A 55,206-nucleotide genomic window follows, 5' to 3' on the forward strand; every position below is an offset into this window, starting at 1 on the left:
GTGCTGGAGGGAATGAACAACAAGATCAAGGTGATCAAGCGGATGGCTTATGGCTACCGGGACAACGATTACTTCTTCCTAAAGATAAAAGCAGCGTTTCCCGGTAAAGCGCGATGAACCAAATAAAAGGGGGACAGGTCTTGCGACCTGTCCCCCTTTTATTTGCCTGACGCCTTCTCCCTGGGGTCCAGGACAGGGAGAAAGCAGGGAAGCCCGGTGTTACTCGGGCTTCTTGGCAACCAGTGTCAGGATGTCGTAGCTCGCAACCAGCTCGTCGTTCTGGTTGGTCACCTGGACGTCCCATACAACCACACCCTGGGGGTGGCCGTCGGGGGATGTCCGACCCTGATCGATCTTGCGCTTGCACGTCAGCCGTGCCCGGATGGTGTCACCCGGCGCTACCGGTTCAATGAACCGCAGTGTGTCCAGGCCGTAGTTCGCCAGTACCGGACCTTCGCCCGGGGAAACGAACAGGCCGGCAGCGGCCGACAGTACAAAGTAACCATGGGCGATGCGCTTGCCGAACTGGGATTCGCGCGCAGCAAGTTCATCGAAATGCATGTAGAAATGATCGCCTGAGAGGCAGCCAAAGTTCACGATGTCTGCTTCGGTCACCGTGCGGCGATGGGTCAGCAAGGACTCGTTGATCTGCAAGTCCTCGAAGTGGCGACGGAACGGATGTACCTCGGTTTCGATAACGTTCGCTCCGCGCACATACTCGCGGGTAACCGCTGCCAGCATGGTCGGAGAGCCCTGGATGGCGGTGCGCTGCAGGTAGTGGTGAACCGCACGGATACCGCCCAGTTCCTCACCGCCGCCGGCGCGCCCGGGGCCGCCATGCTTGAGCATGGGCAGGGGCGAACCGTGGCCGGTGGACTCTTTCGCCGCTTCAGCATCCAGCAGGTGCAGACGGCCATGGAAGGCAGCCAGCAGTGGTGCAACCCTTCCGGCAATGGCGGGATCGCGGGTAGTCAGGGTGGTGACCAGGGAGCCGCGGCCCCTGGAACACAGCTCAACGGCGTCCTCGATGGTGTCGTAGGGAATCACCGTGGCAACGGGGCCGAACGCCTCAATGTCGTGGGCGCCACAGCCATTTTCCGGGTTCCGGCACAGCAGCAGGTGGGGCTCAATGAAAGCGCCTTTTTCTGTACCGTCGCCAGTGGCCTTGAAGTTGCCTTCGCCACCAACAACCAGCTCACTGGTCTTGAGCAGTTCCTGGATATTGGCTTTCACATCTTCCAGCTGGTCGACGGAAGCCAGGGCGCCCATGCGAACGCCTTCCACTGCGGGATCGCCTACCGTGACCTTTGAGAGCTGCTCTTTCAGCTTGTCGCAGACTGCGTTTACCTGATCTTTCGGCACCAGGATACGACGGATGGCAGTACATTTCTGACCGGCCTTGGCGGTCATCTCGCGGCGGATTTCCTTCACGAAGATGTCGAATTCTTCGTTCTCCGGGGTGACGTCGGGCGCCAGAATGGCACTGTTAAGTGAATCAGCCTCGGCATTGAAAGGAATTGAGCGGTTGATGATGTTCGGATGGTTCTTGAGTTTGCGGGCGGTTGCGGCGGAACCGGTAAAGGTCACTACGTCCTGCTCTTCCAGATGGTCAAACAGGTCGCCGGTGCTGCCGATGATCAGCTGCAGGCTGCCCTCAGGAAGCGCGCCGGATTCCTGCATCAGGCGAACGGCCAGTTCGGTCACGTAGCAGGTAGAAGTGGCCGGCTTAACGATGGACGGCATGCCCGCCAGGAATGTGGGTGCGAACTTCTCCAGCATACCCCACACCGGGAAGTTGTAGGCGTCAATGTGAACCGCCACGCCACCACGGGGCACCAGGATATGGGTGCCTGCGAAGTGGTTGTTCTTGCCCAGCGGAGTCACCGGGCCTTCGTGCACAACATTGCCCGAGGGCAGCTCACGCCGGCCCATGCTGGCGTAGGAAAACAGAGTGCCGAAGCCGCCATCGATATCAATGCCGTTATCGCCCTTGGTGGAGCCGGTATGCATGGAAAGGGCGTAAAGTTCTTTCTTGTGTTCCTGGAGATACAGGGCCATGGCCTTCAGGGCCAGGGCGCGCTCCTGGAAATCCATTGCCATCAGGTTTTTGCCGCCAACCTTGCGGCCGTACTCAACAGTGTTCTTGAAATCGAGGGTGTCGTCGTGGGTGTGGGCAACGATCTCGCCATTCACCGCACTGGGCAGGGCCTTGGCGGGCTTTTCACCGACCCACTGGCCGGCAATGAAACTTTTCAGGACTGACATGGGAAAACTCCATTCGTTTCTGAAACGCGAAGGCAAGCCCTGCTGCTGCGGGACTTGCCTTGCTCGTATCTTGTTTTGTGGGTGGAAACTACATTTCGTCGTAGTCCAGAACCACCTTGTCGCTGATCGGGTAGCACTGGCAGGAAAGCACGTAACCGGCTTCCACCTCGTAGTCTTCCAGGGCAAAGTTCTGGTCCATCTCCACTTCGCCTTCCACAACCTTGGCGCGGCAGGTCGAGCAGACGCCGGCCTTGCATGAGTAAGGCAGATCGGCGCCTTCCTCATTCCCGGCATCGAGGATGCTCTTGGTGTCGCGTACCAGCGGGAAGGTCAGGGAACGGCCATCCGCAATCACCGTCACCTCACTGATCGACTGGGGATCGACGTGGGCCGGATCCCGGTCTTTCCGGGCCTGGGGCACGCCACCGGCCGGGGTGAACAGCTCAAAGTGGATCTTGCTCTTTTCCATGCCGTGGTTCAGCAGCGAGTCCCGCACGGTCTCGGTCATCATCTGCGGGCCACAGATAAAGGCAGCCGTCAGCTCTTTGGCGTTAATCCAGTGGTCGAACAACTTGTCGCACTTCTCGTGATCGATGCGACCGTTGTACAGGTCGATGTCCTGCTCTTCACGGGTGAAGATGTACACCAGGTTCAGGCGGGACATGTACTCGTTCTTCAGGTCCTGCAGCTCGTCACGGAACATGGTGCTGCTGGTGGCCTTGTTGCCGTAGAACAGGGTGACCTCACTCTTGGGCTCTGTCTCAAGTGTGGTCTTCACGATCGACAGAATCGGCGTGATGCCACTGCCGGCCGCAACAGCCAGGTAATTGCCTTCCCGCTCCGGATCCAGATCGATGGAAAAGTGACCCTGGGGAGGCATGACTTCGAGGGTCTGGCCAGGCTTGAGCTGCTCGTTGGCATACGTGGAGAAGCGACCGCCGGGAACCTGTTTGACGGCAATGCGCAGTTCCTGATCGTTGACGCTACGGCAGATCGAGTAGGACCGGCGGACTTCCTCACCATCCAGCTTGGTGCGCACGATCAGGTGCTGGCCCTGCTGGTAATGAAACTTGTCGGCCAGATCTTCCGGCACGTCAAAAGCAAGTGATACGGCGTTTCTTGTTTCAGGTCTGACCTCTTTGAGGGTCAGTGAGTAGAATTTGTTCATGATCGTATCGGCTCTAGATGCATTTGAAATAGTCGAAGGGCTCGAGGCATTCCTTGCAACGATAAAGGGCTTTACAGGCGGTGGACCCGAACTCGCTGACTCGTTCGGTGTCCTTGCTGCCGCAGTGGGGGCAGGCAATGACCTCGGGCTCGCCCAGCAGGCTCATCTTGCTGGAGCTGCCCTCAGGCGGCGCGATGCCAAATGCCCGAAGCTTCTCTTTGCCTTCGTCTGTGATCCAGTCGGTGGTCCAGGCAGGGGTCAGCACCTGTTTGATTTTTGGATCCCGGAAGCCCGCAGCGCGCAGGGCTTCGGTAATGAGCTCCTCAATCAATTCGGTGGCCGGGCACCCGGAGTAGGTCGGGGTCACATCAATGGACAGCTCTTTGCCGTCCCAGTGAACCGCCCGGACAATGCCGAGCTCCACGACACTGACTGCCGGAACTTCAGGGTCTTTGACCTCTTCAAGCAGTGCCCAGATGTCGTCTTCTGTCAGCAGATCGGGGCGGGCATTTGCCGGCACCCGATCACTGGCAATCAGAATGTCGACAGCTGACCGGCTGTCTGAATCACCATGTTGTGGCATCGGGATAGGCCCTCTGCAGGAACTGCATTTCTGCCAGGATGAAGCCAAGGTGTTCGGTGTGCTCGCCATGCTTGCCACCCATGTACATCCAGGCGTCTTCCGCGCCGGGAGTCAGGGTTGCCTGGGTGAGCACCTCGTTGACCATGCCGCGCCAGTCCTTGGCCAGCTGGTCAGGGTCCGGGCCAATGCCCGCCTCGGCCATCACTCGATCGGTATCGTCCGGCGTGATCAGCTCACCGGTAAAGCGCCACAGGATATCGATAGCTTCCTGCATGCGGCGGTGGCTTTCTTCAGTGCCATCGCCCAGACGCTTCACCCACTCCGAGGAACGACGTAAATGATAGGTCGCCTCTTTCAGAGCCTTGGCGGCAATGCCGGCAATGCGCTCGTCGCTGGATTCGGTCAGGCTCTTGAGCGTGAAGTAGTGATACACGTCGAAGAAAAACTGACGGCCCATGGTGACGGCGTAATCCTCGTTGGGCTGCTCGGTGAGCAGCAGGTTACGGTAGTCATGGGCGTCGCGACGGAATGCCAGCTTGTCGGCATCGCGGCCATCATCAATCAGTTCGGCTGCGTACTCGTACCAGTTGCGGGCCTGGCCGACGAGGTCGAGGGCCACGTTCATCAGTGCCATCTCTTCCTCAAGCGCCGGGGCCTTGCCGCACAGTTCGCATAGGCGCTGACCCAGGATCATGTCGGAATCTGCCAGGCGCAGCAGGTATTCCTTTAATGCTTCTGCTTGTGTCATGGGTAACGCTCCTTACATGTGTCCGACTTCATCGGGCAGCTTGTAGAAGGAAGCGTGCCGGTAAACCTTGTCTTCCGACGGATCGAAAAGTACTTCCTTCTCATCGGAGGCGGACGCCGTGATGGTGTCGGAGGGAACCACCCAGATGCTCACGCCTTCGCTACGGCGTGTGTACAGGTCACGGGCGTTTTCCATGGCCATTTCGGCGTCAGAGGCATGCACGCTGCCCACGTGTTTGTGGTTCAGGCCGTGCTTGGACCGTACAAAGACTTCGTAAAGGCGCCATTCAGACATGTTGTATTCCTCCGATATCAGGCGGCTTGCGCGCGCTGTTTTTGTTTTTCGGCGTAGGCGACGGCCGCTTCACGGACCCAGGCGCCTTCGTCAATTGCATTCTTGCGAGTTTTGATGCGCTCGCGGTTGCAGGGACCGTTGCCCTTGAGGACGTCGTAGAATTCCTGCCAGTTGATTTCACCGAAATCATAGTGGCCGGTTTCTTCGTTCCACTTCAGGTCCGGATCCGGTGCAGTGCAGCCAAGGAACTCGAGCTGCGGCACGGTCTGGTCGATGAACATCTGACGCAGTTCGTCGTTGCTCTTGCGCTTGATCTTCCACGCCATGGACTGCTGGGAGTTCGGGGACTCATCATCGTGCGGGCCGAACATCATCAGGGCCGGCCACCACAGGCGGTTGATGGCGTCCTGCACCATGGCTTTCTGCTCCTCGGTGCCTTCGCGCATCATGTCCAGCAGGATCTGGTAACCCTGGCGCTGGTGGAAACTCTCTTCCTTACAGATGCGGATCATGGCGCGAGAGTAGGGGCCATAAGAGGTACGCTGCAGAACCACCTGGTTCACGATGGCAGCACCATCCACCAGCCAGCCAACGGCACCCATATCGGCCCAGTTCAGGGTCGGGTAGTTGAAGATGCTGGAGTACTTGGCCTTGCCCTGATGCAGCTTTTCGATCTCTTCATCACGGTCAGCGCCCAGAGTTTCCATGGCGCTGTACAGGTACAGGCCGTGGCCCGCTTCGTCCTGAATCTTGGCCATCAGCTGGAGCTTGCGCTTGAGGGTCGGCGCACGGGTTACCCAGTTACCTTCCGGCAGCATGCCGACCACTTCGGAGTGGGCGTGCTGGGAAATCTGGCGAACGAGGGTCTTCCGGTAGCCTTCCGGCATCCAGTTTTTGGGTTCGATCTTGGTTTCGGCGTCGACCTTTTCATGAAACTCGCGCTCTTCGGGCGACATTTCCTCTTTGGTCTTGAGGCGCTTGGCGCCGGTTTCAACGAGCTGGGCGTACATAAACAATTACCTCCGGATCGGGCTTGTTGTTCTGTTGTCCGTGAACAGAGAACCCTCAGTAACGACTGAAGGCCAATGACTCCATATTATATGATACTGAATAAATATCAAGAACTGTCTTTGTGTGTCATGTTATATCTAAAAGCTTCCTTATGGGGTCCTATAGTGCTGATTTGCATAATAAAAAAAGTGATACGTGAGTAAATGCTATTGAGATCAGCGAACGGAAAGCAATTTTAAATCGGTGGTTTTGGGGGCTTGCGGTGGGTAAAGGCTTGAGAGCCAGCGGCATTCGCTGCCGTCTGACTCTCTGCCGGTCTGTCGGATTTACTTGTTGCGGCGATCAAATACGCGCTTGGCCTTGCCTTCTGAGCGAGCCAGGCGATTGGTTTCCACCACCTCGACACGGGTGCTGATGCCGATGTAGGACTTGATGTGGTGCGTCAGTTCCTTTGCGGCCGCGGTACGACTCTCGGGGGTGTCGGTTGCGCCTGGTTTCAGTTCGGCACGGATGTCCACGCAGTCCAGGTTGCCATCCTTGTATACCTCGATCTCATAGTGCGGCGCCAGGGCCTCGCACTTCAGGACCTGTTCCTCGATCTGGCTCGGGAACACGTTCACACCGCGGATGATCAGCATGTCGTCGCTGCGGCCGGTAATTTTGTCAATCCGGCGCATCGGACGCGCTGTGCCCGGGAGCAGGCGGGTGAGATCTCGGGTGCGGTAGCGCAGAATCGGCAGGGCCACCTTGGTCAATGATGTGAAGACCAGCTCACCGTATTCACCGTCAGGCAGTACTTCGCCGGTTTCCGGATTGATGATTTCCGGATAGAAGTGATCTTCCCAGATGGTCGGGCCATCTTTGGTTTCAATGCATTCCATGCCCACGCCCGGACCCATAACTTCCGACAGGCCGTAGATATCGAGAGCCTCGATGCCCAGGCGCTCTTCGATCTCTGATCGCATGGCGTTGGTCCATGGCTCTGCGCCGAAAATGCCGAGCCGCAGGGGCAGTTTATGGGGATCAATGCCCTGACGCTCCATTTCGTCGGCGATGTTCAGCATGTAGGACGGCGTTACCATGATGATGTCCGGTTCGAAATCCTTGATCAGCTGGACCTGCTTCTCGGTCTGGCCGCCGGACATGGGGATAACGGTACATCCCAGGCGCTCGGCACCATAGTGGGCGCCAAGGCCACCGGTGAACAGGCCGTAGCCGTAGGCTACGTGCACCTTGTCGCCCCGGGAGCCACCACCGGCCCGGATGGAGCGTGCCACAATGTCGGCCCAGGTATGGATGTCACTCTGGGTGTAGCCCACGACGGTGGGCTTGCCGGTGGTACCACTGGACGCATGAACCCGGACCACATCGGACATGGGGGTGGCAAACATGCCAAACGGATAGTTGTCCCGCAGATCCGCCTTGGTGGTAAACGGAACCTTGGCCAGATCATCCAGGGAGTTGATGTCCATTGGCTTCAGGCCGATGTCATCAAAGGCTTTGCGATAGAAGGGCACGTTGGTATAGGCATGGACAACACTCCAGCGCAGGCGCTGCAGCTGCTCATGGCGCAGCTCATCGATGCTGGCGGTTTCCATGCGGTCAAGTTTGCCAAGTTTTTGCAGTGGTAAGGTCATGGTTCTGTCCTGCGTTGTTCTTGTCGAGTAATGGTCTTTGTTCTGTTCTGAACGGTAGCCTCAGGCCACCGTATCTGTCCGCTCGATGATCAGGGCAATGCCCTGGCCAACGCCGATGCACATGGTGCACAGGGCGTACCGGGCTTTCTGGCCCGCAGCGTGGCGGCGTTCAAGTTCGTTCAGAGCGGTGGTCACCAACCGGGCTCCGCTCATACCCAGTGGGTGGCCAAGGGCAATGGCGCCACCGTTCGGGTTAACGTGCTCGGCATCATCCGGCAGACCGAGGTCGCGAGTTACCGCCAGGGCCTGGGCTGCGAAAGCTTCGTTCAGCTCAATCACATCCATATCCGCCAGCTCCAGACCTGCCGTGGCGAGAACCTTTCGGGTCGCCGGCGCCGGGCCGAAGCCCATGATCCGCGGCTCAACGCCCGCGGTTGACATGGCAACGATCCGGGCACGGGGCTTGAGGTTGTACTGCTTGAGGGCATCCGCTCCGGCCAGGAGCAGTGCGCAGGCCCCGTCATTCACGCCAGACGCATTGCCGGCAGTGACCGTGCCGTTCTCACGGAACGGGGTCGGCAGCGAGGCCAGCTTTTCAAGGCTGGTTTCCCGGGGGTGCTCATCGGTATCCACAACCAGCGGATCCTGCTTGCGGCGGGGAATGGTTACCGGCGTGATTTCCGTGGCCAGCCGGCCTTCCTTCTGGGCAGCCGCGGTGCGTTGCTGGCTGCGCAGTGCGAACGCGTCCTGGTCTTCCCGGGAGATGCCGAAATCGGCAGCGACGTTCTCGGCGGTCTCGGGCATGGAGTCAATGCCGTACTGCTTTTTCAGTACCGGGTTTACAAAGCGCCAGCCGATGGTGGTGTCAAAAATCTCCGCCTTGCGGCTGAAGGCCGAATCGGCCTTGCCCATAACGAAGGGAGCCCGTGACATGGATTCGACGCCGCCGGCAATCATCAGTTGGGTTTCGCCGGTGCGGATGGCCCTGGCTGCACTGCCGACCGCATCCATACCGGAACCGCACAGGCGGTTGATGGTGCTGCCCGGGACGTCAACCGGCAGGCCGGCCAGCAGCAGGGACATGCGGGCAACGTCGCGGTTGTCTTCACCGGCCTGATTGGCGCAGCCGTAAAGAACGTCGTCAACTTTTGACCAGTCGACATCCGGGTGGCGTTCGGTCAGTGCCTTGATAGGGATGGCGCCCAGATCGTCTGCACGGACGGCGGAAAGGGCACCGCCGTAACGACCGATGGGGGTGCGGATGGCATCGACGATGTAGGCGTCTTTAAGGGTATTGTCGGTGCTCATGCAGTTTCCTCCGAATTGCGTACGGTGCCACGAACCTCGTAGGAACGGCCCCGGAACAGGGCAACCTTGCGGCCATCCTGATTGGTGAGTGTGATGTCGTAAACGCCGGTGCGGCCGCCGCGGGCCTGTTCTTCAGCGGTGGCGGTCAGCCGGTCGCCTTCTTTGGCGCCGTACATGTAATCAATGCTGCAACCGGAGGCAACGGTGGCCCGGTCATAGCTGTTACAGGCAAAGGCAAATGCGGAGTCGGCCAGGGTGAACAGGTAGCCGCCGTGGCAGGAGCCGTGGCCCTGGATCATGTCGCCGGTTACGGTCATGGTGATGACCGCCTTGCCCGGGGCGACAGACTCAATGTTCATGCCCAGCTTCTGGCTGGCGCGGTCCCGCGCGAACATGGCTTTGGCGCATTCTTCGGCGAGGACTTGTGGATCCATCTCGCTCATGAATAAAACCCCTTCTGTGCAAAAGCGTTCTTCCGGAGCAGCAGGGCAGGGCGATAGCGGTCTTCTGCGTAGCTGTTCTGGATATTGGTGAGCACGTTGAACACGTGGCCAGCGCCAAGGCGGTCGCTCCAGCTCAGCGGGCCGTCGGGATAGTTCAGGCCCGCTTTCATGGCCAGATCGATATCCGCGATTGTCGCCACACCATGCAGGGCAGCATCGGCGGCTTCGTTGGCCAGCATGGCAACGGTGCGCATGATGACCAGGCCGGGGCGGTCCGCAATAAGGCTGACTTCGATACCCGCTTTCTGCAGTAAAGCACAGGCACAGGAAACCGCCGCCTCGGACGCCTGGTCGGCTGGCGCCAGGGCAAGTCTGGAGGCTTTGCTGTAGTCGAAGGCCAGATCAAACAGCACCAGATTGGCGGTACCATCGCTGGCGGCGCGCTCCGTAGCCATTCGGCCGTCGGTGAGTGCCAGTACCGCATCGCCAAAACGGATCTGGCCCGGGCCGTCACGCTCGATAATGGTCAGGCCGGCTGCTTTCAGTCGCTCCAGCAGCGGAGCGGCCGCGCCGGGATTGCCTTCGGCAATGACCACGGTCTCATCCGAATGCTGAGCCGGCTGTGTCTGAGGCTGGGGCTTTTCGGCGCCCTCGCCATAGGAGTAGAAACCCTGGCCGCTCTTGCGACCGAGGCGGCCGGCTTCCACCAGCTCTTTCTGGATCAGCGACGGCAAAAAGCGCGGATCCTGGTAATAGGAATTGAAGACCGAGTTGGTGACGGCGTAGTTGACGTCGTGGCCGATCAAATCGGTCAGCTCAAAGGCGCCCATCCGGAACTGGCCGGCTTCGCGGATGATGGCATCCAGCGTGGCGGCGTCGGTGGCCTGTTCCTGCAGCAGGCGCAGGCTTTCCGCGTAAAACGGACGGGCCACGCGGTTGACGATAAAGCCGGGAGTCGAGGTCGCGTAGACCGGTTTCTTGCCCCAGGCAGTCGCCGTGGCGTGAACGGTATCGGCAACGGCCTGGCTGGTCGCCAGCCCCATGACGACTTCGACCAGGGCCATGAGAGGCGCAGGGTTGAAGAAGTGCATGCCTACCAGGCGCTCGGGTTTGTTCATTTCAGCGCCGAGGGCGGTCACAGAGATAGATGAGGTATTGGTGGCGAGGATCGCATCCCCGGCACACAGGTTCTCGAGGTTCGCCAGCAACTGACGTTTGATCTGGAGATCCTCGATGATGGCCTCGATCACCAGCCCGGCATCGGCGACATCATCCAGGTTCGCGACCGGGTGAATTCGGCCAATAACCGCGTCCAGCTCCTGCTGCTGCATCTTGCCCTTGTCGACACGACGCTGAAGCTGTTTGGCAATACCGTCGCGGCCGGCCTCAGCCGCGCCCTCTCTCTGGTCGTGCAGGTAAACCTGATGGCCTGCCTGGGCGGCCACCTGGGCAATGCCAGAGCCCATGGCTCCGGCGCCGACGACGGCAACTTTGGTTTGGGTGTCCAGTGCCGGCATGGCTTATTTCCCCTTGAAGTTCGGCGTACGTTTTTCCATGAAGGCGGCAACGCCTTCGCGGTAGTCCTCGGTTTGCCCGGCCGTGCGCTGGAGATCGCGCTCGAGATTGATCTGTTCCTCAAAGGTGTTGCTGGCGCTGGCGTGCAGCGCCCGCTTGATGAGCGCGAGGCCCTTGGTGGGTTGGGTCGCGAAATGGCGGGCAAGTTTCATGGTTTCTTCCATGAGTTCCTCGTTATCGACACAGCGCCAGATCATGCCCCAGCTTTCGGCCTGCTCGGCGCTGATCTTGTCGCCCAGTAGCGCCATGCCCTTGGCCCGGGCCATGCCGGCCACCCGGGGCAGCGTCCAGGTGCCGCCGGAATCGGGTACCAGGCCCAGCTTGCAGAAGGCCTGAACGAAATTGGCAGAGCGGGCGGCAAGAGTGATGTCGCAGGCCAGGGCAATATTGGCGCCGGCGCCTGCCGCTACGCCGTTTACGGCACACAGTACGGGCATGGGCAGATCACGCAGGCTGCGCATCAGCGGGTTGTAGTAGTTCTCCAGGGAAGCGCCCAGGTCCGGCATTTCCTGATCCGGGGAGACGCTGCGGTCGGAAAGGTCTTGCCCCGCGCAGAAGCCCCGGCCGGAGCCGGTAATGACCAGTACACGGACAGACTCATCCTTGCGCACGGTACTGATGGCATCGCGCATGCGTTCGTGCATTTCGACATTGAAACTGTTCAGGTTGTCCGGACGGTTCAGGGTAAGCAGAGCCACGCCCTGATCGATTTCAAGAAGAATGCTCGGCTGAGTCATGGCGTTGTTGTCCTGTTGTTTGTTGTAGGGGGATAGCGTGAAAGGTGTCCTTGTTCGGCACGGTGCTATCGATCGTGGAAAATGAGTATATCTTAGAATTGATACTCGTCAAGGATTGTGCTGGCTTGGTTTTGTATCACTTTAGTCGGGCATCTTAGTGTGGCATTTCTATATCTCTGAAAAATCGATAAAAATTTATCGAGGTTCAGGAGTTGGCCGGGCAATGGAAGCGAATTACGCATCTGAAACGGCTGTCAGGGTGTGAAAAAACTCCCGGAAAAGGATAATGTGATACAGAAAATGAATCACAATGACTTTTCGGGTCCCACGTTTCAGTGCGGCATGCGGCTGATCGCTGCCGGACCCTGCTAATCAGGAGATCGCTATGCCCAGTTACAGTATAGAAGGCGTTGTTCCAGTCGTTCACCCGTCCGCCTATGTGCATCCCACTGCCGTGCTGATTGGCGATGTCTGGATTGGGCCGGACTGTTATGTGGGTCCGGCGGCTTCGCTAAGGGCGGATTTCGGGCGGATCGTTCTCAAACAGGGTTCCAATGTTCAGGACACATGCGTGATGCATGCCTTTCCGGGTATGGACACGGTTGTCGAGAAGAATGGTCATGTCGGGCACGGGGCGATTCTCCACGGCTGCATCGTCGGCGAGGATGCCATGGTAGGAATGAACGCGGTGGTGATGGACGAGGCCCATATTGCCCCTCGCTCAATCGTTGGCGCCTGTGCCTTCGTAAAAGCGAAGTTTACCTGTGAACCAGGTTCACTGATCGTTGGCTCACCGGCCAAGGTAATGCGGATGCTCAGCGATCAGGAAATCGCCTGGAAAAAGAAGGGGACTGAAGAATACCAGCGTCTGACGCTCAGGTCCCTTGCCAGCCTGCAGGAAGTTCAGCCACTACCGGAAGCCGAGCCTGATCGGGCCCGTGTGGATGCCAGCGGCTACAAGCCCAAGTACGAGCAGTCCGAGTGACCGCCGACGCCGGGTGGTAGGGGCTCTACAATCCGGCGTCCTTGACGTTCTCCATTACCACGAAGGTGCTGGTCTGCAGTACATGGGGCAGAGCCGAAATCTCCTCCCCCAGAACCTGCCTGTATTCCTGCATGTTCCGGGTTCGGACTTTCAGCAGATAATCGAAGTTTCCGGCAATCATATGGCACTGTTCCACCGCCGAGACATTCTGAACGGCTTTATTAAAGGCGGTGAGAGCGCCGCTGCTGGTGTCATTCAAAGTAACCTGGGCAAAGGCAATGTGGCTGAGGCCCAGTTTGGTCTGATTCACCAGGGCTGTGTACCCGGTGATAAATCCGTGCTCTTCAAGACGGCGCATCCGAACCTGGCACGGGGTTTTGGAGAGGCCCACCCGGGACGCAAGCTCGGTTACCGTAATCCGGGAGTTCTTCTGTAGCTCGCGGATAATGGATTGGTCTATCCGATCCAAATCGGCCATGTTGTCTGTTCCAGGTTAAATTAACGGCTAAATGATGTGCCAAATATAATCGAAACTCCTCTAATCCGAAACTATATGGTCTAAGTGACTTTCTGCGCTTGCGTATACTGGTAGCTACATCAGCCCAGTGTGAACGTTGACCAAGTCCGGAGAGTTTCGATGACCGATTCCCGCGCATTACAAAAACAAACCCTGCTGGAACAGCTTGCCGATGTCCTCCAGAACGAGGCGTCTGACAATGACGACTCCCTCGAGCTCCGGGAGATCGTGGCCCGGATGGTGGAGGAATCCCGATCCTGGGACGATGACCTGCATGGTGAGCTGGTACAGAGTTTCGGTGACGCCATTGGTGGGCGCTACGCCCAGGTGTTCAGCGGCGGATTCCCCTCTGCCTACCGGGCGAGATTCCCGGTGTCCGAAGCTCTTGCCGATATCGAGCAGATCCAGTCCATTGCGGTGAGCACCGATGTGCCCATGCGCTTCTACCAGCCCCGGGATCCGGCCGAGACGGGATTCCACTTCAAACTCTACAGTGAAGGTCAGCCGGTTGTTCTCTCAGACGTTATCCCGATTCTGGAGAACCTGGGAATGCGGGTCCTGGGTGAGCATCCCTACCGGGTCCGTCGCCGGGACGGCGAAACCTTCGGAGTCAGCGATTTTACCGTAGAGCTCCATGATCGGTGCCGGGCGGCTGATCTGGGCACCGCCAGGCCGTTGATCCAGTCGGCGTTCCGGGAAATCTGGAACGGCTTTGCCGAAAACGACGATTTTAACCAGCTGATCATGCTGTGCGGCCTCGGCTGGCGCGAAGTGGCGTTGATCAGGGCCTATGCCCGCTATATCAAGCAGCTTCGATTCGGTTTCAGTCAGCCCTTCATTGCAGAGACCCTGGCGCGTCATCCGGATATTACCTCGCGTCTCGTTGCCTTTTTCTTCAGCCGTTTCGAGCCCGGTGTGAAAGGCCGGAAGGGAAAAACCGAAAGGCTGGAAGCAGAACTACGGGATTCCCTGGAAGCCGTGGCAAGCCTGGATGACGATCGCATTCTCCGGCGCTTCTTTATGATCGTCCGGGCAACTCTTCGAACCAACTATTTTCAGGCCCGGGAAGATGGCGGGTTTCCGTCTTATCTGTCGCTCAAGCTGGATCCGTCGTCCATTCCCGATATTCCGCGTCCAAGGCCAAAGTTCGAGATCTTCGTCTACTCGCCCCGGATTGAAGGTGTGCACTTGCGCGCCGGGCCGGTGGCCAGGGGCGGGCTCCGTTGGTCCGACAGGATTGAGGATTACCGCACTGAGATCCTTGGTCTGGTGAAAGCCCAGCAGGTGAAGAACTCGGTGATCGTGCCCGCCGGAGCCAAAGGTGGTTTCGTGGTGAAGCAGCCGCCACGGGATGGCTCACGGGAAGCTCTGCGGGAAGAGGGGGTCGCCTGCTACCAGATCTTTATACGGGGGCTGTTGGACATCACGGACAACCTGGACGACGGTCAGGTGGTTCCTCCGAACAATGTGGTTCGATATGACGGCGATGATACCTATCTGGTGGTTGCCGCTGATAAAGGCACGGCCACGTTTTCCGATATAGCCAACACACTGGCCGCAGAGTATCGCTTCTGGCTGGGCGATGCCTTTGCCTCCGGCGGCAGTGAGGGGTATGACCACAAGAAAATGGGCATTACCGCCCGGGGCGCCTGGGAGTCGGTTAAACGGCATTTCCTCGAAAAAGGCACGGATACCCAGACCGATGAGTTCACCGTGGTCGGCATTGGTGATATGGGTGGCGATGTGTTTGGCAACGGCATGCTGCTCTCTGACCGGATTCGCCTGATCGGCGCGTTCAACCACCAGCACATTTTTGTCGACCCGAATCCGGATGCAGCGGCATCGTTTCGTGAGCGACAGCGGCTGTTCAACCTGCCCGGCTCTTCATGGGCCGATTATGATACCGGGCTGATCAGTGATGGCGGCGGGGTCTTCTCGCGCGCCATGAAATCCATTCCGGTGTCTGCGCAAATGCGCAAGGCGCTGGGCATAAAGGCCCGGAGCCTGTCGCCGGCGGATCTGATCAGCGCCCTGTTGAAAGCGCCCGCAGACATGCTGTGGAATGGCGGCATTGGCACCTATGTGAAATCGCCCCTGGAGTCCCACGAAGAAGTGGGCGACAAGACCAATGACGCCCTGCGCATCGACAGCACCGAGCTGCGCTGCAAAGCTTTGGGTGAAGGCGGCAATCTCGGTGTTACCCAGAAGGCGAGGATTGACTTCGCCCGTCGCGGCGGTTCGGTGAACAGCGATTTTATCGACAATGCCGGTGGCGTCGACTGCTCGGACCACGAGGTGAATATCAAGATCCTGCTCAACGATCTTGTGCATCGACAGTTGATGTCGCTTCCGGAGCGGAACCGGATGCTCAGAGCCATGACCCCTGAGGTGGCTGAGCTTGTGCTGCGCAACAATTACCGGCAGGCCATGGCGCTCAGCCTCGCCCAGAACCCGGCGGTTGCCACAGCTGATCAGTATGATCGCCTGATGCGCAGGCTTGAAGCTGAGGGCAAGCTGGACCGTGGTCTTGAATTTCTGCCTTCTGACGAGGAGTTGCAGGCCCGCCGGGAGCATGGCGGTGGGCTGACCCGGCCGGAGCTGGCGGTTCTGGTGTCCTACGCAAAGATTGAGCTCAAGCAGGCCCTGGTCGCATCGCCGATCGTGCATGACACGCGCTTCAACTCGGCGTTGCACTCTGCTTTTCCTGCCTCTCTGCTGGCCGCCTTCCCGGAAGCTGTCGAGGCTCATCCCCTGCGTGCTGAAATTTCGGCCACGCAGATTGCCAACGATATGGTGAACCGTATGGGTATTACCTGGTTCGACCGTATACGCAGTGCCACGGGGGCAGATGCCGGCCGGATAGCTGCGGCCTACCTGATCTCCCTGCGAATTCATGACGTAGACGCCCACTGGAAGGCTATGGAATCACTGGATGGAAAAGTGAGCGCAGACGTTCAGGCAGATTTGTTTGCCGATGCCATCCGACTGGTCACCCGCAGCACCAGTTGGCTGCTGCAAAACCGCCGGCAGGCATTGGACCCGGCTTCCTGTATTGATCATTATCGGGCGCCCATGGCGGACGTTTTGGCTTCCAGAAGCCGTCTTGAATCGGTGATTCCTGCAAGTCGGTGGTATGAACGCTATGCTGAATACTGTGAGCGGATGGTTCCCGAGGACTTATCGGCCTGGTGCGCCTCCGCGGAAAGCCGCTACTGGCTGATGGATATGATCGAGATCGCCCGTCAGCTGGATGAGGATCTGGAATCCGTGGCCTGGGTCTATTTCACGCTTGGTGAAAGTCTGAACCTGACCTGGCTGGATCGGCAGATGCGAGCGTTTCGGGCGAATGGCCACTGGCAGGTTCTGGCAACCATTCATTTCCGGGACGAATTGGACCACCAGTTGCGGAACCTCACGTTCAGTGTGTTCTCGGAGCCGGTGGAAGGCGAAGGAACGCCGGAAAATCGTCTCGAGTCCTGGCGTGCAGATAAGCGCATGTTGCTCGCCCGTTGGGAGAGGATGCTGAACGACATGCAGGCCGCCAATGATGTGGATTGCGCTGTTTTCTCGGTGGCACATGGCGTCCTCAGAGAGCTGGCAATGAAAGCCGCTTAGAGGACCAAGAGAGGCGAAACGCCCTAAAGATAAGGTTTTGGAAGAAAATTATTAAATTTTAATTATCTAAAAAAGCCGTAATGGGGTGCTTGTCCGAATTTTATAGAGAAATAGTCTTTGTTGATCTCGGTAGAATGCCGGAGAGACAAACAACTAAGAGGGTACAACTATGAGACCGGAGCAATCACAGACGCCCGAGCTTGTCGATAGCCGGCAGGCGATTCGTGATTATTATCTCGCTGACGAGCACAAGGTGATCCACGAGATGATTGCTGGTGCCCAGTTGTCCCAGGCCGAGCGCGATGCTATCTCTGCCCGTGCGGCTGAACTGGTGCGTAGCGTTCGCAAGAACGCCAAGTCCACCATCATGGAGAAGTTCCTGGCGGAGTATGGCCTTACCACAAAGGAAGGCGTCGCCCTGATGTGTCTGGCCGAGGCGCTGTTGCGTGTGCCCGACAACACAACCATTCATGAGCTCATTGAAGACAAGATCACCTCCGGCGCCTGGGGTACCCACGTGGGCAAGGCATCGTCTGGACTGATCAACACGGCTACCGTTGCCCTGCTGATGACCAGCAACCTTTTGAAGGATTCCGAGCGCAATACCGTGGGTGAAACCCTGCGGAAACTGCTCAAGCGCTTTGGCGAGCCGGTCATCCGCACCGTTGCCGGCCAGGCCATGAAGGAAATGGGCCGTCAGTTCGTTTTGGGCCGTGATATCGACGAAGCCCAGGACGAAGCCAAGGAGTATATGGCCAAGGGCTATACCTACTCCTACGACATGCTGGGTGAAGCCGCCCGTACCGATGATGACGCGAAGCGTTACTACGACTCCTATTCCAACGCCATCGATAGCATTGCCAAGGCAAGCAAGGGCGATGTCCGTAAGAATCCCGGCATCTCTGTAAAACTCTCTGCCCTGCTGGCCCGATACGAGTACGGCAACAAAGAGCGGGTGATGAACGAACTGCTGCCCCGGGCTCGCGAGCTGGTCAAAAAAGCAGCAGCCGCCAACATGGGCTTTAACATCGACGCTGAGGAGCAGGATCGTCTGGATCTTTCCCTTGATGTGATCGAGGCGCTGGTTGCAGATCCCGAGCTTGCGAACTGGGATGGCTTCGGCGTGGTGGTCCAGGCCTACGGCAAGCGTTCGTCGTTCGTTATCGACTGGCTCTATGGCCTGGCTGAAAAATACGACCGCAAGTTCATGGTGCGACTGGTGAAGGGCGCCTACTGGGATGCCGAGATCAAGCGTGCCCAGGTAATGGGTCTGAATGGCTTTCCAGTGTTCACTCGCAAGGCCTGCAGTGACGTGTCGTTCCTGTCCTGCGCCACCAAACTGTTGAACATGACGAACCGGATCTACCCGCAGTTCGCCACCCACAACGCCCATTCAGTGTCCTCCATCCTGGAAATGGCGAAGACCAAGGGTGTGGACAACTACGAGTTCCAGCGTCTGCACGGCATGGGTGAGTCCCTGCACAATGAGGTTCTGAAAGTCAGCGGCGTGCCTTGTCGCATCTATGCGCCTGTTGGCCCGCACAAGGATCTGCTGGCGTACCTGGTGCGTCGCCTGCTGGAGAACGGTGCCAACAGTTCGTTCGTGAACCAGATCGTGGACACCAGCATTACCCCCGAGGAAATTGCCAAGGATCCGATTGTCAGCGTTGAACAGATGGGTGAAAACATCTCCAGCAAGGCGATCGTGCATCCGTTCAAACTGTTTGGCGATCAGCGTCGCAACTCCAAGGGCTGGGATATCACCGATCCGGTAACGGTTAACGAGATCGAGAAGGGCCGTGGTGCCTACAAGGACTATCGCTGGAAGGGCGGTCCGGTGATTGCCGGCGAAGTGGCCGGCACCGAAGTGCAGGTGGTGCGAAACCCGGCGGATCCGGACGACCTGGTCGGCCATGTAACCCAGGCCTCGGACGCTGATGTCGACACCGCCATCACTGCGGCGGCGGCTGCGTTCAAAAGCTGGTCCGGGAAATCCGCTGAAGAGCGCGCAGCGTGTGTTCGTAAGGTCGGCGACCTGTATGAGGAGAACTACGAAGAGCTGTTCGCCCTCACCACCCGTGAAGCGGGGAAATCCCTGCTGGATGCGGTGGCGGAAATCCGTGAGGCGGTCGACTTCTCCCAGTATTACGCCAACGAGGCCATCCGCTATAAAGACAGTGGCGATGCCCGCGGTGTCATGGTGTGTATTTCCCCCTGGAACTTCCCGCTGGCCATTTTCACCGGGCAGATCCTGGCCAACCTGGCCGCGGGTAACACGGTTGTGGCGAAGCCAGCGGAGCAAACGTCGCTGTTGGCCATTCGCGCTGTGGAACTGATGCACCAGGCCGGTATCCCGACGGATGCCATCCAGTTGGTGCCGGGCACCGGCGCGACCGTCGGTTCGGCCCTGACCTCCGATTCACGGGTCAGCGGCGTGTGCTTCACCGGCTCTACCGCCACCGCCCAGCGCATCAACGAGGTGATGACCGAGAACATGGCGCCGGACGCGCCGCTGGTGGCAGAAACCGGTGGCCTGAACGCCATGATCGTGGATTCCACGGCACTGCCGGAGCAGGTGGTGCGCGATGTGCTGGCCTCCTCTTTCCAGAGTGCCGGCCAGCGTTGTTCGGCGCTGCGTATGCTTTACGTGCAGAAGGACATTGCCGATGGCCTGCTTGAAATGCTGTACGGGGCCATGGAAGAACTGGGTATCGGTGATCCCTGGTTGCTGTCCACGGATGTGGGGCCGGTGATCGACGAGAATGCCCGCAAGAAAATCGTGGACCATTGCGAGAAGTTCGAGCGCAACGGCAAGCTGCTGAAGAAGCTGAAAGTTCCTGAGAAAGGGCTGTTTGTTTCCCCGGCGGTCCTCAGCGTCAGTGGTATTGAGGAGCTGGAAGAGGAGATATTCGGGCCGGTATTGCATGTGGCCACGTTCGAGGCGAAGAACATCGACAAGGTGGTGGATGACATCAATGCCAAGGGCTACGGCCTGACGTTCGGTATCCACAGTCGTGTTGATCGCCGGGTTGAGCGTATTTCCAGCCGGATCAAGGTGGGTAACACCTATGTGAATCGGAATCAGATCGGCGCCATCGTGGGCTCTCAGCCCTTCGGGGGTGAAGGCCTCTCCGGCACTGGCCCCAAAGCTGGCGGTCCGCAGTATGTTCGTCGCTTCATGAAAGGTGAAACGGTTGAGCGTGAGGCGGATTCCGGCGCCAAGAAAGTGGATGCCAAGCAGTTGCAGAAGCTGATCGGCCAGCTGGACAAGCTGAAGGCGTCCAAGCCGGAACCCCGCATGGAGGCCATCAAGCCCATCTTCGGGGACGTTCCGGCGCCGCTCGACGCTCACGTGGAAGAGCTGCCCGGGCCAACCGGTGAGACCAACCGCCTGACCAACCATGCCCGTGGTGTGGTGTTGTGTCTGGGGCCGGATAAGCAAACCGCTCTGGAGCAGGCCGGCACCGCGTTGTCACAAGGTAATAAGGTGGTGGTGATTGCGCCGGGTGTTCAGGACACCGTGGACCAGGCCGCCAAGGCCGGACTGCCAATCACTGGCGCGGAAGGTCTGCTGGAGCCGGAGGCACTGGCAACCGTCGACGGCTTCGAGGCGGTGGTCAGCTGCGGCGTTCAGTCTTTGCTGAAGGCCTATCGCGAGGCACTGGCCAAGCGCGACGGTGCCTTGCTGCCGCTGATTACAGAGCACACCCTGGATCAGCGTTTTGTGATCGAACGTCATCTGTGCGTGGACACAACTGCAGCGGGCGGTAACGCCAGCCTGATTGCCGCCTCCGAATAATCGGTGGCAATCGGTTCCAAACGCGCCCGGCGTCAGGTAGCCCTGATGCCGGGCGCACCTGCTTTAAGCCGCTGGTTGAACAGCATTCGGCGGCCTTCGGCCTCGGCAACGTCGGAAAGATAGAAGCTGACTGATGACCCTGGCCCCCTCTGTGCCAGAAGACCCGCATCCAGGGCGCTGAGACAGCCGATTTTCGGGTAGCCGCCGATGGTTTGCCGGTCTTTCATCAGAACGATTGGCTGGCCATCTTTCGGTACCTGAATGGCACCGTAGGCGATTCCTTCCGAAACAATCCCGTCCAGATCCGAATAGATGGCATCGCCTTTCAGGCGATACCCCATGCGATCGATATTCTGGCTGATTTGATAATCGCACGAGAAAAACTTCATTCGCTCAACCACAGGGAAGCTCTGATACTGATAGCCGGGAATTATTCCCAGACGCAGGTGCTGTTGATAATCGGGAATTTCTGGCCCAGGAAGAAAGGCCTCAACAAACGATGCACTTTTCTCAAACTCCAGCTTATCGCCCTTGGCCAGTTTTGCTCCCTTACCATCGAGTCCGCCCAGGCCCTCGCGCGCTACGGTAGCGCAACTGCCCAGTTTCATGGCTGGCTTGAATCCGCCGCTCACCGCCAGGTAGGCTCGCAGGCCGCTCATCGGCGCGGTGAAGTCCAGCCGGTCACCCGCGCTGATCTGATGGGTGCGCCAGGGCTCAATGGTTCGATCATTGATGCGGGCGCCCAGATCGCCGCCGGTGATGGCAATGCAGGCATCATAGTTCGCCTTCAGGCTGAACCTGCCGAAGGTGATTTCGATCTGGGGGGCATTGAGATCATTGTTCAGCAGTCGGTTCGCCCAGAAAAACGCAAACTCGTCCATGGGGCCACCGGTTGTCACCCCCATATGCTGGTAGCCGTAGCGGCCGGCATCCTGAACAAGGGCGAGCATTCCGGGTTCGAGGACTTCAAAGCTCATCGAGGTTGCCTCCCAGCTCGAGGAATTCGTCCCGGCTGATGGCGCGAAAGCGCACCTGATCGCCCACCTGTACCAGCGCCAGCGAGTCGCTGTCCCAATCAACCATTTTTTGCGGTGTGCGACCAACGATCTGCCAGCCGCCGGGGGTACAGCTCGGGTAGATTGCGGTTTGGGTGCCCGCGATGCCGACACTGCCGGTAGGGACTTTTAGTCGGGGAGTGGATTTCCGGGGAATGGCAATCCGTTCGTCGGTGCTTCCCAGGTAGGCAAACCCCGGAGCGAAGCCGATGGCGTAGACTTGATAAAGCTGTTCACTGTGGATGCGAACGACCTCGTCCCGGGACAGGCCGGCATGCTCGCAGACATCCTCCAGGTCCAGCCCCACTTCCGGATCATAGTAGACGGGCAGCTCGACGATCCGGGCCGAATCGTCCCCGGTGGTGCCATCGTCATCGGCGTCTATCGCTGCGCGCACCCTGCGGGTGATGGCAAACCGGTCAGCCTTTTCCAGATCCCAGGTCACCAGGATCGACGTGTAAGACGGCACCAGATCGATGATGAGGTCCGACATATCGCGCCGCAGCCGGTCGCTGGCCTGTTTGACCAGGCCCGCAGATTCCGCCCCGATCTGGTCGCCAAAATACACCATGCAGGTGTTTTCGTTGACCGACTCGATCCTCATAGCGCCTCAACAACCTTCCGCATGTGCCGCGCGGCATCGACGGCATGGTAGCTGTCACCGTGAATACAGATGGTGTCGGCCTTGATCGGAATGCGTTGGCCCGAGATTGAGGTAACGGTTCCCTCCCGAATGATCTGGGTAACCTGCTCCTCAATGGCTTCGGTGGTTTCATGGACCGCGCCGCGCACCGAGCGTTTTACCAGTCGGCCTTCGTCGCTGTAGGCACGATCGGAGAAGGCTTCAAACCAGACCTCGATGCCGTACTCGTCTGCCCGGTCTTTGACCTGCTGCCATTCCGGTGTCGCCATGACCACCAGCGGGCATTGCGGTGCATAGGAGCGCACCGCGGACATAACCACGGACAGGGTGGTGTTATCCACCATCATCCGGTTATACAGCGCGCCATGAGGTTTAACGTAGGAAATGGAGGTGCCATGCACCTGGCAGATCCCGTTCAGTGCAGCCATCTGATAAACCAGGATGGCCTTGAGTTCGTCCGGCCGGCAGTCCATGTCCCGACGACCGAACCCGAGCAGGTCCGGGTAGCCCGGGTGGGCGCCAATCGTTACGTTCTGGGCCAGTGCCAGCTTGACCGTGTGATCCATGGTCAGCGGGTCGGATGCATGGAACCCGCAGGCAATGCTGGCCATATCGATGTAAGGCATGACTTCGGCGTCCATGCCCTTGGTCCAGGAGCCGAAGCTCTCGCCCATATCGCAGTTGAGTTTCATTGTGTACCTCCGAAAAACATTGTTGCCTGTGTCATCCCCGGCTCATGGTCTGGGGCAGGTAAGTGACAATCTCCGGGAACCAGCCGATCAGGAAAAGCGCCGCCATGATCAGCAGGAAGAACGGCAGGGCTGCCCGGGCCACATAGAGTATGTCCTTGCCGGTCAGGGCCTGGATGACGAACAGGTTGAAGCCAACCGGGGGCGTAATCTGTGCCATTTCAACCACCAGTACAATAAAGATTCCGAACCAGAGCAAATCGATACCGGCCTGTTGAACCATCGGCATCACAACAGCGACAGTCAGAACCACCACTGAAATCCCGTCGAGAAAACAGCCGAGAAGGACGAACAGCACTGTCAGGCCGATCAGCAGCTCGAACGGTGACAGGGACATGCTGCCGATCCAGGCAGCCAGCTCCCTTGGAATGCCCAGAAAGCCCATGGCCAGGGTCAGAAAGTGGGCGCCAACCAGAATCAGGCCGATCATGCAGGAGCTTTTCACTGCGCCCAACAGGCTGTCCTTGAAACTCTGAATGCTTAGTGAACCGGTTGCGGCCGCAATGATGAGGGCTCCAAACACGCCCAGGGCGGCTGCCTCTGTGGGGGTGGCAAAGCCGGTGTAAATGGAACCCAGTACGAAAATGATCAGGCCAACGATTGGAAGCAGCATCTTCAGTGCCTTGATCTTGACCGAGAACGCCAGGTTTTCCTTGCTGGTGGCCGGTAGCTGGTCCTTGTTGAGCTTGGCCCAGATCATGGTGTAACCCATAAACATGGCAACCAGCATCAGGCCGGGCAGGGCGCCTGCGATAAACAGGCGGCCAATGGAAACCTCTGCGGCCACGCCATACACAATCAGAATGATGGAGGGCGGAATCAACAGCCCAAGCGTACCGGAGCCAGCCAGGGTGCCCACCGCCATTTTGTCGCTATAACCCTGGGCTTTCAGTTCTGGCAAAGTCATTCGGCCGATCGTTGCGGCAGTGGCTGCGGAAGAGCCGGAAACAGCCGCGAAAATACCGCAACTCAGAATATTTACATGGAGCAGTTTGCCCGGCAGCCCGCCCATCCAGGGGGCCAGGCCTTTGAACAAATCCTCGGACAGTCGTGTACGGAACAGTACTTCCCCCATCCATATGAACATGGGCAGGGCCGTCAGAGACCAGCTGGTACTGGCGCCCCAACTGGATGTTGCGAACAGCAGGCCGATCTGCTCGTTGCCGGAGAGCAGCAGGCCCAGAACGCCGACCCCAACCAGGGTCAGGGAGACCCACACGCCCACGGCAAGCATCAGGATCATCGCAACTGCCAGGACAATGGAGAGAAATGCGATATCCATTACACTTCCTCCAGATTGAGCTCGTCTTCATGCTGCTGGTAGGAAGGTGTGCGCTTGCGGATCACGGCAACCAGGTCGTCGAGGATGGCAATGTTGAGTGCCGTCATTCCCAGGGCAACCGGAACCTGCGGTATCCAGATGGGTATTGGGATATAGCCGTGGGACACCTCCTCGAAGATGTAGGACTCCCACACCATGTGCCAGCAATAGAAAGTCATATAGCAGGCGAGTCCGAACCCGAAAACAAGTACGACCAGCTCCTGCCAGAATCTTGGCCGGGCGGACCACTTCTGGATAACCAGAGTGACCCGGATATGGCCGCCGTTATGAAAGGTATAGGCAAGACCGAAGAAGGTGGCGGCGGCGAGAGCCCAGCCCGATACGTCTTCCGCTGAGGGAATGATAAAGCCGAACAGGCGGCCGACGATCTGGGCCAGGATGACGACCATGATCAGGGCAATGCAGAAACCAGAAGCGTAACCGGATGCCAGATAAAATTTTTCTCTAAGAGAGTTCATAACGGATGCCTCCCGGAACAGCCTCCCGAACACAGGAGGCTTCCGTTCAGTGAACTTTTAGCGGTAGTTGGAGAGGATGGCGCCGACTTCTTCCGGTGCTTCCTGTTCCCACTCTTTCACCATGATGTCACCGATTTTCTGGAGCTCGGCCATCAGTTCATCAGACGGCTGGGAAACCGTGATGCCATTTTCAGCCAGGGTGGCAGTGTCCTCTGCGGCGGTTTTGCGAACGCCTTCCCAGCCTTTCTTCTCGGCAGCTGCAGCCGCATCCAGGATAACCTGGCGCTGTTCATCACTCAGGCGACGGAAAGCCCGCTTGTTGACGACCACCACATTCTTCGGAATCCAGGCCTTGATGTCGGTGTAGTGGGAAAGGTAATCCCAGGCCTGGCCGTTGGCGCCTGTTGACGGCGAGGTGATCATGGCGTCGATGATGCCGGTGCTGAACGCCTGCGGGATCTCGGGCACCTGAACCGTTGTCGGGGTGGTGTTCATAAGGTCGGCCAGACGCGACGTGGAGGGGCTGTAAGCCCGCATCTTCAGGCCTCTAAGATCTTCAAGGGTGTTGACTGGCGCCTTGGTGTAAAGGCTTTGTGCGGGCCAGGGTACGGTATACAGCAGGGTCATGCCTTCCTTGTCCAGCTGTTTTTCGATTTGTGGCTTGGCGGCCTCCCAGAGTCTTTTGGAATCTTCGAAGCTGGTTGCCAGGAACGGAATATTGTCGTGTTTGAACACCGGATGGGTGTTACCCATGATGCCGATGAAAATTTCACCCAGCTGTACCTGGCCGGTTCTCACGGCCCGGGGGATTTCCGGGTGTTTTACCAGCGAGGCACCGGAATGAACGGTGACGGTGATGTCACCATCGGTGCCGTTTTTGATGTCCTCGGCAAAACCGTAGGCGATCTGGGTAGGCAGGTTGGCGTCGCCGTAGGGCGTGGGCATGTGCCACTGATCGGCCTGAACGGCAGAGGTAAGCAGCGCCCCGGTAACCAGGGTGGCTGTGGCGAGTTGTTTGAACATGACGAATCTCCCGTGTTTCTGTTTTTGTCGTTTAAAAGGAACTGGGGCTTCAGAGTACCGCCAGTTCTTCATTCAGCCGCTCGGTAAGCAGCATTTTTCCCGGTACGTGGGTTATTGCGAAAGGCAGGCGCGCGTTCTCAAGGGCCAGTTGCGGGGTGACCCCGCAGGCCCAGAACAGCGGAAGCTCGCCCGGCCTGATCGTTACCGGATCTCCAAAATCGGGCTGGTTAACGTCCCGGATGCCAATGAGCGACGGATCGCCGATATGGACCGGTGCACCGTGGGCCTTTGGCAGGCGGGTGGTAATCTGTATGGCACGGATCGCATCCGCACCGCTGAACGGGCGCATGGAGACCACCATGTTGCCACTGAACCGGCCAGCTGGCCGGGTAGCAATGTTCGAGCGGAACATGGAAACATTCCGTCCCTCGTCCACGTTTCGAACTGAGAGGCCGGCCCTGATCAGGGCAGCTTCAAACGAGAACGAGCAACCCAGGACAAAGGTCACCAGGTCGTCCTGCCAGAGGCTTTTGAGGTCCGTGACTTTCTCCGCTCGCTCGCCGTTTCGGAAAACCTGGTATTCAGGTACATCGGTTCGGATATCCAGATCGTGTCCCAGGTCAGGGAGGCTGGGGTCACCGGGTTGAGACATGCCGATCAGGGGGCAGGCAACCGGGTTATTCTGACAGTATAGGAGAAAATCGCCGGCCCATTCGGACGGCAGGATGACCACGTTCCCCTGGAGCAGGCTGTTGGCCAGGCCACTTGTGGGCGCGGTATGGGCGCCCGAACGAATGCGAGCGCGTAATTCTGAGGCCTGATCAAGCAGGTTGTTCTTGAAATCGGAATACGCACCGGTGTGCATGACGGTAACCCCTGATTGAAATTGTTTTTTACAACTAAATTTCAGGGTATACCGGCTGGTGAAAAAGTCTAATTATCGTTTTTTAGGCCATGCGATAACTTTTCGTGATGTGTTGCCCGGTCGTATTCGCCGGACACCATCACTCCGAGGTTTGCTGCCAGTTCCGCAATAGGGTTGAAAGGAGCGCCGGAATAAGACGCTGTGAAGGCGAGTTCTGAGGGCGTCCACGAGGTATTGAGCTGGACCAGCCGGCCACTGTCCAGTTCGTGCTTGATCACGCTTAGCGGGAGCGTGGAGATGCCAATTCCATCAAGGGTCAACTGCCGGCACGCCGCCAGTGAACTTGACGAATAGAAGCGCGCTGGCAGGTCATCCAGCTCACTGAATTTCTGACTGATTTCAGCAAAGGGTTTGGTGTTTCTGGCGTAGGTGATGATAGGCCATTCCGCAATCTCCTTGAGATCCAGAAGCCTGTCCGGAAGATTCAGCTCCGGGCTGGCTACCCAAATCAGCGGGAAACTGCAGAGCGCCTGGTTTTCGATTTTCGGTTCAGACACGGGGCCCATCAGAAAGGCCAGATCCAGGCTGCGATCCAGCAAACCGGATCGGAGGTTGCCGGAGACATCCACCGTGATTTCCACATCCAGATTGGGAGCCGTTTCATGCAGTTCCCGGAAAAAACGCGGTAGCCAGGAGTGCACGATGGTTTCGGAAACGCCAAGCCGAAGGATGCCTGACAGCGATGCCCCACGGTCTGCCCGCTTGCGAAGCTGCTGGGCCATAAAGACGATCTTCTCGGCGTAGGGCAGGAGTTCCTGACCTTTGCTGGTCAGTTTGCTGTGGCCGGACTCGCGCTCGAACAGCCTGACGCCCAGCTCTTCTTCAAGAGCAGCGATACGGTTGGAAATGGCCGGCTGGGTCGTGTGCTGATGCTCGGCAGCCTTGCGAAAGCTGCCCAGTGTCGCCACCCAGATAAAGGTCTCCAGACGCTTGAAGTTCATTGATTCCCGGACCTCTGAGGGGCCTACAGCGCAGCGTAGCGCTCGTGAAGGATGCCAACCCTCTCTACATAGGCCTTGGTTTCGGCGTAGGGCGGCACGCCCTGGTAGCGGCTCACGGCACCGGGCCCCGCATTGTATGCGGCGGTGGCCAGCCGGATGTCGCCATTGAACCGGTCGAGCATTTTGGCCAGATAATGGACGCCGCCACGGATGTTCTCGTCCGCCGCCAGCGCGTTTCGTACGCCCAGCTCTTCGGCCGTGCCCGGCATCAGTTGCATCAGACCCTGGGCACCGACCGGGGATAGAGCTTTCTCATTGAAGGCGGATTCGGCGTGAATCACAGCGCGGACAAGCGCGGGATCAACCCCGAATTCCTGTGCCGCTGTCTGGATCTCGGAATCGAATGGCTTTGTGAACAGTGGCGTCTTGCGCCAGTCGACGCTGGATTCCGGGTCGCAGGCATAACAGTGGAAGCGGATAACATCGAACTCGGCACCGGCAGGCTGGACGCTGCTATAGGCCACAACGCCGTTGTTATCGGTGTAGCGGTAGACGGTATCGTTGCCGGAGGAGGCCCTGGGCTGGCTGGCGCTTTTCACGTTGGTGAATTCCACGGTGCCATCCGGATGCACAATACGCTTGATGCCGTCTGCCATGGCGGATGCCGACAGAACGAGCACAAGCGCTGCGATGGATGGGATCAGAAATGATCTGCCGATGGTCATTACTCACTCGCGAAAGATGCCGTCAATGGCCGGCTTCAGGTATTCTCTAAAAACCGCCGTAGCCGGAATTATACGGGCTTACGGGGCGGAATAAAGCGCGCGCTCTGTCGTAAAAATGTTACGTTCTGCATTGAATGCCGGCCAGTTCTCATTCTCCGTGGAGGTCACACAAGAGCATCATGGTTACCCAGACCGACGCAGGCAACCTCGTTCTCATCGGTATGCCCGGCAGTGGCAAGAGCACGGTGGGTGTTCTGCTGGCCAAGCGCCTGGGCCTCGGGTTTGTCGATACCGATTTGCTCATCCAGGAAGAAACTGGCCGCACCCTCCAGGCAATTGTAGACCAGGACGGCTACGAAGCCCTGCGGCGAATCGAAGAGCAGGTGCTTCTCAAGCTGGATGTCCGTCACAAGGTGATCAGTACAGGGGGCAGCGCCGTCTACAGTGCCCGCGCCATGGAACACCTCAAGGCCAACGGTACCGTGGTGTTTCTCGACATCCCGCTCGAACTGGTCATCGAGCGAATCGGTGATCACAGCATGCGAGGCATTTCCCGGCGGCCGGATCAGTCGCTGGAAGCCTTGTTTGAAGAGCGGTTTGAATTGTATTCCCGGTATGCGGATCTGACCGTGAAGGGGGCAGGTCTGAATCAGGATCAGGTCTGCGAGGCAGTCGTCGATAGCCTCTTTTCAGATCAGCAGTGAGTCCCAGCATTAGGTTTAGTTAAGGTGCATCAAGCCAGACCTCGCTGCTACAGTCCAGGGATGTGTTTGGAGGACTGAACGATGAAGAACTGGACATACGCGCTCGCTATCGCTTTTGTTGGAACCTTTTCAGGTGCTGCTCTGGCTGAAACCTCACCGGAGCATTCCTCGTCGGATTCTTCCGTGGAGTCTCTTAAACAGGAGACCCGGGAGTTGGGCGAGGCGCTTCAGGAGTATGGTTCTGACCAGAAAGAGCAGGCCGAGGATTCGATCAACAAAACATTGTCCGCCCTGGACAAACGTATCCAGGAGCTTGAGCAACAACTCTCCGAAAACTGGGACGATATGAGCGACACCGCTCGGGAGCGGGCCCAGAAGAGCCTGGAGTCTTTGCGGGAACAGAGGGCTCGTGTTCAAACCTGGTACCAGGAGCTCAAAGAAAGTTCCGCGTCAGCGTGGGAACGTGCCCGCAAGGGATTTTCGGAGGCCTATGAAGCGCTTTCGGAGCAATGGAGTGATACCGAGAAAGAGCTGGATGACGGATCAGAAAAGCGCTCTGACAGCATCTGAGCAGACGCGACGAGTCTGATCTCACTTCGGTCTGATTACGAAGTTTCCTGAGGCACTGGCTCGGACGGCAGCCTTTTCCCCGACCAGTTCTCCATCAAGCGGCAGGTGACCAGATCGCCGGTGACGTTGATGGCGGTCCGGCACATGTCCAGAATCCGATCCACGCCCATAATCAGGGCGATGCCGCTGGGAGGAATGCCCACAGTCTGCAACACCATGGCAAGGATCACGATGCCTACCCCGGGCGTGGCCGGGGAGCCGATGGAGGCGCCTACGGCCATGGCTACCACGAGCGCCATACTGCCCATACTGAGATCAATGCCGTAGACCTGTGCCAGGAATATCGTGGCAACCGCCTGATAGAGGGCTGTGCCATTCATGTTGATGGTGGCACCGAGCGGAATCACGAACTGTGAGACTGAAGGCCGGACCCCCAGCTTGTCTTCGGCAGTGCGAATGGACAGGGGCATGACAGCTGCCGAGCTGGATGTGGAGAAGGCGAGCAGCAACACGTCCCGGGTGTCTTTCAGGAAGCGGACGGGGGATTGGCCTGCCAGCAGCTTCAGGATAAGCATGTAAACGCCCAGCAGCACAATCAACCCGGCAATGACGGTCGCCACGTAGGAAGCCATGCCCAGCATTGCCCGGAACCCGAGGGTGGTTGTCAGCTGGGCCATGAGACCAAACACGGCAATCGGGGCCAGGCGCATGGCCCACCGAACAACCGTCATGCAGATTTGCTGGAGCGAATCGAGCAGATCCAGCATCGGCCTGGATTTTTCCGGGGCCATGCTTACCAGGGCGATGCCGACAATGATGGAAAAGATCACCACCTGGAGCATCTGGCCTTCAACCATGGCATCCAGCGGGTTGCCGGGCAATAGCCCGATCAGGGTGTTTGGCAGCTCATCCACACTGGGCATGCTGGCAACCGGCGCACTGTCTTCGGCCGTTACCATCGGAGTGCCGAGCCCGGTCATCATTCTGCCGGGGTTGATGAGGTCGCCGATCCAGAGACCGATCGAAGCCGCCATGGCAGTAGTGATCACGAAGAATCCGGTTACCCTCAGGCCGAGCTTGCGCAACTGATCCAGGTCTTCGCTGGCGGCAAGCCCGCGAACCACCGAGGCAATCACCAGCGGGATCACAATCATCTGGATGGTGGCCAGGAACAATTGCCCGGGGAAAGCCAGCCAGTTCCCGATCAACGTGCCTGTTTCCGGTTTCACGAGTCCCACGGACGGACCGAGCAAGGTGCCGGTAATCAATCCGAGGAACATGCCAATCAACACCTTCAGCCAGAGTTTTCCCTGCACCAGCCCCGAGAGGTAGCTGCTGAGATGACGAAGTGGCCTTGGGTAAAGATCGCTCGCCTGGTTTGGCATTACCGTAAATCGTCCCTGTTTCTGGTGAGAGTCCCCTACAAGCATAGCCCATGCTCGCGAAGGCTTTGTGAGGCAGATCAATCAGGCATCAAACTGATTTCTTCGGCAGTGAGAGGGCGGTATTCGCCGACAGCCAGCGTGTGGTCCAGCCAGATAGTCCCCATTCGTTCCCGATGCAGAGCAGTCACGCGATTGCCGACGGCATGGAATATGCGCTTGACCTGATGGTAACGGCCCTCGTAGATGGTCACTCTGGCTTCACAGGGGGCCAGGATTTCCAGGGGCGCAGGCGAAGTGGTCAGCTGTTCGTATTCAAACCAGATGCCTTCCGCGAATCGATGAGGGGTGTCTGGAGAAATCGGATAGGCGGTGCCGACCCGGTACACTTTCGGGATCTTGATGCGGGGCTCGGTGAGCTGACGTGACCAGCGGCCATCGTTGGTGAGAATCAGCAAGCCGGTACTGGCGCGGTCGAGCCGTCCGGCAATATGCAGGTCCTCGCGCAGTTCCGGCGTTATCAGCTCCATTACGGTCCGGTGGGTGTCGTCGAGCGTTGCGCTCAGAAAGCCTGCGGGTTTGTGGAGCATAAGGTAGTGGCAGGTTTTAGCCTCTTGAATGATCTCGCCGTCCATCCGTACCCATGAAAAACGATCCACCTCGGCAGCAGGGTCTCGGCAGATGAGGTCATTCACGGCCACCCGACCGGAAGCGATCAGGAAATTGGCGTTGCGACGACTGACGCCGTTCCGGTTGCTGAGAATTCGGGAAAGCTTCATGGTGTGAATCGGCTATGCTGAATGTAAACCCCGACAATAATACGAGGAAATGCCATGCCATTCTCTGTTGATCACCTTGCCGAACTCAATCTGCTGGGCCAGTTTCCCTCAACGTCTACCCAGGAGGGCCTCAAGGTGCACGCCCACTCGGCGGCCCCGGAAACGGTGAGGGCCGCTGAGAGCCTGCACGCCAAAGGTCTGATCAGCCAGAAAGACGGAGGCTACCTCACCCCGCTCGGAGCGGAAGCCGTAGACCTGACTCAGAAACTCCAGTCGATTCTCAGCAGCTCATGATGCGAGGATGATCGGCCCGGCCTTTGAGACCCGGTGTCCTCCCGGGTTAGGGTGAGGTCATGAGCAACTGGAAAAAATCGCCCCTCCTCTGGATGGGCGGAAGCATTGCCGGCGTCGGGCTGATTGTTGGTCTGCTGTATGCGTTCGGGGTCCATCAGCAGGTGTTGGACTTGTTGCGCTGGTTCGATAATCAGGGTGCCTGGGCAGCTTTTCTGTTTATCGGCATCATGGTGCTGGCGATGGTGCTCCTGCTTCCGGGGGTGCTGCTGACTACCGGCGCCGGCTTTGTGTTTGGTGTGCTGGAAGGCACAGCGTATGTGGTAGTGGGGACCACCCTCGGTTCGGCCATTGCCTTTCTTATTGCCCGGCATTTCCTGGGTGAGCACGCCCATGTGTATATCCGCAATCGGGCCCGATTGTCTGTGGTGAGTGACGAAATGGCACCCCATGGCTGGAAAATCGTGCTGCTCACCCGCTTGATTCCTTTCTTTCCGGGCAAACTGTCCAATTTCCTGTTCGGTCTCACCAATTTCTCGTTCGGCGGCTTTGTGGCTGGAACCTTCCTCGGGGTTATTCCTTTTTCGCTCCACAACGTGTACCTGGGGTCGCTGGCCGCTGACCTGTCCACCCTGGGCGCTCGGGAGACTGGTCGTACACCGTTGGAGTGGGCCATTTACGGTGCCGGTTTCGTAGGCACTGTGCTGGCGGTTGTTTTTCTCAACCGTCTCGCCCGCCGGGCACTGGCCCAATACCAAGTTGAGACCCAACCAACAGAACAGGAGGCAAACCAATGAGCTGGATGAAGTGGCTGCCCTGGCGTTATCTGGTAAAGCGGGTGGCCCATCGTCATGGTTTTCTGGATCCGATCGCGCTTCTGGGCAAACTGCACAGTTTTGCCCAGCCCTCCGAGGTGGGGGAGCCCATCGAGCTGCTCAGAGCGGGCGTGGTTTTCCACGCGCGGGGGCTGATTAACAGCCGTGTCATCCAGCATAACCTGGATTGGGTCTGGCCTTACTGGGTGGAGCGTCAGTTCGACCCCGAAGATGTTGCCTTCATTCCCCGGGCGTTCTCCATCACCCATATCAATCTGAGTAACCGTAACTGGACAGCGATCGGCCAGCCGGATGTGGATGAACTACCGGTTGTTGACCCGCGGGGATTGCTGACGCCATTCCACGACGGCTGGTCACTGGATGCCTGGGTGTTGGCGGATGACGGCCGATGTCTTTTGCCGTCTCGCAGCAAGACCGCCCGGCAGCGTCAGGAATTCGAGGAGGGCCCCTGTATAGTGACCGAATCCGAACTGGAAGGTTTGAGCCTGACCAGTCGTTCCCGGGTGGTGGTGGAAAATGGCCGGCCGGTGTGCGAGTTGGTTCTGAAGGCGCGGTCAGAGACATCCGGATCACTGGTGCTTGCGCTGCGTCCGGCCAACCCTGAGGGGATCAGTTTTATAAACAAGGTCCGGCTGTCCGAGCAGAGGGATGCCTGGACCGTGGATGGCAAACAGGCGGTGTTCTTCAGTCGGCCGGCGGAGCGGCACCATGTCTCGGACTACCGCCAGGGTGACGTTCGCATTCACCTGCAGGACATAGAGGACCAGAGTGAAGGCCAGTGCGATGTCGGTATGGTTACAGCCGCCGCGCTGTTTACGGTCAAGGCCGGGGAGGAGTCAGAACTTACGATAAGGGTGCCGCTGTCTGGTGATTCTGCGCCTGCCATCCGTTCTGATGCCTGGGACAGAGCTCTGGAAGGCTATGCCCGACTGGAGTGCCCCGATGAAACCTGGCAGTTTCTATACGAGGCGGCTCTTCATTCCCTGGTGCTGCATTCGCCCGAGGATGTCTACCCCGGACCATACACCTACAAACGCTTCTGGTTTCGTGATGCCGCGTTCATCATCCACGCACTGCTCTGCGCCGGGCTTACAGACCGGGCCGAAAGGGCGCTGTACCAGTTTCCGGCGCGGCAGCTGAAAAATGGCTATTTCCGCTCCCAGGAAGGGGAGTGGGATGCCAACGGTGAAGTGCTCTGGATTCTCCGGCGCTTCCATGAACTCACCGGCCGGCCGCTGCACCGTGAATGGCAGGAGCCCGTGCGTAAGGGCGCTCATTGGATCGAGAACAAACGCCTCAGTGAGGCCATTGATGAGCCTCACGCCGGTCTGCTGCCCGCAGGTTTCAGTGCCGAGCACCTGGGGCCCAATGATTATTACTACTGGGACGATTTCTGGGGAATCGCCGGCCTAAAGGCCGCCGAAGCACTGCTTGCCCCCATTGACCGGGAAACCAGCGAGCATTTTGGCGCCGGTGCCCGGGAGTTCAGTCAGACCGTTGATCGCAGTCTGGCAACCTGTGAGGAACGCCTGAAGCGACCGGGAATGCCGGCCTCGCCCTATCGTCGGCTGGATGCCGGCGCTATTGGCTCTCTGGCGATCGGTTACCCAACCCAGTTGTGTGAGCCGGATGACCCCAAGTTGCTCGACTGTGTAGAGTTCCTGCTCGACAAATGCTTTGTGAATGGGGCGTTCTATCAGGACATGATTCACTCGGGCCTTAACGCCTACCTGACCCTGCATGTGGCACAAGTACTCTTGCGCGCGGGTGATCCACGGTTTCTCGATCTGGTGGATGCCGTTGCCAGACTGGCATCGCCCACCGGGCAGTGGCCCGAAGCGATCCATCCAGCGACCGGGGGCGGCTGCATGGGCGATGGTCACCATGTCTGGGCATCTGCCGAATGGGTGTTGATGGTTCGCAACTGCTTTGTTCGGGAGGAGGGCGACCGCCTGATTCTCTGTTCCGGCATTCCCCCGCGTTGGCTTGAACAGGACAAACCAATCCGCTTTGGTCCGGCACCGACCAGCTTCGGAAGCATTTCCATCACTATTAAGCCGCGGCCAGGTGAGGTGCATGGAGTAACCTGGGAGGGCAACTGGCACAAGGCAGAACCCACTATCGAGATCAGGCTTCCGGAGACTGACGGCTGACAATCTGTACTGGTCATGAAACCGGTTTTCTGTATCTGTTTTGTTTGCCTGCTAACTTATAAAGTAAGCTGACTGACAAATACATCGAATCCGGTTGGGGTCCATGCGTTCACTGTTCTTCTCGTTTTTCGTGCCCGCGCTGTTTGTCTGGCTTTGGAGTACCGGTTTTATCGGCGCCAAGTACGGTCTGCCGTTTGCGGAGCCGTTTACGCTGCTGCTGATCCGCATGCTGTTGACACTGGTGTTGCTGGCGGGGCTGGCCTGGATCATGAAAACCCGTTGGCCGGGCTGGCGCGGTGCCGGACATCTTGCGGTCACCGGAATGCTGGTTCATGGCTGCTACCTCGGCGGGGTCTACTACGCGATCCAGGACGGTATGGCGTCCGGGATTGTTTCCCTGATTGTTGGCTTGCAGCCGCTTGTAACCGCGGCTGCGGCAGTTGTCTTCCTTAAGGAATCTGTCACTGGTCGGCAGTGGGCCGGGCTGGCCCTGGGCCTTGTCGGTGTTGCCCTGGTGCTTCTGGAAAAATTTGGAGTCAACGGCTCAGACTCAATGTACTCACCCTGGAGCCTGCTCTGGGCCGTTTTTGCACTTGCCGGCATATCAATGGGCACCGTCTATCAGAAACGATACGGCACCAACGCGGATCTGGTGGCGGGCTCGCTGATTCAATTTTCGGCAGCGGCCGCCTTGTTTGCGGTCGGGGCTTTTGCCCTGGAAACCCGAGAGGTTGAGTGGACTCTGCAATTGCAGTTGTCCATGGCTTGGCTTGTCGTGGGCTTATCCATCGGCGCCGTGTTGCTACTGATGTGGCTGATCCGCCAGGGTGCGGCTTCCCAGGTCGCCAGCCTGTTTTATCTGGTGCCACCGGTTACTGCACTGGAGGCGTTCCTTCTGTTCGACGAGCGTCTGGGCGCGCTTGCCATGACGGGTGGCCTGATCGCCATTGTTGGTGTGGCGTTGGTGGTTACCCAGAAAAAGCCTGCTTGACACAATTGTTCCCAGGAGTGGTTATCACATGACGGAAGTGACCAAGGGCGTCTGGTATGGTCTGGGCGCCTACACCATCTGGGGCTGCTTTCCTCTCTTTTTTGCCCTGTTTGAGGGCGTTCCGGCGTTTGAAATCCTGATTCACCGGATTATCTGGTCCTGTGTGTTTCTGGCCCTGGTCATCAGTGGCTTGCGGCGCTGGCCTGCGGTTCGGGCGGCGTTGGCAAATCCTTCCCAGCTCTGGCGGGTGCTTGCCTGTGCGTTGCTCATTGCCGCCAACTGGGGCATCTACATTTATTCGGTGGAAACCCGGCATGTTCTCCAGGCCAGTCTGGGCTATTTCCTGACTCCGCTGGTGAATGTTGCCCTCGGCATGATCGTGCTTCGTGAACGTATGGGGCCATGGCAGATGGCAGCTGTCGTCCTTGCTGGCGTCGGTATCCTGATCCAGTTGGTGATACTCGGTGAGCTGCCCTGGATTTCTCTGGCTCTGGCCATCAGTTTTGGCACCTACGGCCTGGTTCGAAAACAGGTGATGCTGGATGGTCTGTCCGGGCTGTTTGTTGAAACCATGTTGCTGCTCCCGGTCGGCCTGCTTACCTTTGGTTGGCTTGCCAGGGAAGGAATGTCTCACTTTGGCGATAGCGCTTACCTTGGTGCCTTGCTGATGGCCAGCGGGATCGTGACTGCCATCCCGTTGCTCCTGTTTGCCGGTGCTGCCCGGCGCCTGCGGCTGGCGACCGTCGGCTTTCTGATGTACATCAACCCGACCCTTCAGTTCTTTATTGCCCTGCTTGTTTTCGGTGAGCCGTTAAGCGACGTTCAGTTGATCAGTTTCGTGGTGATCTGGATCGCACTGGGACTGTATAGCTGGTCTTCCTGGCACTACCGGCCACGGGTGCCGGTCGGCCAGGATTAAATCTGCCATCGTAAGGACTGCATCACTCAGGAGAAGGTGGCGAGCAGATCATTAATGGCCCGGGCGAAGGGCACGGGTGAATCTTCCTGAAGAAAGTGTCCGCCCTTGAGGGTTATATGGGGCTGGTCTTTCGCGCCCGGAATCCTCTTCTGCATATACGCATCGCCGCCCCGGGTGATCGGGTCGCCGTTGCTGAAGGTGGTCAGAAACGGCTTTTCCCACCGTTCGAGCACTTTCCATGCGTTGCGGTTGGCCTCACTGGCGGGGTCATTCGGGTGCATTGGCACCAGCCGGGGGAAGGCCCGGGCGCCGGCTTTGTACTTTTTGCCAGGGAAGGGTGCGTCGTAGGCCCTCATTTCATCGGGCCCCAGCTTGCGAAAAGAGCCGGTGTTGATGATCCGTGCAATGGGAAACCAGGGACTGTGCAGGGCAAAATTCTTCCAGATCTTGAACGCCGGCGGGGCTTTCTGATCGCCGGTAGGCAGCATGCCGTTGCCGACCACAATAGCCCGGAATCGGTCGGGATTCTCCGCTGCCAGCCGCAGTCCTAACAGGGAGCCCCAGTCCTGGCAGACCAGAGTAACGTTGGTCAGGTCCAGTTGATCCAGGAACGATTGCATCCAGTCCATGTGCTGCTGGTAGGAATAGTCGTCGATGGCCGTGGGTTTGTCAGATTTACCGAAACCGATCAGATCCGGTGCGATAACCCGGTGCCCGGCCGCCGCGCATATCGGAATCATATGGCGGTAGAGGTAGGACCAGGAAGGTTCACCGTGCATCATCAGAACGGGGCTTGCCTCGGCAGGCCCCTCATCGACGTAGTGCATTTGCAGACCGCTCACCTCCACATAGTGGGGCTCAAACGGATAGTCCAGAAGTCTTTCAAAGCGGCTTTCCGGGGTTCTGACAAAATCCATTGCGCTTGCCTTTTTGTTCACTATTGTGAGGGAATGATTGCAAGAATTGTGCTGGAGCGAGGGGGCAGAGACAAGCGCAATGGCCTATTGGTTGATTTGCAATTCCAGGGCAGGTGATGGGGAGCGTGGCAGGGACTTCTGGCTGGGCCACCTGGCATCCGCCGGTATCCACAATCCCCAGTGCCGTGACTTTGAAGAGGCGGACTGGAGCGAAAATCTCGGCGCCAGGGACACGGTTATCGTCGCAGGCGGCGATGGCTCGGTGAACCGGGCCGCTGCCATCTGTCAGAACAAAGGCGCCACGCTGGCTATCCTGCCCTCAGGAACGGCCAACGACTTTTCCCGGAATCTCGGGCTTCCTCAACAGCCGCAAGCGCTGTGCGAGCTGATTGCCAGGGGCATTACGCAAACGGTCGATGTTGCAGACTATGGCGATGGCATTTTTCTGAATGTCGCCCATGTTGGCATGGGGACTTTGCCTGCACGGGAGTCCCGGGGTACCGAGAAGAAAATCCTGGGGCGTTTCAGCTATGCTGTCGAATTGCTGCGTCGGTTGAACGCCAAGCGAGGTTTCCGGGCAACGATTCGATGCGACCGGGGCGTCGTGAAAGGCCGCTGGCTTTCCATTGCCGTCGCCAGCGGCGCTTTTTTTGGTGGCGGCAATGAGATTCCTGAGGCGTCGGCCAGCGATGGCCAGCTGGATATCATCGCCGTCCGTCCGCGCCCGATGCTTCAGCTTCTGTTTACGTTTCTGATGGTTCGCCTGAACAGGCAAGCTCCGCGGCGCACCAGCACCCTGATCCATATCAAAAGCCAGCGCTGTCTGGTACACACCGGAAAACCGAAAACGGTAACCGCCGACGGTGATGTGGTCTCCCGAACTCCTCTCAACGTAGTGTGTAGGCATGGCAGCCTTCGTGTTATCGGTCCGAAGGTCGTCAGCACCGCCGCAAGCGGTGGCAACAGTAACGGGATTCCTGGCACTGCCTGACCCTAGTGCTGGGTTTTCAGATACGTTTTGTCACTGACTTTTCCGGCAGGAAGCGTAATCATGGGCTTTGCTGGCATAATCAACCACAATGGCTGACATTAAGTGCCAGTGTGTCGCTTTTGCAACCATATCCCTGGTTTAGGGCCAACTATTGCGGCCGCCTGATTTCCGTTCCAGCTGAATCGTCGAAAAGGACTAGAGAATGCCCACAGAAACTGCACCGGTCTCCTCGAAGTTAATCAAAGGCATTAAAACCGGCTTCATCGCATTGGCCCTGTCGGCCATCGGCCAGCAGGCTGTTGCCGCCGAGCGTTTGTATATCTTCACGGAGAACTACCCTCCCTATAATGCGTCTGAAACCGGAAAAGGGTTCGCCCATAACGAAGATGACATAACCGGGATCTGTGCGGATATGGTCAAGGCGATGCTCTCCCGGGTCGACTATGACTATGTGATGAAGATGCGGGACTGGAGTTACGCCTATAACTGGGTTCAGGATCGGGAAAACCATGGTCTTTTCTGCACCGCACGCACCGATGAGCGGGAAGATCAGTTCCAGTGGGTTGGGCCTCTGGCATCCATAAAGTGGACCCTGTTTGCTGCGCCGGACTCCGACATCACCCTGAATTCACTGGAAGATGCCAAAGATCTGAGAATCGCCGGCTACAAGGGCGATGTAATGTCCGATTATCTGGTTGATCAGGGCTTTAATGTGATCATGGGTATTTCTGGCGATGTGAATACCCGCCGCCTTACCCTGGGCCAGGCAGATCTGTGGGTGACCGATGGCCTGGTAGGTCCCTTGATGGCTGAGGAAGAGCACGGAATTACCGGGCTGAAGCCGGTGCTGGTCTTCCGGGAAACGCCCATGTACCTGGCGTTTAGCAACAACACCGATCCGTCGGTTATTGAAGATCTCCAGCAGGCACTGGATGAAGCCCGTGCAGCCGGGGAGATCGACCGGATTGCTTCCAGCTACGAGTAATCAGTCAGGCAAGTAATGAAGAGGTCAGAACCAGAGCCCGATCTGCGGATCGGGCTCTTTACGTTCGATCAGCAGGCCCTTTTGTTCGAGCATGCCAATCAACTTCTCGGTGTCCTCAATGTTCAGGAAACCGCCAATCGAGACCTCTGTATCCCGGTGGGTGAGGGACAGTCTGGCCGGTGTGAACGGGTGGGGTGGTGAATGCACTTGGAGCCGCGCATAGCGGGTCGGGAGGGTCCATTCCGCCTGCTTGCGCTTTCTGCCTTTCTCCAGATGAATGTCGTCATTGTCGATTGAAAGCACCTCTTGCCGCTGGCATTCACGGGAGGTGAGGTAGATACCGCAGGCAAGCGCAATGAGCTCCAGGCCGGCAAACGGGATGATCACCCAGGCGCCCATAAGCGTGAAGCCGGTGGCTATCAGGGCTGAGAGGACAAACAGGGCTGCCCAGATCCTGACATTGCCATGCCAGCTGAGGGAACGGTTGGGGGTAAGGACCAGCCGGAAACCATCCGGGTGTGGCAAGCGTTCCACCATGGAATCTGCCTCAGTAATAACGCGCAGCTTAACTTGATGATAGTCAATTATACGGTGAGTGCGACTGAATCAGATCTGGCAGTTGGTTAAGGGGTCTGGGCACAGTATCGTCGCTCCGGGCGTCCGACACTACCATAGGTCACTTCAGCGGACAGCTCTTCGGTACCCACCAGGTATTCCAGGTAACGCCGGGCGGTCGTTCGGGAGGCCCCGATGGCACCACCGACATCCTCGGCACTGAGGTGGCGGCCGCTTGCCATTACTGCCCGGATTTTGTCCAGGGTCAGGGCATCAATCCCCTTGGGCAATCGCTGTTCTGTGCTCTGAGCGCTTTCGCTGGTGGTTCTTGGAAGCAGAGCATCCACCTCCTTCTGGGCAACATGGTGCAGTGATGACAAGCGCTCCATGTGTTCGCGGTAGCGGTTGACCGCCTCCTGCAAACGTTCGAAAACCAGAGGTTTCAGTATGTAGTCGAAAACACCGCCTCTCAAAGCGCTGCGCAGGGTTTCGACCTCTTTGGCGGCGGTTATCAGAATGACATCGCTGCCGCTGTCTTCAGCCCGCAGTTCGCGAAGCAGTTCGAGTCCATTGCCATCGGGAAAGTAAACATCTAGCAGAATGAGGTCGGGTGCCAGTATCTCGATCTGGTCCCGGGCATCGGCAAGACTATGGGCGATGCCGCAAAGTTCAACGTTCTCCAGTCGGTCAACGAAACGTCGCTGGATTTCGGCAATTTTCCGGTCATCCTCGACGATCAGCAGGCGAATGGTAGTCAATGTTCGAATCTCGGCTCAGGCTTTTTCGGTAAGTATAGAGTAAAGCGGCTGCCACCTTCCGGGACGTTATCGACGGTTACCGATCCGCCCCAGTGGCTCAGAAACTGCTGGACAAGGTGCAGGCCATAGCCGCGGGCTTCCCCGGCCTTACTGCTCACACCTTTCTCGAAAATCCGTTGCCGCTCAGCCTCCGGAATACCGGGGCCCTGATCCTGCACCTCGAAAATCAGCTCCTGTCCGAGGTCGGTCATGGAAAGCTGCACCCGCCCACCGGCACCTGTTTCAAGGCGCGTGGCATCCAGGGCATTGTCGATGAGATTGCCAAGCACGCTGACAAGCTGATCCCGGGGCAGGGCGGCGGGCAGGTCTGCCATCTGGCTGTCAGGATCAATGTCCAGCCGCAGCCCCATTTCGCGGGCGCGATTGTATTTGCCGAGCAGGCAACCTGCGATAACCGGATCGGGCACGGCCTCCAATAACAGGTGAATTAACGCCTGATGATCACTTACTTCACTGCCGATCAGGCTCAACGCTTCCTCGTTGGCTCCTATCTGGATGAGTCCGGCAATGGTGTGGAGTTTGTTCGAGTACTCGTGGGTCTGGCTGCGCAGGGTATCCGCGTATTGCTGGATACGGGTGAGCTGACGGCTTACCTGATCCAGTTCATTGCGCAACCGGAAGCTGGCAACCACACCAATGATTTCGTCGCCCTGTCGAACGGGTAGCCGATTGACCACCATCTGGCGCCCGCGCAGCCAGATCTCCCGGTCGAAATCCGGGTGACCGGATGACAGTACCGACATCAGACTGCTTTCTGGCAGAACCTCCAGAATGGGCCTGCCGGCAAGTGTTTTGTCGGTTGGCAGGTCCAGTGTTTCATAGGCGGCGCGGTTTGCTGTTGTGATTATGCCGTCCCGATTGACGGCAATGATCCCTTCCCGCACCGATTGCAGCGTTGCCTCCCGTTCCCGGAATAGCCGGGCGATTTCCTCCGGCTCCAGCCCGAAGATGGCCTGCTTGAACCGGCCGGCAATGACAATGGCCGACAGGATGGTGACCAGCAGCATCAGCCCTACCACGCCATAGAGCACAAAGTTGTAGCGCTGAATCGTGGCCTCTACCTGGCCAAGGCTGTAGCCAACCGACACGATGCCGACGATCTCCTCGGTTTCTGGAACGGTTATAGGAGCCTTGCCGCGCATGGATTCGCCGAGGCTGCCTCTGGCAAGGGCCACATAGGCGTTGCCTTCCACAAGGGCCTTGCGGCCAAAGTCGCCATCATCATCACCCATTGAGTGGCCAATACGGCCCGGGTCCGGATGCGCCAGGCGTATGGCTTCGTGATCGCCAATCACAATGAATAAAGCCTCATTGGTCTCCGTCAGTCGCGTGGCGAGGCGGTTCAGACCATCCACGTCGCGGGAGCGCACGCCATTAATGACGGCGGGGGTGGCGGCCACGGTCTTTGCGACCATCAGTGCCCGCTGGCCGATCTCATCGTACAGGGAATCGCTGAGGTAATAGCCGGCAAAGCCACCAATGAGCATGGTCTGCAGCGCGCCGAGCAGACCCAGCGTGAGGATCATTCGGGTTTTGAGTTTGGTTTTTCGAAACACGGATTGGTCATGGCTTGTTGTCGTTTGGTTTTCAGGGTACTGCATGATCGCCCGGGTTGCCCGTGATCAATATGAACAAAATACCCGATAAGCCCTTTAAAGGCGTTACGTGCACAAGCTTCCGGGTCTCGGGTTTCACCTATTAACCTGCCTGCAATCACTCCTCTGGCCTGCCATAGCCAGGGACCCGGCCAACACGGTCCTGCCTCAGGAGTGATCACAAAAACAAGTTGATGAGGTGACAACTATGATTATCAAACGAACCCTGTCCTTTGTGGCGGCCGCGGCCGTCTCCATGTCTGCCATGGCCTGGCAGCCCTCCGGAAAAGTGGAATGTCTTGCCCCGGCTGACCCCGGCGGCGGTTGGGATTTTACCTGTCGCAGCGTTGGCAATGTCCTGCAGGACCTCGGACTGGTTGATGGTAGCGTGCAGACCGTCAACATGGCCGGCGCCGGCGGTGGCGTGGCCTATGCCCACACCGTGAGCAAGCGGGCGGAGGACAACAAGCTGCTGGTGGCCGCTTCGACGGCAACCACAACCCGCCTGGCTCAAAAGCAGTTCCCGGGCATGAACGCGGATATGGTTACCTGGGTCGGGGCCCTGGGTGCCGATTACGGCATCATCGCCGTTGGCAAGGATTCCGAGTACCAGAACCTCAGCGAGTTGATGGCCGCCTTGAAAGCCAACCCGAAATCCGTGAAGTTCGCCGGTGGCAGCGCCCGTGGCGGCTGGGACCACCTCAAGGTGCTGATTGCGGCCAAGGCGGCCGGCGCCGACAAGCTCCCCTCCATTCCCTACCTTTCCTACAACAATGGTGGTGAAGCCATGAGCCAGGTTGTTGGTGGGCAGGTAGATGCGTTCACCGGAGATATTTCCGAAGCCACCGGCTTTCTCGAATCTGGTGACCTGAGAGTCGTCGCGGTGCTTGCCGAGGAGCGTTTGCCGGGCAAGTTCAGCCACCTCCCAACCGCAAAGGAGCAGGGTATTGATGCGGTTGGCCCGAATTGGCGTGGCTTCTACATGCCCAAAGGTGCCAGTGAAGAAGCCAAATCCTACTGGGTGGAGGCCGTCGATACGCTGTACGCCAGTGACGAGTGGAAGAAGGTCATGAAGAGCAACGGCCTGATCCCGTTTCATCCGCCGGCAAGCCAGTTCGATGAGTTCGTGCGCAACCAGGTGCAGGACATCGAAAACCTTTCACGCGAAATCGGGTTACTGAAATGACCAGCCTCGGTGATCGCATTCTCGGCCTGGGCCTTCTGGTCCTCGCCGTTGCCTATGGCTGGGCAGCCCAACAGTGGCCCGAGCCGTTTGGTGGCGCCGAGACCGTGGGTCCGGAAACCTTTCCTACGATGCTGGCAGTCGTCCTGGTGGCAGGCAGTCTCTACCTGATGATCAAACCGGATCCGGACGCCCAGTGGCCGGTCGGCAAATCAGCCTTTGAGCTTGTGATCTCGCTGGTGGTTCTTGTGGTCTACACGTTGCTGCTGGAACCTCTCGGCTTTGTCATCGCCACTACCCTGGCTGTGGGTACACTCAGTTGGCGCATGGGTGCAGCGCCAAGGCTGGCGTTTCTCACCGGCCTGTTGAGCGCCGTCGTGGTCTTCGTGCTGTTTAACTATGGCCTGTCTCTGAGTCTTCCGGCCGGCCTGCTGGAGGTGCTCTGATGGAAACCCTAGGCTTCTTGATGGACGGTTTTGCGGTGGCCCTGACTCCGTATAACCTGATGTTTGCTCTGTTCGGCGCTTTCGTGGGCACGTTGATCGGGTGTCTGCCCGGTCTGGGGCCTGCCAATGGTGTCGCCATTCTTATTCCCTTGGCCTTTACCCTTGGTTTGCCTCCTGAAACAGCGATGATCCTGCTGACAGCTGTCTACGCTGGTGCCATGTACGGTGGCCGGATTTCATCGATTCTGCTGAACATCCCTGGTGACGAACCGGCAATGATGACATGCCTGGACGGCTACCCCATGGCCCAGAAGGGGCGGGCAGCGGATGCACTGGCAGTCTCGGCGATCGCATCCTTCGCCGGCGGTCTGATTGGCACCATTGGTCTGATCATGCTGGCCCCGGTGCTGGCGAAGTTTGCCCTTACCTTCGGGCCGGCCGAGTACTTTGCCCTTTTCCTGCTGGCGTTTGCCACGCTCGGCGGAATCACCGGCAAGAACCCCATGAAGACCGTCGTCGCCGCGACATTGGGGATCATGATCTCCACTGTTGGCATCGATATCTCGACCGGCACCCAGCGCTATACCTTCGGAGTTCTTGAGTTGTATGAGGGTATCGATTTCATCCTGGCCATAGTCGGGCTGTTCGCCATCTCCGAACTGCTGTTCTTTGTGGAATCCCGCATGGGCCGAGGCCGTGACAAGATGAACGTGGGCAAGCTGACTCTGACCATGAAAGAGTTGGTGATGACGATACCGACACAGCTGCGTGGTGGTGTGCTTGGTTTCATCTCTGGCGTTTTGCCGGGGGCCGGTGCTTCATTGGGCAGCTTTATCAGCTATACCCTCGAAAAGCAGGTGGTAGGCAAGAAAGGCAAGTTTGGTGAGGGCGACATCCGGGGCGTTGTTGCTCCGGAAGCCGGCAACAACGGTGCATCCTCCGGTGCCCTGGTGCCGATGCTGACCCTTGGGGTTCCCGGAAGCGGCACCACCGCGGTTCTGCTTGCCATGCTGATCTCCTTGAACATCACGCCGGGACCGCTGATGTTTACCCAGAACGCGGACATCGTCTGGGGCGTCATCGCCGCCCTGCTGATTGGTAACGTTCTGCTGCTGGTGTTGAACATTCCGCTGGTGGGCTTCTTCGTGAAGCTGCTGTCGGTGCCACCGATGTATCTGCTGCCCATCGTTACCATGGTGGCGTTTGTTGGCATCTATTCAATCAGCCACAGCACTTTCGATCTGTACTTCATGGTGGCTTTCGGCGTCGCCGGCTACTTCCTGCGCAAGCTGGATATACCGCTGGTGCCGATCATCCTGGGCCTGCTCTTGGGGCCGGAGATGGAGAAAAACCTGGGTCATGCCCTTGTTCTTTCTGATGGCGACTGGAGCGTGCTCTGGGCTAGCCCGCTTGCCATGGGGCTCTGGATCGTTGCCAGCCTGGGACTGATTCTTCCCTATCTGATAGGTCCCCTTTTGCGTCGGCGAATGAACGCCGCTATGAAAGAGAGCCCGGTCAGCGATTGATAACTCCCACCTGACGATCTGCAGTCAATCTTTGCACCGGGCTCGTCCCGGTGCTTTTTTATGCTGGATCAGTCCGGCAAATCCGCCACGCTATCCACTACAGCCGCATAAAGATCCCGCGTGGACGCCAACGCACCATCGTGGACTTCTTGCGCGGACAGTACCTTCCCGTTGGCAGCCTGCAACGGCCGTGTGGCTGTGGCGCTGGCGACGACCGTGGGCGCGTATCCCAGATTGAATCCGCCGTGAGCGGTCGAGTTAACGCACATGTGGGTCATAAAGCCCGCCAGGATGATATTTTTTACGCCTTTCGCCTTGAGCTGTTCGTCCAGATCGGTCTGTACGAAGGAATTCGGGAAGTTCTTGGTGATCACCGGCTCGCCCTCTCGCGGCGCCACGATATCGGCTATGGCACCGAGGTGATCATTGATATCGTAGGGGGAACCCGGCCCGGCATCGTGGCGGATGTGGAAGATCGGAACGCCCAGCGCTCTTGCCCTCTCCAGCAATTTTTTCCCTTCTTCCAGGGCATCCTCAACCCCTTCGAGCTTCATAATGCCTTCCCGATAGGTGTTCTGGCAGTCGATCATTATCAGGGCTGAATCCGACAGCGGGGAAGGGGAGTGGCTCAGGCCTTTGAGGTCCCGGAGCGTGGTTGAGGCGGTTGTCATGGTTGTTCTCCTGTTGTTGGTCGGCGAGTAATCAGTGCAACATGGCTTGATCAGATGTTACATACGACAATAAACCCGTTCCGATGGGTCTTTGGTAGGATGGGCGCAGATTAAACGGGTGGAAGGACTGCTATGAGGGTAATGTTACTGGGCGCTACCGGCCTTACTGGTGGCAAAGTGCTACAGGGTTTGCTGGGCAGGGATGAGGTGTCTCAGGTGGTGGCGCTGGTAAGGCACAAACTGCCGACGCTGCACGACAAGCTGGCCCAGCATGAGGTTGATTTCGACCAGCTGGAGGATCACGCCGAGCTGTTTGATGTCGATGTGATTATCTGCTGCCTGGGTACCACCATCAAAAAGGCCGGCTCACAGGATCAGTTTCGCAAGGTGGATCTGGGTTACCCCCTGAAAGCGGGTGAGCTGGGCCGTTCCCATGGAGTGCGGGCGTTTATCCTGATGTCTGCCATCGGTTCCTCATCCTCGTCGACCATTTTCTATAACCGGGTCAAGGGCGAGCTTGAAGATGCCCTGAAACATCTTGACTACCCCTACCTGTCCATCTATCACCCCAGTCTGTTGCTGGGAGACCGGAAAGAGCAGCGCACCGCCGAGGCCCTGGGCATAAAAGCGATGCCACTGGTCAACCGTCTGCTGATCGGTCCCCTGGATAAATACCGCGGGATCGAGGCGCAAACGGTGGCCAGTGCCATGGTCAATGAGGCTTGCAGTCTGGCCTCGGAACGCGCCGCCGAGCGGGTGGTTCAGACTCGCGAATACGATGAGATTGTTCAGCTCGCGGACTGAGCCGGTTATTTGCCGTTCAGAATGCCGACCACCAGACGGCCGGCCAGGCCGACGAGAATGGCGCCAAAGATACGCTCGAACCACACGGCTTTCTGCCTGAGCAGGGTCAGCCATTTCGGGTTGGAGAACAGCCAGGCAACGATCAGGTACCAACTGGTATCAATGACAAGAGCCGTTGCGGCGTAGCCGAATTTGGCCAGCAAGCTGGTTTCAGTGCCGACCACCTGGCTGAACAGGGCGAGGAAGAACACGGCGATTTTCGGGTTGAAGAAGGCAATCAGAAAACCGTCGCGGGCTGCACTTTTGGTGGTGGGCGGCTCGGGCATTTCGTCATCCGGCTGCCGCTTGGCCATCAGTCCTTTCACCCCCAACCAGGCCAGGTAGAGGGCGCCGCCCCACTGCAGGACTGAAAATGCCGTCGGGGAAGCAGTAATGATGGCGGCCAGCCCGAGGATGCTCAGGAAGGCATAGATGCCGACCCCGATACCATGGGCAAGTGCGGTGATCACGCCGTTGCGGCGACCGCCGGTAAGCGTCTGCTTGAGCACCAATGCCAGCGACGGGCCGGGTGACATGGCGCCCAGAATACAGATAGTGACAACAGCCAACCAGGTGGCAAGCGTCATGGTGGATCCGTCCTTTGCAAATGAAACAGGCTGCCAATTCTAGCAGCCTGATCATTGTCAAAAACCTGGAAACTGCAATCAGTTCAATGCTCAATCACCCGCCAGAATCCAGCGGGCGGCCTTTTCAGCAATCATCAGGGTTGGGGAATTGGTATTGCCGCTGGTGATGGTGGGCATCACGCCGGCATCCACCACACGCAGTCCGGCAACGCCCCGGACCCTCAGGTGCGGGTCCACCACCGCCTGGTCATCATCGGCACGCCCCATGCGGGTGGTGCCCACTGGATGAAAGATTGTCGTGCCAATATCCCCGGCCAGCTTGGTCAGTTCGTCGTCGGTCTGGTACTCCAGACCGGGTTTGAATTCCTCCGGTTGGTACTGCTGAAACGCCGGCTGGTTTGCTATAAGCCGGGTCACCCTCAATGAATCTGCGGCCACTTTCCGGTCTTCCGGCGTGCTTAGGTAATTGGGAACGATGGCCGGTGCCTGTTTAGGATCGTTACTGCTGATACGCACCGTGCCACGGCTGGTGGGGTTCAGGTTGCAGACGCTGGCGGTGATGGCCGGGAACTTGTGCAGTGGTTGGCCGAAGGCATCCAGGCTCAGGGGTTGAACGTGGTATTCAATGTTGGCGTGTTTGTACTCCTCGGAGCTGCGGGTGAACAGGCAAAGCTGTGACGGTGCCATGCTCATGGGGCCGGAGCGTGTGAGGAGGTACTCCAGACCAATGCGGGCCTTGCCAATCAGCGAATTGGCCATGGTATTGAGAGTGGTGACACCCTTCACCTTGTACACGGAGCGGATCTGCAGATGGTCCTGAAGGTTCTCGCCCACACCGGGTAGATCGGCAACCACATCAATGCCGTGCTCTTTCAGAAGATCGGCGGGACCGATTCCGGAGAGCTGCAACAGTTGCGGTGAGCCAATGGCACCGGCGGACAGGATGACTTCCCGCTTTGCCCTTGCCGTGACTTCGCCTTCACCGGGCCGTTCAACGCGCACACCCGTGCAGCGGGGGCCGGTTTCAGAGATTTCCGTTTCCAGACCGAGTACGTGAGTGGAGTGCCAGAGCGTCAGATTGGGGCGTTTTTCTGCTGCCCGCAAAAAGGCTTTGGAGGTGTTCCAGCGCCAGCCGGAGCGCTGGTTCACCTCGAAGTAATCCACGCCCTCGTTGTCGCCGCGGTTGAAATCCCGCGTTCGCGGAATGCCCGCTTCAACACAGGCCGTTGCGAAGTCTTCGAGGACTTTCCATTTCAGACGCTGGTGTTCCACGCGCCATTCGCCGCCGTGGCCGTGGTACTTGTGGTGCTCCGGATCGGCATCGCCGCCATCATCAAGGCGGTAATGATCCTCGTGACGCATGAAATCGGGCAGGCAGTTGTCCCAGTTCCAGGCTTTTTCGCCGGTGATCTCGGCCCACTGATCATAGTCCCGGGCCTGGCCACGAATGTAGAGCATACCGTTGATGCTGGAGCAGCCTCCGAGGGTCTTGCCCCTGGGGTAGATCAGTGACCGGCCGTTGAGGCCGGGGTCCGGCTCGGTGCGGAAGCGCCAGTCTGTTCGCGGATTGTCGATGCAGTAGAGATAGCCGACCGGGATGTGAATCCAGTGATAGTTATCCCTCCCGCCGGCCTCAATGAGCAGGACCCGGTTTCCGGGGTTTACGCTCAGGCGGTTGGCGAGCAGGCAGCCGGCAGTGCCGGCACCGATGATGATGTAGTCGAACTCCTGATGTCCCGTCGCTTTTTTGTTGTCGGACATGGCGCTTTCTCCGCAGCTGGTTCCGTTATTACTTGGCGGTTGGCATGACAAACTCGGCACCGGCATCAATGGAATCAGACCAGCGCTGCATGATGGATTTCTGGCGCGTGTAGAACTTCACGCCTTCCTCGCCGTAGGCATGGGTGTCGCCGAACATGGAGCGCTTCCAGCCACCAAAGCCGTGCCACGCCATAGGTACGGGAATGGGTACGTTGATCCCGACCATGCCGACCTGGATTCTGCGGCCAAACTCCCGGGCCACGCTGCCACTCTCGGTGAAGCAGCTGACACCGTTGCCGAACTCGTGCTCGTTGATCAGGCGAATGGCGGTGGCGATGTCCGGCACCCGAACGCAGGCCAGAACGGGACCGAAGATTTCTTCACGATAGATCGTCATATCGGGCGTGACGTGGTCAAACAGTGAGCCGCCCATCCAGAAGCCATCGGCACAGCCTTCGCCGGTGTTCGAGGCGTCGAACTCGCGGCCATCGACGACCAGCTCGGCGCCCTCGGCCACACCCTTGTCAATGTAGCCGGTAATGCGCTGGTGTGCGGCAGCCGTGACAATCGGGCCCATCTCGGCATCCAGCTGTTCGCCGTTCTTCACTTTGAGAGTGCGGGCCCGCTCGGCCAGCCGGGGCATGATCTTGTCCGCAACATCCCCAACCAGTACTGCCACACTGATGGCCATGCAGCGCTCGCCGGCGCTGCCATAAGCCGCGCCGATCAGGGCGTCGACGGCTTTGTCCATATCGGCATCGGGCATTACCACCATGTGGTTCTTGGCGCCGCCAAGGGCCTGGATGCGCTTGCCGTGTTTTGCGCCCTTTTCGTAAAGCAGGTTGGCAATCGGTGTGGAGCCGACAAAACTCAGAGCCTGGACATCCGGATGCTCGATCAGGGCGTTCACTGCGTCCTTGTCACCCTGGACCACATTGAATACGCCATCGGGCAGGCCGGCCTGTTTTAGAAGATCGGCAATCATCAGGGAGGCGCTCGGGTCCAGTGGGCTGGGCTTCAGTATAAAGGTGTTGCCCGCTGCGATGGCCACTGGGAACATCCACATCGGCACCATGGCAGGGAAGTTGAAAGGTGTAACGCCGGCGACGACGCCCAGTGGCTGTCGGGTGGTCCAGTTGTCGATACCTGTGCTCACCTGCTCGGTGTAATCGCCTTTGAGCAACTGGGGAATGCCACAGGCAAACTCGACAATGTCGATGCCGCGGGCAACTTCGCCCTGGGCATCGGTGAAGACCTTGCCATGTTCGGCGGTAATGGCGCGGGCAAGGTCATCCTTGTGCGTGTTCAGCAGCTCCAGAAACTTGAACATTACCCGGGCGCGACGAATGGGTGGCGTGTCGGCCCAGGCCGGGAACGCCGCATCGGCGGCAGCAACAGCGGCATTCACATCGTCGCGGTTGGCCAGGGCAACCTGTCCGGTTACCTGGCCAGTGGCTGGGTTGAACACGTCCTGAGTCTGACTGCCAGTGCCTGATGATATTTGGCCATTGATATAATGATGAATGGTCGCGTCGGTCATGGATGCCTCTGTCTTTTCGTGTTTAGCCGAAGGAAAATGGCAGGATGTTCGGTTCTGCTGGCTAAACATAGGTGTTGGTTAATATCTGGCCATTTAGATTAGGGGTGGCCCTGGGGTAAAGCAATTGAGAAATTTAAAATCACGATATAAGGTAAACTTATATTGTTGCCCTGGAAACGAGGTCTTGTATGCATCCCCTTCAGAGCCTTCGGGCATTCGTTACCGTGGCGCGTGAGGGAAGTGTGTCCCGCGCTGCGACTCGCCTCCACCTGACCCAGCCGGCCGTCAGCCTGAAACTCAAACAATTACAGGATGAATTAGGCCTGAAGCTGTTTCTGCGCAAACCCCAGGGGCTGGTTCTGACACCGGATGGCCAGGCTCTGCTGCCGTCGGCAGAGAAAGCGCTGGCAGCCGTGGCCGCCTTTGAGCAGAGTGCCCGGGCAATGCACAGCACGCTGCGGGGGCGTTTGCGAATCGGCACCATCGTGGATCCGGAATTCATCCGTCTGGGGGCGTTTCTGCACCGGCTGGTCGAGCGGGCGCCGCAACTGGAAACCGAGCTGAGGCAGGGCATGAGCGGCAGTGTATTGGAGCAGGTCCGGGATGGCCGGCTCGATGTTGGTTTCTTTCTGGCGCCGCCGGGCGTTGGTCCGGGTGCGCTGGCACCCAATGTGACTCATCGTGAGCTGACCCGGTTCAACTATTATGTCGTTGCTCCGGCAGGCTGGGGACCGAGAATTCGATCTGCGCAGTGGTCTGATCTGGCGACCATGCCCTGGATTGTGACCCCTGAAGATTCCGTTCACCATCGATTGCTGAAGGGAACCCTGGAGCCAATGGGCTTGATGCCCCGTGGTGTTGCCCAGGTCGATCAGGAGGCGTGCATGCTGGATCTGGTTCGGGCCGGCGTGGGTCTCAGCCTGGCCAGGGATGCCCTGGCCATGGCAGAGCGTCAGGAAACCGGTCTTGAAATTGTCGACGGAGTGCAACTGCCCTGTGCACTCAGCTTTATATGGAACCGCGACCGCCAGGACGAGCCGCTGATTGCAGAAGCCCTGGAAGCCCTGTCGGGCGTCTGGGCTGTTAGCCCAGCGTAGCGTCCAGGAACATCATCACGGCGAAACCACCCATCAGGCAGAAGGTAGACATGATTTTCCATTGCCGGTGGTGGGTTTCCGGGATGATTTCGTTGCTGATAATAAACAGCATTGCGCCTGCTGCGAAGCCAAGGGTCCAGGGCATTAGGGGCTCGGCCAGCCACACCAGGGTGGCTCCGAACAGGCCGCCCAGTGGCTCGGCGAGGCCAGTCATCAGGGCTATGCCGAAGGCTTTGAATCGGGAATAGTTGATGGCAAGCAGTGAAAACGCCACGGCCAACCCTTCCGGGATGTTCTGAAGTCCGATTCCGGTGGCCAATACATAGCCGTTATTCACGTCGCCGCCGGCAAAACCGACACCAACGGCCATACCTTCTGGAAAGTTGTGGAGTGTGATGGCAACTATGAAGAGCCAGATCCCGCGAATATAGGAGGCATCCGATCCCTCCCGGCCAAGCTCAAAATGCTGGTGTGGGAGTTTCTGGTGGACAAAATAGAGTGCCGCCGCACCAGAGAGCAGGCCGAATATGACGATCAGGGAGGCTGTCCAGGTTTCGCCGGTAATCTCCTCGCCGTACTCCAGGCCTGGCAGCAATAATGAAAAAAATGAAGCCGCCAGCATCACACCAGCGGCTGAGGCCAGCATTCCATCCTGCAGTTTATGGGTGAGAGTGCGAACGAGAAAAACGCCCAGAGCGCCCACACCGCTGGCAAGGCCTGCTAGCAAGCTGGCAATTGTACCCAGCCAGACAATGCTTATGTCAGAGGTCATTCAGTCTCCCGGTGGCTTGTGGTGTCAGCATAGCAGCTTGAAGTAGCTACGCCTGAGGAACCCTGTTGGGTTCCTCAGGCTGCCTTTCTCGGGAGGGAAAGATAATCAGGCGGCGTTTTGCCTGCGCCAGGCCAACTCGTTGGAGATCGTGGCCTTTGGCTGCAGCATCGCAAAATCGATGTCGGCTATTTCCTTGCCGTCCTTCAGGCGCTGAACGAAATCCGGATTTGCCAGGGCCTTCTTGCCCACCGCAAGCAGGGCTCCGGGGAACTGGTTGGCGACATCCTGGCAGTTGGTTTCGTCAATGTTGCCATTGAGGATCAGGCCGATACCCGTAACGCTGGCAGCCACGCCTGCAAGGCTCTGGTCACCTTTTACGAAGTGCTTGCGATTTACGTCACCGTCGGTTGTGTGGACAAAATCGGCACCGGCATCGCGTACCGCCTCGACGATCTGGCGGAACCCGGATTCGCCTTCCGGCAGTTGGAAGTCCGGATCGGTTACTGTGCCCTGAGACAGACGAATACCGACGGTAAAGTCCTCGCCGACAGCGTTCCTTACCGCGCGGACTACTTCCGCCACCAGGCGTAGCCGGTTTTCCAGCGGACCGCCGTATTCGTCCTCCCGGCGGTTAAAGTAAGTGCTCAGGAACTGATTCAGCAGGTAGCCATTGGCTCCGTGAATCTCTACGCCGTCGAAACCGGCGGCTTTTGCATTAATGGCGGACTGGGCGAAACCGTCAATGACCGTCTGAATGTCTGCCTCGGTCATTGCCCTCGGGGTTTTCCATTCTGTCTGATCACCATAGAAGCCAAGCGGAGCGCCTTTTGGGATTATCTCGCTCGGACCCAGAGGTTGATCGGTATAGCGGTTGGCCTGGAATTGGGCACCCGCGTGCATCAGCTGAACCAGGATCTTGCTTCCTGCTGCGTGGACGCGGTCGACGATGGTCTTCCAGCCGGCAATCTGGGCCTCGTTGATGATGCCGGGCTGGTTGGCGTAGCCCTGACTTGCTTTGTCATCGGTGTAGGTGCCCTCGGTAATCACCAGCCCGAAGCCGCCTTTGGCATAGCCTTCATAGTGATCGGCCATCAGGCCGTTGGGCGTGCCGTCGGGCTCTGCGCTGGTACGAGTCATTGGGGCCAGGGCGAACCGGTTAGGTACCTCGATAGATTTGAATTGGATGGCTTGCATCACGTCGCTCATAGATACCCTCACATGTCAGTGAATTGTTGGGCACCTACTATCGGGCCGCAAAGCAGTCTCTTAAAGCGAAGAATATCGACACAGCCTGTCAGTATTTTTGAATGATTATTCTGAAGCCTCGGGCTTTTTGTCTGAATGCCCGAGCGAGCGGTCCGGCGAAACCTGGTCGCGAACCAGCTGCTTGAGTTTGGTGATTTCCGGGAATCCGCCGTCTTCTTTGCGGGACCAGATGCGCTTGTCATTAACCCATACTTCGAAAATGCCGCCAGTACCCGGGTGCAGACTCAGTTCACTGATTTCGTCTTCGAATGTTGTCAGCAGCTCCTGCGCCATCCAGGCGGAGCGCAGAAGCCAGCGGCAACCGGTGCAGTAGTGGATATCTACTTTGTTGGTCATGGCAGAATCAGTCCGTTTTATGGGTGGGATAGACCGAGCGAGACAGGGTAGGGTTGCAGCCGACAACGCTACGGGCCTGTTTATGGGCATGGAGATACCAGCGCTGGCCGGGTTTTGCGAACGTGCTTTTGTTTACGGCAAAGTCC

The 55,206-nt window shown here is 58.4% G+C and carries 53 protein-coding genes (1 of these 53 only partly in view); 18 read left to right on the forward strand and 35 right to left on the reverse strand.

What is annotated here, in order from left to right:
• Positions 1 to 117, forward strand: a 117-nt coding sequence (locus KEHDKFFH_RS00005) for a transposase (RefSeq protein ID WP_146074517.1), incomplete at its 5' end; no start/stop codon positions are given.
• Positions 118 to 219: 102 nt separating this feature from the next.
• On the opposite strand, the gene paaZ is transcribed toward KEHDKFFH_RS00005, so the two are convergent.
• The 11 genes from paaZ to paaG form a co-directional block, all read right to left on the reverse strand.
• Positions 220 to 2,265, reverse strand: a complete 2,046-nt coding sequence (gene paaZ / locus KEHDKFFH_RS00010; RefSeq protein ID WP_104320020.1) for a phenylacetic acid degradation bifunctional protein PaaZ — start codon at positions 2,263 to 2,265, stop codon at positions 220 to 222.
• An 88-nt stretch (positions 2,266 to 2,353) separates the two neighbouring features.
• Positions 2,354 to 3,433: a 1,2-phenylacetyl-CoA epoxidase subunit PaaE gene (gene paaE / locus KEHDKFFH_RS00015; protein ID WP_104320021.1), complete on the reverse strand. Its 1,080-nt coding sequence runs from the start codon at positions 3,431 to 3,433 to the stop codon at positions 2,354 to 2,356.
• Positions 3,434 to 3,446: 13 nt separating this feature from the next.
• Positions 3,447 to 4,016: a 1,2-phenylacetyl-CoA epoxidase subunit PaaD gene (gene paaD, locus KEHDKFFH_RS00020; protein ID WP_104320022.1), complete on the reverse strand. Its 570-nt coding sequence runs from the start codon at positions 4,014 to 4,016 to the stop codon at positions 3,447 to 3,449.
• Positions 4,000 to 4,764: a 1,2-phenylacetyl-CoA epoxidase subunit PaaC gene (gene paaC / locus KEHDKFFH_RS00025; protein WP_104320023.1), complete on the reverse strand. Its 765-nt coding sequence runs from the start codon at positions 4,762 to 4,764 to the stop codon at positions 4,000 to 4,002. The genes paaD and paaC overlap by 17 nt, the downstream gene beginning before the upstream one ends.
• Positions 4,765 to 4,776: 12 nt before the next feature.
• Positions 4,777 to 5,058: a 1,2-phenylacetyl-CoA epoxidase subunit PaaB gene (gene paaB / locus KEHDKFFH_RS00030; RefSeq protein ID WP_088827364.1), complete on the reverse strand. Its 282-nt coding sequence runs from the start codon at positions 5,056 to 5,058 to the stop codon at positions 4,777 to 4,779.
• A gap of 17 nt (positions 5,059 to 5,075) precedes the next feature.
• Positions 5,076 to 6,068 carry a 1,2-phenylacetyl-CoA epoxidase subunit PaaA gene (gene paaA, locus KEHDKFFH_RS00035; RefSeq protein WP_104320024.1) on the reverse strand — a complete coding sequence of 331 codons (993 nt, stop codon included), beginning with the start codon at positions 6,066 to 6,068 and terminating at the stop codon, positions 5,076 to 5,078.
• A 327-nt stretch (positions 6,069 to 6,395) separates the two neighbouring features.
• Positions 6,396 to 7,706 (reverse strand): phenylacetate--CoA ligase PaaK, encoded by a 1,311-nt coding sequence (gene paaK / locus KEHDKFFH_RS00040; protein ID WP_104320025.1) that lies wholly within the window; start codon positions 7,704 to 7,706, stop codon positions 6,396 to 6,398.
• A 60-nt stretch (positions 7,707 to 7,766) separates the two neighbouring features.
• A complete protein-coding gene (gene pcaF, locus KEHDKFFH_RS00045) occupies positions 7,767 to 9,014 on the reverse strand; it encodes a 3-oxoadipyl-CoA thiolase (protein WP_104320026.1) in 1,248 nt (415 codons plus the stop codon).
• Positions 9,011 to 9,457 carry a hydroxyphenylacetyl-CoA thioesterase PaaI gene (paaI, locus tag KEHDKFFH_RS00050; RefSeq protein ID WP_104320027.1) on the reverse strand — a complete coding sequence of 149 codons (447 nt, stop codon included), beginning with the start codon at positions 9,455 to 9,457 and terminating at the stop codon, positions 9,011 to 9,013. The genes pcaF and paaI overlap by 4 nt, the downstream gene beginning before the upstream one ends.
• Entirely contained in the window at positions 9,454 to 10,974 is a 1,521-nt protein-coding gene (gene paaH / locus KEHDKFFH_RS00055) for a 3-hydroxyacyl-CoA dehydrogenase PaaH (RefSeq protein ID WP_104320028.1), read from the reverse strand. The genes paaI and paaH overlap by 4 nt, the downstream gene beginning before the upstream one ends.
• Positions 10,975 to 10,977: 3 nt before the next feature.
• Positions 10,978 to 11,769: a 2-(1,2-epoxy-1,2-dihydrophenyl)acetyl-CoA isomerase PaaG gene (gene paaG / locus KEHDKFFH_RS00060; protein WP_104320029.1), complete on the reverse strand. Its 792-nt coding sequence runs from the start codon at positions 11,767 to 11,769 to the stop codon at positions 10,978 to 10,980.
• Between the two features lie 385 nt (positions 11,770 to 12,154).
• Here paaG and paaY point away from each other — a divergent pair, with 385 nt between their 5' ends.
• Entirely contained in the window at positions 12,155 to 12,754 is a 600-nt protein-coding gene (gene paaY, locus KEHDKFFH_RS00065) for a phenylacetic acid degradation protein PaaY (protein ID WP_104320030.1), read from the forward strand.
• A 25-nt stretch (positions 12,755 to 12,779) separates the two neighbouring features.
• On the opposite strand, the gene KEHDKFFH_RS00070 is transcribed toward paaY, so the two are convergent.
• Complete coding sequence (locus KEHDKFFH_RS00070; RefSeq protein WP_104320031.1) at positions 12,780 to 13,232, reverse strand: Lrp/AsnC ligand binding domain-containing protein; 453 nt, start codon at positions 13,230 to 13,232, stop codon at positions 12,780 to 12,782.
• 159 nt (positions 13,233 to 13,391) lie between these two features.
• On the opposite strand from KEHDKFFH_RS00070, the gene KEHDKFFH_RS00075 reads away from it, so the two are divergent.
• Together KEHDKFFH_RS00075 and putA are read left to right on the forward strand one after the other, a co-directional pair.
• Entirely contained in the window at positions 13,392 to 16,886 is a 3,495-nt protein-coding gene (locus KEHDKFFH_RS00075) for an NAD-glutamate dehydrogenase (RefSeq protein WP_104320032.1), read from the forward strand.
• A gap of 169 nt (positions 16,887 to 17,055) precedes the next feature.
• Positions 17,056 to 20,685 (forward strand): bifunctional proline dehydrogenase/L-glutamate gamma-semialdehyde dehydrogenase PutA, encoded by a 3,630-nt coding sequence (gene putA / locus KEHDKFFH_RS00080; protein ID WP_104320033.1) that lies wholly within the window; start codon positions 17,056 to 17,058, stop codon positions 20,683 to 20,685.
• Positions 20,686 to 20,717: 32 nt separating this feature from the next.
• Here the strand turns inward: putA and KEHDKFFH_RS00085 are convergent, their stop codons facing one another.
• The 9 genes from KEHDKFFH_RS00085 to KEHDKFFH_RS00125 form a co-directional block, all read right to left on the reverse strand.
• A complete protein-coding gene (locus KEHDKFFH_RS00085; RefSeq protein ID WP_104320034.1) occupies positions 20,718 to 21,662 on the reverse strand; it encodes a 5-oxoprolinase subunit C family protein in 945 nt (314 codons plus the stop codon).
• The gene (pxpB, locus tag KEHDKFFH_RS00090) at positions 21,652 to 22,344 is read right to left on the reverse strand and encodes a 5-oxoprolinase subunit PxpB (RefSeq protein ID WP_104320035.1); all 693 of its coding nucleotides are present in this window, start codon (positions 22,342 to 22,344) and stop codon (positions 21,652 to 21,654) included. The genes KEHDKFFH_RS00085 and pxpB overlap by 11 nt, the downstream gene beginning before the upstream one ends.
• Positions 22,341 to 23,075, reverse strand: coding sequence for a 5-oxoprolinase subunit PxpA (locus tag KEHDKFFH_RS00095; protein WP_104320036.1), 735 nt, complete (start codon positions 23,073 to 23,075; stop codon positions 22,341 to 22,343). The genes pxpB and KEHDKFFH_RS00095 overlap by 4 nt, the downstream gene beginning before the upstream one ends.
• A gap of 31 nt (positions 23,076 to 23,106) precedes the next feature.
• The gene (locus tag KEHDKFFH_RS00100) at positions 23,107 to 24,414 is read right to left on the reverse strand and encodes a TRAP transporter large permease (RefSeq protein WP_104320037.1); all 1,308 of its coding nucleotides are present in this window, start codon (positions 24,412 to 24,414) and stop codon (positions 23,107 to 23,109) included.
• Positions 24,414 to 24,932: a TRAP transporter small permease gene (locus KEHDKFFH_RS00105; protein ID WP_104320038.1), complete on the reverse strand. Its 519-nt coding sequence runs from the start codon at positions 24,930 to 24,932 to the stop codon at positions 24,414 to 24,416. Before KEHDKFFH_RS00105 ends, KEHDKFFH_RS00100 begins: the two co-directional genes overlap by 1 nt.
• A gap of 57 nt (positions 24,933 to 24,989) precedes the next feature.
• Positions 24,990 to 25,955, reverse strand: coding sequence for a TRAP transporter substrate-binding protein (locus KEHDKFFH_RS00110; RefSeq protein WP_104320039.1), 966 nt, complete (start codon positions 25,953 to 25,955; stop codon positions 24,990 to 24,992).
• Positions 25,956 to 26,004: 49 nt separating this feature from the next.
• The gene (locus KEHDKFFH_RS00115) at positions 26,005 to 26,820 is read right to left on the reverse strand and encodes a putative hydro-lyase (RefSeq protein WP_104320040.1); all 816 of its coding nucleotides are present in this window, start codon (positions 26,818 to 26,820) and stop codon (positions 26,005 to 26,007) included.
• Positions 26,821 to 26,888: 68 nt separating this feature from the next.
• Complete coding sequence (locus tag KEHDKFFH_RS00120; RefSeq protein ID WP_104320041.1) at positions 26,889 to 27,821, reverse strand: LysR family transcriptional regulator; 933 nt, start codon at positions 27,819 to 27,821, stop codon at positions 26,889 to 26,891.
• Positions 27,822 to 27,844: 23 nt separating this feature from the next.
• Entirely contained in the window at positions 27,845 to 28,546 is a 702-nt protein-coding gene (locus tag KEHDKFFH_RS00125) for a lytic transglycosylase domain-containing protein (RefSeq protein WP_104320042.1), read from the reverse strand.
• A 179-nt stretch (positions 28,547 to 28,725) separates the two neighbouring features.
• Here KEHDKFFH_RS00125 and KEHDKFFH_RS00130 point away from each other — a divergent pair, with 179 nt between their 5' ends.
• On the forward strand, positions 28,726 to 29,250 hold the full coding sequence (locus KEHDKFFH_RS00130) for a shikimate kinase (RefSeq protein WP_104320043.1): 525 nt from the start codon (positions 28,726 to 28,728) through the stop codon (positions 29,248 to 29,250).
• An 81-nt stretch (positions 29,251 to 29,331) separates the two neighbouring features.
• A complete protein-coding gene (locus KEHDKFFH_RS00135) occupies positions 29,332 to 29,820 on the forward strand; it encodes a hypothetical protein (RefSeq protein WP_104320044.1) in 489 nt (162 codons plus the stop codon).
• Between the two features lie 35 nt (positions 29,821 to 29,855).
• Here the strand turns inward: KEHDKFFH_RS00135 and KEHDKFFH_RS00140 are convergent, their stop codons facing one another.
• The gene (locus tag KEHDKFFH_RS00140) at positions 29,856 to 31,205 is read right to left on the reverse strand and encodes a dicarboxylate/amino acid:cation symporter (RefSeq protein ID WP_104320045.1); all 1,350 of its coding nucleotides are present in this window, start codon (positions 31,203 to 31,205) and stop codon (positions 29,856 to 29,858) included.
• 77 nt (positions 31,206 to 31,282) lie between these two features.
• Positions 31,283 to 31,981, reverse strand: a complete 699-nt coding sequence (locus tag KEHDKFFH_RS00145; RefSeq protein WP_104320046.1) for a pseudouridine synthase — start codon at positions 31,979 to 31,981, stop codon at positions 31,283 to 31,285.
• Between the two features lie 54 nt (positions 31,982 to 32,035).
• Here KEHDKFFH_RS00145 and KEHDKFFH_RS00150 point away from each other — a divergent pair, with 54 nt between their 5' ends.
• The 5 genes from KEHDKFFH_RS00150 (at position 32,036) to rarD (ending at position 37,171) form a co-directional block, all read left to right on the forward strand.
• A complete protein-coding gene (locus KEHDKFFH_RS00150; protein WP_104320047.1) occupies positions 32,036 to 32,275 on the forward strand; it encodes a TIGR02647 family protein in 240 nt (79 codons plus the stop codon).
• Between the two features lie 59 nt (positions 32,276 to 32,334).
• Entirely contained in the window at positions 32,335 to 33,069 is a 735-nt protein-coding gene (locus KEHDKFFH_RS00155) for a TVP38/TMEM64 family protein (protein WP_104320048.1), read from the forward strand.
• Positions 33,066 to 35,261 carry a hypothetical protein gene (locus tag KEHDKFFH_RS00160; RefSeq protein WP_104320049.1) on the forward strand — a complete coding sequence of 732 codons (2,196 nt, stop codon included), beginning with the start codon at positions 33,066 to 33,068 and terminating at the stop codon, positions 35,259 to 35,261. Before KEHDKFFH_RS00155 ends, KEHDKFFH_RS00160 begins: the two co-directional genes overlap by 4 nt.
• A 103-nt stretch (positions 35,262 to 35,364) precedes the next feature.
• The gene (locus KEHDKFFH_RS00165; protein ID WP_104320050.1) at positions 35,365 to 36,252 is read left to right on the forward strand and encodes a DMT family transporter; all 888 of its coding nucleotides are present in this window, start codon (positions 35,365 to 35,367) and stop codon (positions 36,250 to 36,252) included.
• 28 nt (positions 36,253 to 36,280) lie between these two features.
• Positions 36,281 to 37,171: an EamA family transporter RarD gene (rarD, locus tag KEHDKFFH_RS00170; RefSeq protein WP_104320051.1), complete on the forward strand. Its 891-nt coding sequence runs from the start codon at positions 36,281 to 36,283 to the stop codon at positions 37,169 to 37,171.
• Positions 37,172 to 37,197: 26 nt separating this feature from the next.
• Here the strand turns inward: rarD and KEHDKFFH_RS00175 are convergent, their stop codons facing one another.
• On the reverse strand, positions 37,198 to 38,088 hold the full coding sequence (locus tag KEHDKFFH_RS00175) for a haloalkane dehalogenase (protein ID WP_104320052.1): 891 nt from the start codon (positions 38,086 to 38,088) through the stop codon (positions 37,198 to 37,200).
• Positions 38,089 to 38,167: 79 nt separating this feature from the next.
• Between KEHDKFFH_RS00175 and KEHDKFFH_RS00180 the strand changes: the two genes are divergently transcribed.
• Together KEHDKFFH_RS00180 and KEHDKFFH_RS00185 are read left to right on the forward strand one after the other, a co-directional pair.
• On the forward strand, positions 38,168 to 39,079 hold the full coding sequence (locus KEHDKFFH_RS00180; RefSeq protein ID WP_104320053.1) for a diacylglycerol/lipid kinase family protein: 912 nt from the start codon (positions 38,168 to 38,170) through the stop codon (positions 39,077 to 39,079).
• A 202-nt stretch (positions 39,080 to 39,281) separates the two neighbouring features.
• The gene (locus KEHDKFFH_RS00185; protein WP_104320054.1) at positions 39,282 to 40,064 is read left to right on the forward strand and encodes a substrate-binding periplasmic protein; all 783 of its coding nucleotides are present in this window, start codon (positions 39,282 to 39,284) and stop codon (positions 40,062 to 40,064) included.
• 24 nt (positions 40,065 to 40,088) lie between these two features.
• On the opposite strand, the gene KEHDKFFH_RS00190 is transcribed toward KEHDKFFH_RS00185, so the two are convergent.
• The 3 genes from KEHDKFFH_RS00190 to KEHDKFFH_RS00200 all read right to left on the reverse strand — a co-directional run bounded on the left by KEHDKFFH_RS00190 (position 40,089) and on the right by KEHDKFFH_RS00200 (position 42,993).
• Positions 40,089 to 40,601: a DUF2244 domain-containing protein gene (locus KEHDKFFH_RS00190; protein ID WP_104320055.1), complete on the reverse strand. Its 513-nt coding sequence runs from the start codon at positions 40,599 to 40,601 to the stop codon at positions 40,089 to 40,091.
• An 86-nt stretch (positions 40,602 to 40,687) separates the two neighbouring features.
• On the reverse strand, positions 40,688 to 41,377 hold the full coding sequence (locus KEHDKFFH_RS00195) for a response regulator (RefSeq protein ID WP_104320056.1): 690 nt from the start codon (positions 41,375 to 41,377) through the stop codon (positions 40,688 to 40,690).
• Positions 41,374 to 42,993 (reverse strand): ATP-binding protein, encoded by a 1,620-nt coding sequence (locus KEHDKFFH_RS00200; protein ID WP_479684610.1) that lies wholly within the window; start codon positions 42,991 to 42,993, stop codon positions 41,374 to 41,376. The genes KEHDKFFH_RS00195 and KEHDKFFH_RS00200 overlap by 4 nt, the downstream gene beginning before the upstream one ends.
• A gap of 247 nt (positions 42,994 to 43,240) precedes the next feature.
• Between KEHDKFFH_RS00200 and KEHDKFFH_RS00205 the strand changes: the two genes are divergently transcribed.
• The 3 genes from KEHDKFFH_RS00205 to KEHDKFFH_RS00215 are packed head-to-tail and all read left to right on the forward strand — an operon-like array spanning position 43,241 to position 46,187.
• Positions 43,241 to 44,218 carry a Bug family tripartite tricarboxylate transporter substrate binding protein gene (locus tag KEHDKFFH_RS00205; protein WP_104320058.1) on the forward strand — a complete coding sequence of 326 codons (978 nt, stop codon included), beginning with the start codon at positions 43,241 to 43,243 and terminating at the stop codon, positions 44,216 to 44,218.
• Positions 44,215 to 44,661 (forward strand): tripartite tricarboxylate transporter TctB family protein, encoded by a 447-nt coding sequence (locus tag KEHDKFFH_RS00210; protein WP_104320059.1) that lies wholly within the window; start codon positions 44,215 to 44,217, stop codon positions 44,659 to 44,661. Before KEHDKFFH_RS00205 ends, KEHDKFFH_RS00210 begins: the two co-directional genes overlap by 4 nt.
• Positions 44,661 to 46,187, forward strand: a complete 1,527-nt coding sequence (locus tag KEHDKFFH_RS00215) for a tripartite tricarboxylate transporter permease (RefSeq protein ID WP_104320060.1) — start codon at positions 44,661 to 44,663, stop codon at positions 46,185 to 46,187. Before KEHDKFFH_RS00210 ends, KEHDKFFH_RS00215 begins: the two co-directional genes overlap by 1 nt.
• A gap of 68 nt (positions 46,188 to 46,255) precedes the next feature.
• Here KEHDKFFH_RS00215 and KEHDKFFH_RS00220 read toward each other — a convergent pair whose 3' ends face one another.
• Entirely contained in the window at positions 46,256 to 46,858 is a 603-nt protein-coding gene (locus KEHDKFFH_RS00220) for a cysteine hydrolase family protein (protein WP_104320061.1), read from the reverse strand.
• A 132-nt stretch (positions 46,859 to 46,990) separates the two neighbouring features.
• On the opposite strand from KEHDKFFH_RS00220, the gene KEHDKFFH_RS00225 reads away from it, so the two are divergent.
• Entirely contained in the window at positions 46,991 to 47,662 is a 672-nt protein-coding gene (locus tag KEHDKFFH_RS00225) for an NAD(P)H-binding protein (protein WP_104320062.1), read from the forward strand.
• A 5-nt stretch (positions 47,663 to 47,667) separates the two neighbouring features.
• Here the strand turns inward: KEHDKFFH_RS00225 and KEHDKFFH_RS00230 are convergent, their stop codons facing one another.
• From KEHDKFFH_RS00230 to KEHDKFFH_RS00240, 3 genes are all read right to left on the reverse strand, one after another.
• Positions 47,668 to 48,288 carry a LysE family translocator gene (locus KEHDKFFH_RS00230; protein WP_104320063.1) on the reverse strand — a complete coding sequence of 207 codons (621 nt, stop codon included), beginning with the start codon at positions 48,286 to 48,288 and terminating at the stop codon, positions 47,668 to 47,670.
• 90 nt (positions 48,289 to 48,378) lie between these two features.
• The gene (locus tag KEHDKFFH_RS00235; RefSeq protein ID WP_104320064.1) at positions 48,379 to 50,049 is read right to left on the reverse strand and encodes a GMC family oxidoreductase; all 1,671 of its coding nucleotides are present in this window, start codon (positions 50,047 to 50,049) and stop codon (positions 48,379 to 48,381) included.
• A gap of 28 nt (positions 50,050 to 50,077) precedes the next feature.
• Positions 50,078 to 51,589 carry a CoA-acylating methylmalonate-semialdehyde dehydrogenase gene (locus KEHDKFFH_RS00240; protein ID WP_104320065.1) on the reverse strand — a complete coding sequence of 504 codons (1,512 nt, stop codon included), beginning with the start codon at positions 51,587 to 51,589 and terminating at the stop codon, positions 50,078 to 50,080.
• Positions 51,590 to 51,777: 188 nt separating this feature from the next.
• Between KEHDKFFH_RS00240 and KEHDKFFH_RS00245 the strand changes: the two genes are divergently transcribed.
• Entirely contained in the window at positions 51,778 to 52,686 is a 909-nt protein-coding gene (locus KEHDKFFH_RS00245; RefSeq protein WP_104320066.1) for a LysR family transcriptional regulator, read from the forward strand.
• Here KEHDKFFH_RS00245 and KEHDKFFH_RS00250 read toward each other — a convergent pair.
• From KEHDKFFH_RS00250 to KEHDKFFH_RS00265, 4 genes are all read right to left on the reverse strand, one after another.
• Positions 52,673 to 53,458 carry a ZIP family metal transporter gene (locus KEHDKFFH_RS00250; RefSeq protein ID WP_104320067.1) on the reverse strand — a complete coding sequence of 262 codons (786 nt, stop codon included), beginning with the start codon at positions 53,456 to 53,458 and terminating at the stop codon, positions 52,673 to 52,675. The two genes, KEHDKFFH_RS00245 and KEHDKFFH_RS00250, sit on opposite strands and share 14 nt — an antisense overlap.
• Before the next feature lie 105 nt (positions 53,459 to 53,563).
• Positions 53,564 to 54,652: an NADH:flavin oxidoreductase gene (locus KEHDKFFH_RS00255; RefSeq protein ID WP_241956396.1), complete on the reverse strand. Its 1,089-nt coding sequence runs from the start codon at positions 54,650 to 54,652 to the stop codon at positions 53,564 to 53,566.
• A gap of 117 nt (positions 54,653 to 54,769) precedes the next feature.
• Entirely contained in the window at positions 54,770 to 55,060 is a 291-nt protein-coding gene (locus KEHDKFFH_RS00260) for an Rdx family protein (protein ID WP_104320069.1), read from the reverse strand.
• Between the two features lie 7 nt (positions 55,061 to 55,067).
• A protein-coding gene (locus KEHDKFFH_RS00265) for a hypothetical protein (RefSeq protein ID WP_104320070.1) crosses the window boundary here: on the reverse strand, positions 55,068 to 55,206 show its 3' portion. 314 nt of this gene lie beyond the right edge of the window; only the last 139 of its 453 coding nucleotides appear in the window; its start codon lies beyond the right edge, outside the window — the gene reads right to left on this strand; its stop codon occupies positions 55,068 to 55,070.

Source organism: Marinobacter maroccanus, assembly GCF_002933275.1.
GTDB classification, from domain to species: Bacteria; Pseudomonadota; Gammaproteobacteria; order Pseudomonadales; family Oleiphilaceae; genus Marinobacter; species Marinobacter maroccanus.

Excerpts from the sequence above, each read along its gene's own strand:
- paaE (WP_104320021.1), bottom strand. The coding sequence starts at position 3,433 with ATGAACAAATTCTACTCACTGACCCTCAAAGAGGTCAGACCTGAAACA.
- KEHDKFFH_RS00250 (WP_104320067.1), bottom strand. The coding sequence starts at position 53,458 with ATGACCTCTGACATAAGCATTGTCTGGCTGGGTACAATTGCCAGCTTG.
- paaD (WP_104320022.1), bottom strand. The coding sequence starts at position 4,016 with ATGCCACAACATGGTGATTCAGACAGCCGGTCAGCTGTCGACATTCTG.
- KEHDKFFH_RS00110 (WP_104320039.1), bottom strand. The coding sequence starts at position 25,955 with ATGTTCAAACAACTCGCCACAGCCACCCTGGTTACCGGGGCGCTGCTT.
- KEHDKFFH_RS00205 (WP_104320058.1), top strand. The coding sequence starts at position 43,241 with ATGATTATCAAACGAACCCTGTCCTTTGTGGCGGCCGCGGCCGTCTCC.
- pxpB (WP_104320035.1), bottom strand. The coding sequence starts at position 22,344 with ATGAGGATCGAGTCGGTCAACGAAAACACCTGCATGGTGTATTTTGGC.
- KEHDKFFH_RS00185 (WP_104320054.1), top strand. The coding sequence starts at position 39,282 with ATGCCCACAGAAACTGCACCGGTCTCCTCGAAGTTAATCAAAGGCATT.
- paaG (WP_104320029.1), bottom strand. The coding sequence starts at position 11,769 with ATGACTCAGCCGAGCATTCTTCTTGAAATCGATCAGGGCGTGGCTCTG.
- KEHDKFFH_RS00095 (WP_104320036.1), bottom strand. The coding sequence starts at position 23,075 with ATGAAACTCAACTGCGATATGGGCGAGAGCTTCGGCTCCTGGACCAAG.
- putA (WP_104320033.1), top strand. The coding sequence starts at position 17,056 with ATGAGACCGGAGCAATCACAGACGCCCGAGCTTGTCGATAGCCGGCAG.
- KEHDKFFH_RS00140 (WP_104320045.1), bottom strand. The coding sequence starts at position 31,205 with ATGCCAAACCAGGCGAGCGATCTTTACCCAAGGCCACTTCGTCATCTC.
- KEHDKFFH_RS00240 (WP_104320065.1), bottom strand. The coding sequence starts at position 51,589 with ATGACCGACGCGACCATTCATCATTATATCAATGGCCAAATATCATCA.
- KEHDKFFH_RS00255 (WP_241956396.1), bottom strand. The coding sequence starts at position 54,652 with ATGCAAGCCATCCAATTCAAATCTATCGAGGTACCTAACCGGTTCGCC.
- KEHDKFFH_RS00155 (WP_104320048.1), top strand. The coding sequence starts at position 32,335 with ATGAGCAACTGGAAAAAATCGCCCCTCCTCTGGATGGGCGGAAGCATT.
- KEHDKFFH_RS00165 (WP_104320050.1), top strand. The coding sequence starts at position 35,365 with ATGCGTTCACTGTTCTTCTCGTTTTTCGTGCCCGCGCTGTTTGTCTGG.
- paaI (WP_104320027.1), bottom strand. The coding sequence starts at position 9,457 with ATGAGCGAGATGGATCCACAAGTCCTCGCCGAAGAATGCGCCAAAGCC.
- KEHDKFFH_RS00235 (WP_104320064.1), bottom strand. The coding sequence starts at position 50,049 with ATGTCCGACAACAAAAAAGCGACGGGACATCAGGAGTTCGACTACATC.
- KEHDKFFH_RS00145 (WP_104320046.1), bottom strand. The coding sequence starts at position 31,981 with ATGAAGCTTTCCCGAATTCTCAGCAACCGGAACGGCGTCAGTCGTCGC.
- paaK (WP_104320025.1), bottom strand. The coding sequence starts at position 7,706 with ATGACCTTACCACTGCAAAAACTTGGCAAACTTGACCGCATGGAAACC.
- KEHDKFFH_RS00180 (WP_104320053.1), top strand. The coding sequence starts at position 38,168 with ATGGCCTATTGGTTGATTTGCAATTCCAGGGCAGGTGATGGGGAGCGT.
- KEHDKFFH_RS00190 (WP_104320055.1), bottom strand. The coding sequence starts at position 40,601 with ATGGTGGAACGCTTGCCACACCCGGATGGTTTCCGGCTGGTCCTTACC.
- KEHDKFFH_RS00070 (WP_104320031.1), bottom strand. The coding sequence starts at position 13,232 with ATGGCCGATTTGGATCGGATAGACCAATCCATTATCCGCGAGCTACAG.
- paaA (WP_104320024.1), bottom strand. The coding sequence starts at position 6,068 with ATGTACGCCCAGCTCGTTGAAACCGGCGCCAAGCGCCTCAAGACCAAA.
- pcaF (WP_104320026.1), bottom strand. The coding sequence starts at position 9,014 with ATGAGCACCGACAATACCCTTAAAGACGCCTACATCGTCGATGCCATC.
- KEHDKFFH_RS00230 (WP_104320063.1), bottom strand. The coding sequence starts at position 48,288 with ATGACGCTTGCCACCTGGTTGGCTGTTGTCACTATCTGTATTCTGGGC.
- KEHDKFFH_RS00220 (WP_104320061.1), bottom strand. The coding sequence starts at position 46,858 with ATGACAACCGCCTCAACCACGCTCCGGGACCTCAAAGGCCTGAGCCAC.
- paaC (WP_104320023.1), bottom strand. The coding sequence starts at position 4,764 with ATGACACAAGCAGAAGCATTAAAGGAATACCTGCTGCGCCTGGCAGAT.
- paaH (WP_104320028.1), bottom strand. The coding sequence starts at position 10,974 with ATGCCGGCACTGGACACCCAAACCAAAGTTGCCGTCGTCGGCGCCGGA.
- KEHDKFFH_RS00260 (WP_104320069.1), bottom strand. The coding sequence starts at position 55,060 with ATGACCAACAAAGTAGATATCCACTACTGCACCGGTTGCCGCTGGCTT.
- KEHDKFFH_RS00085 (WP_104320034.1), bottom strand. The coding sequence starts at position 21,662 with ATGAGCTTTGAAGTCCTCGAACCCGGAATGCTCGCCCTTGTTCAGGAT.
- KEHDKFFH_RS00175 (WP_104320052.1), bottom strand. The coding sequence starts at position 38,088 with ATGGATTTTGTCAGAACCCCGGAAAGCCGCTTTGAAAGACTTCTGGAC.
- KEHDKFFH_RS00105 (WP_104320038.1), bottom strand. The coding sequence starts at position 24,932 with ATGAACTCTCTTAGAGAAAAATTTTATCTGGCATCCGGTTACGCTTCT.
- KEHDKFFH_RS00120 (WP_104320041.1), bottom strand. The coding sequence starts at position 27,821 with ATGAACTTCAAGCGTCTGGAGACCTTTATCTGGGTGGCGACACTGGGC.
- KEHDKFFH_RS00125 (WP_104320042.1), bottom strand. The coding sequence starts at position 28,546 with ATGACCATCGGCAGATCATTTCTGATCCCATCCATCGCAGCGCTTGTG.
- KEHDKFFH_RS00115 (WP_104320040.1), bottom strand. The coding sequence starts at position 26,820 with ATGCACACCGGTGCGTATTCCGATTTCAAGAACAACCTGCTTGATCAG.
- KEHDKFFH_RS00075 (WP_104320032.1), top strand. The coding sequence starts at position 13,392 with ATGACCGATTCCCGCGCATTACAAAAACAAACCCTGCTGGAACAGCTT.
- KEHDKFFH_RS00210 (WP_104320059.1), top strand. The coding sequence starts at position 44,215 with ATGACCAGCCTCGGTGATCGCATTCTCGGCCTGGGCCTTCTGGTCCTC.
- KEHDKFFH_RS00130 (WP_104320043.1), top strand. The coding sequence starts at position 28,726 with ATGGTTACCCAGACCGACGCAGGCAACCTCGTTCTCATCGGTATGCCC.
- KEHDKFFH_RS00215 (WP_104320060.1), top strand. The coding sequence starts at position 44,661 with ATGGAAACCCTAGGCTTCTTGATGGACGGTTTTGCGGTGGCCCTGACT.
- paaZ (WP_104320020.1), bottom strand. The coding sequence starts at position 2,265 with ATGTCAGTCCTGAAAAGTTTCATTGCCGGCCAGTGGGTCGGTGAAAAG.
- KEHDKFFH_RS00150 (WP_104320047.1), top strand. The coding sequence starts at position 32,036 with ATGCCATTCTCTGTTGATCACCTTGCCGAACTCAATCTGCTGGGCCAG.
- paaY (WP_104320030.1), top strand. The coding sequence starts at position 12,155 with ATGCCCAGTTACAGTATAGAAGGCGTTGTTCCAGTCGTTCACCCGTCC.
- KEHDKFFH_RS00225 (WP_104320062.1), top strand. The coding sequence starts at position 46,991 with ATGAGGGTAATGTTACTGGGCGCTACCGGCCTTACTGGTGGCAAAGTG.
- KEHDKFFH_RS00100 (WP_104320037.1), bottom strand. The coding sequence starts at position 24,414 with ATGGATATCGCATTTCTCTCCATTGTCCTGGCAGTTGCGATGATCCTG.
- KEHDKFFH_RS00245 (WP_104320066.1), top strand. The coding sequence starts at position 51,778 with ATGCATCCCCTTCAGAGCCTTCGGGCATTCGTTACCGTGGCGCGTGAG.
- KEHDKFFH_RS00160 (WP_104320049.1), top strand. The coding sequence starts at position 33,066 with ATGAGCTGGATGAAGTGGCTGCCCTGGCGTTATCTGGTAAAGCGGGTG.
- rarD (WP_104320051.1), top strand. The coding sequence starts at position 36,281 with ATGACGGAAGTGACCAAGGGCGTCTGGTATGGTCTGGGCGCCTACACC.
- KEHDKFFH_RS00135 (WP_104320044.1), top strand. The coding sequence starts at position 29,332 with ATGAAGAACTGGACATACGCGCTCGCTATCGCTTTTGTTGGAACCTTT.
- paaB (WP_088827364.1), bottom strand. The coding sequence starts at position 5,058 with ATGTCTGAATGGCGCCTTTACGAAGTCTTTGTACGGTCCAAGCACGGC.